Below are 56601 nucleotides of genomic sequence, written 5' to 3' on the forward strand. Positions count from 1 at the left end.
ATGCCACTCTCCCCCACCCCGCCGAAGGGCAGGTCGGAGACAGTGAGATGGGCCAGCGGCAGGCCGTGGCCCAGGCCGCCTGAGGAGGTCTCGGCGGCGATGCGTGCCCGGGTCCGCTCGGACTCGGCGAAGACGTAGAGCGCGAGCGGCTTGTCGCGGTCGTTGATGAAGGCGATCGCCTCGTCGAGGCCGGGCACGGTGACGATCGGCAGGATCGGGCCGAAGATCTCCTCCTGCATCACGGGCGCCTTCGGGTCGACGTCCGCGAGGACGGTCGGCGCGATGTACTTCGCGTCGCGGTCGGTCGCGCCGCCGACCGCGATCCGGCCGGAGCCGAGCAGGCCCGAAAGGCGGTCGAAGTGGCGCTCGTTGATGATGCGGCCGTACTCCGGGGACTGCGCCGGATCGGTGCCGAACAGTGCCTCGACCGTGCGCACCAGCGCGGACTCCAGCGCGGCGGCGGTCTCCGGGTCGGTCAGGACGTAGTCGGGGGCGACACAGGTCTGCCCTGCGTTGAGGAACTTGCCGCGGGCGAGCCGGTCCGCGACCACGTCGAGGTCGGTGCCGCGGTCCACGAACACCGGGGACTTGCCGCCCAGTTCGAGGGTGACCGGGGTGAGGTGCTCGGCGGCGGCGCGCATCACGATCCGGCCCACGGTGCCGTTGCCGGTGTAGAAGATGTGGTCGAGGCGCTCGGCCAGCAGGGCCGTGGTCTCCGGGATGCCGCCCTCGACCACGGCGACCGCGTCGGTGTCCAGATAGGCCGGGATCAGTTCGGCGAGGGCGGCCGAGGTGGCCGGAGCCAGCTCGCTCGGCTTGACGACGACCGCATTGCCGGAGGCCAGGGCACCGGCCATCGGGGCGAGCAGCAGTTGCGCCGGATAGTTCCAGGGGGCGATGACGAGGACGACGCCGAGCGGGTCGTACTGCGTCCAGGCCGTCGCGTCGGCGCCGAGGTGGGCCGGGACCGGCGCGGGCTCCGGGCGCAGCCACTCCTCGAGGTGGTCGAGGGTGTGGTCGATCTCGCGGACGGTGAAGTCGATCTCGGTGCGGTACGCCTCCGTGCTGCTCTTGCCGAGGTCGGCGTGGAGGGCGGCGGCGAGGTCGGCGCCCCGCTCGGTGAGCATCGCGCGCAGCCGGCGCAGCTGGCCGGTGCGCCACTCGACGGGCTTGGTGCGGCCGGTGGCGAAGGTGGCGCGCAGCCGGGCCACGAGGTCGGCGGGCTGCTCGATGGCGGGTTGGTTCACGTGTGCCTCGCTGGTGGTGCACGGGCGGCTTCGGCCCGGACGTCGGTGGATGTATTTGCCAACCTTTCAGGTCCTCAAGTTCATTCCGGCCGTTCAGGGTGACGCGGGTCACGCCGTCGCCGGGGGGTGTGTCTCCCGACGGCGCCGCCCCAGGTAGGCACGCTCGGCCTCGCTCCCGGCCAGCTCGGCGGCCAGGCCGTACTCCGCGGCCGCCTCGGCCGTGCGACCCAGGCGGCGCAGCAGGTCGGCGCGGACGGCGTGCAGCACGTGATACCGGCCGAGGTCCAGGGAGTCGACGAGGGCGAGCGCCTCGGCCGGCCCCTCGGTCTCGGCCACGGCGACGGCACGGTTCAGGGCGACGACCGGGGACGGCGCCACGCCCATGAGCTGGTCGTACAGGCGCAGGATCTGGTCCCAGTCGGTCGCCTCGGCGGTGGGCGCGTCGCTGTGCACGGCGTTGATCGCGGCCTGGAGCTGGTACGGGCCCGGTCGGTTCTGGTGCAGACAGCGGCGGACCAGGTCCTGGCCCTCCGCGATCAGTTCGCGGTCCCACTGCGTGCGGTCCTGCTCGGGCAGCGGGACGAGGACGCCGTCCGCACCCTGCCGGGCCGGCCGCCGGGACTCGGTCAGCAGCATCAGCGCGAGCAGGCTGGCCACCTCGGGCTCGCCCGGCATCAGTGCGGCGAGCAGCCGGCCGAGGCGGAGCGCCTCCGCGCACAGGGCGGGGTCGCCGGTGTAGCCCTCGTTGAAGACCAGGTAGACCACGGCGAGCACGCCGCCGAGCCGATCGGGAAGGTCGGCGTCGCGGGGCACGCGGTACGGGATGCCCGCGTCGCGGATCTTGGCCTTGGCCCGGACGAGCCGCTGGGCGAGGGTCGGCTCCGGCACCAGGAAGGCGCGGGCGATCTGGGCGGTGCTCAGGCCGCCGAGGAGGCGCAGGGTGAGGGCGACCCGGGCCTGGAGGGCGAGCGCGGGGTGGCAGCAGGTGAAGATCAGGCGGAGCCGGTCGTCGCGCACGGGGCCCTCCTCGGACGGCGCGTCGGACGCGTGCGGGTCGGGCGCGTACAGGTGGGGCGCGTACAACCGGACGGCCTCGGCGTGCCGGGCGTCCCGGGAGGACTCGCGGCGGAGCCGGTCGATGGCCCGGTTGCGTGCGGTGGTGATGATCCAGCCGGCCGGGCTCGGCGGCACGCCGGACTCCGGCCAGGTACGCAGGGCGGTGGTGAAGGCGTCCTGTACCGCTTCCTCGGCGAGGTCGATGTCGCCGAGGAAGCGGACGAGGACGGAGACCGCGCGCCCGTACTCGGCGCGGAAGACGGCCTCGACATCGACGGTGTCCGCCATGGGCGCCCGTGCCCTTCTGTCCGATCACGCCGCTCTGTCCGATCACGCCGCTCAGCCCGATCAGGCCGCGACCCCGACGACGCCGGCCGTGGGGTGGAGTGCAGCCCGGTGGCCGGCCGCGGTCCTGCCGTGGCCGGTCGTCGGAAGCGTACGGGTTCGATCACGCCGAGCACCGCAGGCAGGCGCGGACCTCTCGTCCGCCGCGCGTCTGGTGGATCTCGGTCGACTGTGCGAGGGAGTCGACGATCCCGGTGCCGCGGCCGTGCTCGTCCGGGGCGGCGTCGTGGCGGACGCGCTCGACCGCCGTTCCGGAGTCGGTGACCACGATGTGCAGGGTGCCGCCGTCGAGGACGAGAAGCAGCGTCATGCGTTCGCGGCCGTACTGGGCGGCGTTGGCGGCGAGTTCGTCGACGATGAGGACGGCGGAGTCCCGCTCGCTCTCGGGCACGCGCCAGCACTCCAGCAGCTCCGCCGCGAGGTGACGGGCGGCGGGGACATGCGCCTCCTGCGCGGGCAGGGTGAGCATTGCCTGGTGGTGGCAGGACCGTGCGGGGAGGGTGTCGGCACGGGCGGAATCGGTCACAAACATGGTCTTCCGGCTCTTCTGCGTAGGAACCTGTGTGTGAGCACTCATTCAGTTCTACGGACGACGAGCACATATGGTTCGAGCCATTTGCCCCTTTTGCGCATCTTCTTGGAACTTCTTGGCACTTCTTGGAAGTGAGCCGGCCGCTCCGCGGCGAGCCGGTGCGGCCCCGTTCGCGTCACGCCCGGATCGTGACCAGCTTCTGACCGCCGCCCGAGACGATCTCGAAGTGCTCGATGGCCGCCGGGGACATCGGGACCGCGCCGGGGATCGTGGTGCCGGCGGGATACGCTCCCGCCCGCCAGGTGGCGGCGTCCGCCCTGCTCCCACCGGGCCCGACCGCCTGCAACCGGCAGGTGATGCCCGCGGGCGCCCCGTGGGCGGAGACCTGCAGCACACTGCCCCACGCCGAGGGTGAGACCCGTACCGAAGCGGTGACACCGGTGGTGGGGTCGCTTCCGGAGAAGGTACGCACCGGAGCCGGCGAGACCGGTACGGGCCGTGTCGCCTGACCGGCCACGGATCCGCTGACCGCCAGCCATGTCCCGCCGGCCGCCGCCCCGGCGACCAACGTCAACAAGGCGGCCGCACCGGCCAGTTGCCGCCGCCAGGTTCTGCGGCGCCTGGCAGCGGCCTGCTGCAGCATCCGGTCCAGCGGGCCCGCCTCGGGAGCACGAGGCGCCGTGGCCGTGCCGGGCGGCGCCTGGGCCGGGCCCCCGACGCTCTCCGCCGCCCGCCGCACCAGCCGATCAGCCGGATCCTCGTCACCGACCGGTACGGGCCGGCCCTCGGCTTCCGCCGCGGTGACCGTCGCGAGCAGCGCCGGAAGTCCGGCCAGCTCGGCGTGTTCGGCCCTGCACTCGTCGCATTCCGCGAGGTGCGCACGCACCCGTTCCGCCTCCGCCGGGGACAGCACGCCCAGCACATACGCTCCCAGCGCCAGCCGGAGGGCGTCGTGGTCCGCGTTCATGGCCGGCACCTCCTCCATGCCGTGGTCATCGCTCGATGCCCCGTTCCCGCAGAGCCAGCCGGAGGGCGTGCAGGGCGTAGTACGTCCGCGACTTGACGGTGCCCGGCGGAATGCCCAGCACCTCCGCGGCCTCCGCCACGGTCCGGCCCCGGTAGTACGTCTCCAGCAGTACGGCGCGGTGGTCCGGCGAGAGGGCGTTGATGGCGTCGGCGACGGCCCAGCTCTGCAGCGCCTGCTCGATCCGGTCCTCGCCCGGTGTCCGCTCCGCGGCCCGCTCCAGGGCGTCGCCCCCCACCTCCGCCGGCCTCGCCTGCCGGGCCCGGTGCGTGTCGATGACCAGGCGCCGGGCGACCGTGCACAGCCAGGCGCGCGCCGGGCCGCGTTCCGGTTCGAACGCGGCGGGGTGCTGCCACGCCCGCAGCAACGTCTCCTGCACGACATCCTCGGCCCACTGCCGGTCTCCTGACGTCAGTCGCAGTACGTAGTGGAACAGCGGGCCCGCGTGCTCGGCATACAGAGCCCGGAGCAGTTCCTCGTCCGTGGTCGAAATGGTCCCGTTACCCGAGACACGGCGCCCGGAGCGATTCGGATCGGCCGCATCGCCATGTTTTTCGACGCTCCATGACATAAGCCGATCATCACGCATATACATCGGTTTGTCGTGTCATACCCAGTGACCATCGAGAAAACCGACAAAAGATTACGTATCTCCCGAACCAGGCGACACTGCCGCCCGTGAAACCAGGCATGAGCCGTCGCACACGGCATCAACCTGATCACTGGGGATTGAACATCATGTACGTCAACTTCCGCCCCGTGGGCCGCCGAACGCGCTGTGCGGCCGGGCCGGCCGTCGCCACCGCCGCCGTACTGGGGCTCCTGAGCGCGTGCGGCCAGTCGACCCACACCTCGGGCACCACCTCCATCACGCCCGGCCCGGATCAGCATCAGCCGGCCGGCATGCCCGGCACCTCGGCGACGCCCGGCACGACCATGCCCATGAGCTCTCCGAGCATGCCCATGAGCTCTCCGAGCAAGAACACGGCCGTCGCACCGGTGTCCGCGCACGCCGTGGCGATCAAGAACTTCGCGTTCTCTCCGGCCACGCTGAAGATCAAGGCGGGCACGACGGTGACCTGGACCAATGAGGACACCGATGCCCACACCGTCACCAGCGCCGGCACGGGCGGCCCGCTGCGCTCCAGCGCCCTCGCCACGCACGGCAGCTACACCTACACGTTCACCAAGCCCGGCAGCTACGCCTACGTCTGCACCATCCATCCGTTCATGACCGGCACCGTGGAGGTGACCTCATGACCGCCCACGACGACCACCAGAGCCCGGAACCGCCCGGCGGAGCCGGGGAACCCCCTGGCGAGCACGGCATGACCCGGCGCCAACTCATGCGCCACGCCGGATGGTTCGGCGGAGCCGTGGTGCTCACCGTGGCCGGCGGGGAGGTGATCAGCCATGTCGCCGGCTCGCGGGACACCACCGCCCGGGCCGCCGCGACGCCGAGCGCCGCACTGCGGTTCGTGCAGGTCTCCGACAGTCACATCGGCTTCCAGGGCCCGGCCAACACCGACGTGGTCGGCTCGTTCACCGCAGCGATCGACCAGGTCAACGGGCTCGGATTCAGGCCCGACTTCGTCATGCACAGCGGCGACCTGACACACCTGTCCACGGCGGGGCAGTTCGACCAGGTCAGGCAGATGATGGCCGGGCTGCGGACGGATCGTGTCTTCACCGTGCCGGGCGAGCACGACTCCATCGGCGACGCGGGCCGCGCCTACCGGCATATCTTCGGCAAGGGCACGCTCGGCGACGGCTGGTACAGCTTCGACACCCACGGTGCGCACTTCCTCGCCCTGGTCAACACCCTGAGCCTGGAGAAACTCGGTCACCTCGGCACCGAGCAGATCGATTTCGTCCGCAAGGACCTCGCGGGCCTGCCGTCGGACACCCCCGTCGTGGTCTTCAGCCACATCCCGCTCTTCGCCATGTACCCGCAGTGGGGCTGGAGCACGGACGACGCGCTGAAGGTGATAGCGCTCCTGCGCCGCTTCTCCTCGGTCACCTGCCTCAACGGACACGTCCACCAGCTGTTCACCAAGACCGAGGGCAACATCACCTTCCACTCCGCCACCACCACCGCCTACCCACTGCCGAAGCCGGGGCGGGCAGCCACCCCCACTCCCCAGGTCGTGCCCGCCCGCCGGCTGAAGGACGCCCTCGGCATCCGTACCGTGGGCTTCCGGCGGGGAGACCAGCAGCTGGCGGTCAAGGACGAGAGGCTGGCATGAGAGCGGCACGCCACTGCTCCTCGTGATCCGGCAGGCGGCCGTGGCGGTGCGGCGTCGCCGGCCACCCCGGCGCACCTCGCGACCGCCTCGTCCGGGCCGCGAGGTGATCCGGGGGATGAGGCTAGTGCTGGTCCACGAAGGGCCGTACCTCGATGGGCAGCGTCGTGGCCAGGGCGGCCTTGCGACCCCACTCCAGGGCCTCGTCCAGGTCGGCGGCCCTGATCAGGCAGAGCCCGCCCAGGTATTCCTTGCCCTCGGCGTAGGGCCCGTCGGTGGTGAGCACCTCGCCGTCCTTGGGGCGCAGCACGGTGGCGGTCTCCGGGCCGTGCAGGCCGCCCGCGAACACCCAGGCCCCGGCGGCGCGCAGCTCGTCGTTGAAGGCCTCGACGTCGCGCATGATCGCGGCGAGCGCGTCGGGGGCGGGCGGGGTCACGCCGGTCGGCTGGACCACGCTGAGCAGGTAGTGCTTCATGATGTCCTCCTCGGTGACTTCAGGGTCTCTCGGATGCGAGACACCTCCTACACGAACGGCCGTCCCCCGGATCGACACGGCGCCGGAAGAAATCTTCGGAAGAATCACCCGTATGACAGCCACCACCGGACATCCGCTCCTGGACCGCGCCCACCGGCTTGCCACGGACCTGCTGATCCCCGAGGCCGAGCGGGTCGACCAGGAGGGCGTGCCGACGAGCCACATCGAGGCGGTGAAACGGTCGGGGCTGCTCGGGGCGGGCGCTCCGGTCGCGTACGGCGGCTCGGACGCGCCGCCGGACGTGGTCCGCCGGATCGCGGAGATCCTGGCCGGGGCGTGCTGTTCGACGTGGTTCGTGCAGACCCAGCACCACACACCCGTGCAGATCCTGGCGCAGAGCGAACTCCCGGTACGCGAGCGGTTGTTGAGTCCGCTGTCGCGTGGCGAGCTGATGTCCGGGGTGGCGTACGCGCATCTGCGGTCGTATCCGCGCGTGCCGGTTCGCGTCCGCCGGGAGGGTGGCGGCTGGCGGTTCGACGGGACGGTGCCCTGGTTCACCGGGTGGGGCCTGAACGACGTGATGCTGCTCGCCGGGGTGACCGACGGGGGCGAAGCACTGCTCGCGTTCGCCGAGGCGCGCGTCCAGCAGGGGCTGCGGGCCTCGGAACCGATGCGCCTCGCGGCGCTCACCGCCGCGCGCACGGTGTCGCTGGAGCTGACCGGACTGTGGCTGCCGGAGGAGTCGGTTGCCCTGCGGATGCCGTACGAGCGGTTGGCACCCCGCGACCGGGCCAGGACGCTGAACGCGGGCCCCGCGGTCTTCGGCCTCACGGAGGCCGCCCTGTCCCTGCTGGACGCGGAGACGGCCGCCCCGCTCACGGCCCGGCTCGTCGACGTCCGCCGGCGCGCCTACGCCCTGGCCGACCATCCGGCGCCACTGGAGCGGGTCGCGGAGCGGCTGGCGGTGCGCGCGGAGGCGTTCGAGGTGCTGCGGACGGCCACCACGGCGGCGGTGGTGGCCGGGGGCGGCCGGTCCATGGCCGTGACGAGCCGCGCCCAGCGCCTTGCCCGGGAGGCGCTGTTCCTGCTGGTACAGGGGCAGACCGCCGAGACCCGGGCGGCGCAGCTGCGGGCGCTGGGAGGTGCGTGAGGCGCCGCACGGTCGGCGTCGGCGCAGCCGCGGGGCCGACAGGCCTCCGAGCCGCCATCACCGTCGCAACCCGATGCGGCGGTGCCGGGTGGTCGGTCACGGTACTGACACGGACCTACACATAAAGAAAGAATAAGAGCAAACTGGAAACACGGTGATAAACACACACCGCACCAGACACGGTCTGGCCTGCAAGTCAAAGGAGACGAGTTATGGCCAACGTGCACAGGGGTGACATATCGACCCACCCCGATGTCTCCGAAATGCGGGAACGCTACGCCCGCATGCTCGGTGGTCGTGATGTGGCGCTCGTGGACGGGCCGGTCTTCCTGCTCGGGCTCTACTGCGCGGCATCCCCGTGGATCGTGCACTACACGACGAGCCAGCCCGCGCTGACGACCCACAACCTGATCCTGGGCATCGCGATAGGTCTGCTGGCACTGGGATTCACCCGGGCCCCCGAGCGGATGTACGGCCTCAGCTGGGCCATGTGCGCCATGGGCATCTGGATGATCATCGCTCCCTGGATCGTGGGCAGCGGCCCGGACAAGGGCGTGATCATCAACAACGTCGTCATCGGCGCACTGGCGCTCGCGCTCGGACTGGTCTGCGCCGGTACGGCGGCGCGGAGCACCCCCAGGCCGTAACAGGAGACGCGCGGAAAGGAAGAACTGGAAGTACGGGAGCAGTACGGGGAGGCCGGTCCGCCCGCGCGGGCCGGCCTCCCCGTGCCCGCTCAGCGCCCCGGCACCAGCCAGGGCTCCTGCGGGAGCGTCCGGCCGGTCTCCAGCAGTGACTTGAGGTTGGACAGCACGGCCGGCCAGCCGGAGGCGACGTCGGAGCGCTCGCCCTCGTCGTTGAGGTCCTCGTGGACGACGGTCAGCCGGACGATGTCCTCGTACGGGCGGATCTCGAAGGTGACGCGGGAGTGCCGGTCCGCCCGGCTCTCGTCGTCGGGCGCGGCCCAGGTGGTCACCAGCCGGGTCGGCGGCTCGCTCTCCACCACCTTGCCGACCACGTCGGCGATGCCGGAGCCGTCGGTGCGCACGTGCGCCCAGCGGGAGCCGGGCCGCCAGTCGGACTCGTTGCGGTGGCCCCAGTAAGCGGCCGTCAGGTCGGCGTCGGTCAGCGCCTCCCAGACCTTCTCGGGTGTGCTCGCGATGTAGGTGACGTACACGAAACTCGGCTTGTCGGTCATGGCTTCCTCGGCTCGTCGCTTCAGGGCGCCGAGCGCGCTCAGGCGCGGGCGCTCGAACTTGTCGATCCACCGCTCCTGGATCTCGTGGAGCGGTACGGGGTTGAGGTAGTGCAGCTTTTCCCGCCCCCGCCGCACCGTGCTGATCAGGTTGGCGGCCTCCAGGACCGCCAGATGCTGGGTGACCGACTGGCGCGTCATGGCGATGCGCCCGCACAGCTCACCCAGGGTCTGGCCGTTGTTCTCGTGGAGCCGGTCCAGCAGGCGCCTGCGCGTGTCGTCGGCCAGCGCCTTGAAGACCCTGTCCATCCCGGTGTCGTCTTCTGATCGCACACTCAACGTTATGCAGGCAATTCCTTGCCTGTCAAGGATGAGCAGGTCTGGACGCCGGATCGCCTCCGAAATCTCTCCAGATTGCGTGTTTGAACCCTGGATTACTTTCCGATTTGCGAAGAACGCTACGAACATCTGTTACACGATGTACGGACGACCTTGATGAACGGTCCGTAGCGTCGAACACACACGGCCGAACGAAACCGATCGAAGGACAGTTCACCGCTGCGTGCTCTTCGCACCCTGCGCACCAGCCTCGTCGCCGCCGGCGCCACCGCCGTCCTCGCCGCCTCGGCCTCCGGGGCGTTCGCAGCCGCCGCTCCGGAGGCGGCGCCCGTCGCCCACGCTTCGGCCCACTGCAAGGACCAGCGCGTCCCCGTCAAGACGGTGCGGCTCGCGGACAAGGTCTCCGTCGCCAAGGTCTACAAGACCGGCAAGCGCCGGTTCGTGGCAGAGATCTGGGCGAAGGGCACAAAGTACGGCACCCTCGTCGCCAAGGGCCACGCCGCCCACGGCCAGAACAACGGCCTGCACGTCACGCTGCACCCGAATGGCAAGGTGACGGGATCGAGCGGGCCGAACCCAAGCCCCGGCCCGCCGCCGAACGCACTTGGCCGACGTCCTGGGTGGACGACGCTCCCGGCAACGCCACGGCCGAGCCCACGGTCTACGTACAGGTCAACTGACTGGCCCGGCAGGGGAAATGACGGTGCACCGGTTCTCCGGACCGGCCTTCCGGAGAGCCGGCGCATCGGCGTGTGCGCCGTGCCGGGCAACGCCGGTGCGGCACCGCGCCCTTGTGCATGCCGGTGAGAGGCCGGCTGTCACACGGGGGCCACGTCGGGGTCCGCGCCCGCCAGGTACTCCTCGCTGATCTCCTTCTCCCCGAACGGCCACACCTTCTCCAGCCGCGCCCAGACGACGTAGGCCACACAGCCCAGCGCCAGCCAGGCCAGGGACCATTCGATGGGATGGCGGCCCGGGGAGTTCTTGTCGGCATAGCCGTAGATCACGCACCAGCCCGCGAACGCGACGAGGCTCGGCAGCGGGTACAGCCACATCCGGTACGGGCGGCGCAGCTGCGGCTGCCGCCGTCGCAGGACGGTGAGGGCCACTATCTGGGCGAGCGCCTGGACGATCACCATCACCGTGGTCAGGAGCTGGATGAGGGTGGCGAGGTCGGTGTGCCGGCCGATCAGGAAGCCGACGGCGGTGATCACGCCCATGGTGGCGAGGCCCAGCATCGGGAAGCGGTGCCTGGGGTGCAGCTTCTCGTACGGCCGGAAGAAGACGCGGTCGCGGGCGGCGTCGTAGGGCACCCGGGAGCCGCCGAGCAGGCCGGTGAAGACCGAGGCGAAGGCCGTGATCAGGATCAGCGCGGTGACCGTGTCGGCCGCGCCCTTGCCCCAGGTCTTCTCCAGCACCGCCGAGGCGACCGAGGTCGAGGCGATGTCGTGCGGGTCGGCCATCCGGCGCCAGTCGATGACACCGAGGGTGCCGATCTGGAGGAGCAGGTAGATCGCCATGATGCCGAGGATGGAGAAGAGGATCGAGCGCGGGAGGATACGGCCCGGGTCCTTGATCTCGGCGCCCATGTACGCGGTGGTGTTGTAGCCGAGGTAGTCGTAGATGCCGATGGTCAGGCCGGCGGCGAAGCCGAGCCAGAAGTGGTTGCCCGTCAGGTCGAAGGCGCCCGACGGGTAGGTGAAGGCCAGGTGCGGGCTGAAGTCGGAGGCCGCGGCGACGATCACCAGCAGGACCGAGGCGATCATCACCACCCACATCACGGCGGTGATCCGGGCGATGTGCTCGATGCCGCGCCAGAGCAGGAGCACGACCAGCGCGATGACGCCGAGGCCGACCAGGTCGCCCGCCGTCTGCCCGAGATCCGGGGCGAGATAGCCCAGGTACTGGACGAAGCCGACCACGCCCGTGGACATGATCAGCGGGATGAAGAGCATCGCCGTCCACACGAACAGGAACGGCATCAGCCGGCCCGTGCGGTACTGGAAGGCCTGGCGCAGATACACGTAACTGCCGCCGGAGCCGGGCATCGCGGCGCCCAGCTCGGCCCAGACCAGCCCGTCGCACAGCGCGAGGACGGCGCCCGCGACGAAGCCGATGACCGCCTGCGGCCCGCCGAACGCGGTGACCATCAGCGGGATCGTGACGAACGGCCCGATGCCGCACATCTGGCTCATGTTGATGGCCGTGGCCTGGAACAGGCCGACACGGCGGACGAAACCACCCGTGGGCGGCGGACTACCGGACATGGGGACTCCTGACGCGACGGGCACGCGGGCCGTGTGCCGTCGCAGGCGGCACGCCCGGCCGGGCTGACTGGGCGATAAAGTTAAGGAGCCTTACTAGCCGCGTCAAGTGTGCGCGGGGAATGCGTGAGAATGGTGCGATGGCCGCCAGCGACGTCATAGAGCAGCAGGAACAGCCCTGGAACCGCCGGCGGCTGCGCAGCACCAACGAGCGGCTGCTGCTGGACCGGCTGCGCACCCTCGGCGCGGCGTCGCGCGCCCAACTTGCCCGGGAGACCGGACTGTCGAAGCCGACGGTCTCCAGTGCGCTGGCCTCCCTGGAGACGGCCGGTCTGGTGCACGAGGTCGGCACCCACGCCCCGGAGCGCGGGCGTACCGCCGTGCTCTATGCCCCCGACCCGGCCGCCGGGTACGCGCTGGGCGTGGACATCGGCCGCGGCTGGCTGCGCGTTGCGGTGGTCGACCTGGACGGCACGGTGGTCGCCCGGGCCGACGTACGCAACCGGGCCCGTGCCTCCGCCGCACTGGCCGACCTCGTCGTGGGCACCGCCCGGCAGGTGATCGCCAACTCGGGCGTGGACCCGGCCGAGGTGGTGCACGGGGTGGTCGGCACGCCCGGTGTGTACGACGAGAAGCAGCGCCGGGTGCGGTATGCGATGCATCTGCCGGGCTGGGGGCGTGCGGGGCTCGTCGACCGGATGCGCGAGGAGCTGGGCGTACCGCTCGAGGTGCACAACGACGCCAACCTGGCGGCGCTCGGCGAGTACACCTACGGCGTCGGCACCGGCAGCCGGCTCTTCGCGTACATCCTGATCGGCACCGGACTGGGCATGGGCGTGGTCGGCGAGGGACGGCTGTTCACGGGGGCGCACGGGCTGGCCGGCGAGATCGGCTTCCTGCCCTGGCCGGGCCGGCACAAACCGGAGCGGCTGGAGGACGCGGTGTCCGGGGTGGCCGTGGTGGAGGCCGCCCGGGAGTTCGGGATGAGCGGGCAGCTCACGGCGAAGGCTGTCTTCGACGCGGCCCGACAGGGAAATCCGGCCGCACTGCGGGCGGTGGAGCTGGAGGCCGAGCGGATCGCACACACCGTGGCGGCCGCCGCCGCGGTGCTCGACCCGGATCTGGTGGTGCTCGGCGGCGGCGTCGGCCACAGCGTCGACCTGCTGCTGCGCCCGGTCCAGGAGCAGGTGCGCGCGCTCACCCCGCTGCGGCCGCGGATCGCGCCGAGCCGCCTGGGCCAGGACGCGGTGCTGCTCGGCGCGGTGGCCACGGCGCTGGACACGGCGCGGGACCTGGTGTTCGAGCGCCGGACGGCCGGAACCTGACCGCCCGAACGGCGCCACCCCCCACCGTCATTGACACGACCCGCGCGGCGCCCTAGCTTGAGCCGGGTTAGTAAAGTTTCCTAACTTTACAGCCCGGGAGCCCTGTCATGTCCCCTCGCCCCGCCCTCGGACGCCGGTACGCCGTCACCGCGCTCGTCCTCGGACTGCTCGGCTCCCTCACCGGCGGCGCCTGGGCCGGTGCCCGGCAGCCGGCCCCACCGCACGGATCCGTCCGGACCACCCGCGTCCCCGCCGCGGCCGGCACCGGCACACCGCTGGCCGGTTACGCCATCCAGTCCTCGGCGAAGGTGAGCGACTCGCCGGCCGTCATCTCCTCCCCGGGCTATCCGGCGCAGGGCTGGTATGCGGCGGGCCCCCGCTCCACGGTCCTGGGCGCGCTGCTCGCCGACGGCGTGTACGCCGACCCCTTCCACTCCACCAACCAGCAGAAGATCCCGAAGGCCGACTTCCAGGTCCCCTGGTGGTACCGCTCCGACTTCACCGTCCAGGACACCGCGCGCCGCACCTACCTCGACTTCAGCGGGGTGATCCCGGCGGCCGACGTCTATGTCGACGGCCATCAGGTGGCGCAGGCCGCAGACGTCACCGGTGCCTACACGCACCACGAGTTGGACATCACCTCACTGGTCACTTCCGGCACCAACACGGTCGCCTTCCGCATCCGGCCCAACGATCCGGACAAGGACCTCACCATGGGCTGGATCGACTGGCTCCAGCCTCCGCCCGACCGGAACATGGGCATCGTCCGTGACGTCCTGGTGCGCAGGGGCGGCCCGGTGGCGCTGCGCGACGCGCACGTGACCACCAAGCTCGCCGTGCCGTCACTCGCCTCCGCCGACCTGACGGTGAAGGCGCAGGCCCGCAACGACACCGGCAGCGCGGTCACCGCCGAGCTCACCGGACGCATCGGCGCGACCACGTTCACCCGGCAGGTACCGCTCGCCGCCCACGAGACGAAGACCGTCACCTTCTCCCCCGCCGACGCCCCGGGGCTGCATCTCACCTCGCCGGAGGTGTGGTGGCCGGCCGGGATGGGCGGACAGCCGCTGTACGACCTCGACCTCACCGCGTCCGTCGCCGGAACGACGTCCGACGCCGCGCACGAGAGCTTCGGCATCCGCGACGTCCGGGCCCCGCTGAACGCCGACGGCGCACGCCAGTACCTGATCAACGGCCGCACACTGCTGATCAAGGGGGGCGGCTGGTCGCCTGACGAGTTCCTGCGCTGGGACACCACATCTGTCGAGGACCGGCTGAAGTACGCCCTCGACCTCGGCCTCAACACCATCCGTCTGGAAGGGCACCTGGAGCCCGACGAGTTCTTCGGCCTGGCCGACCGTTACGGCATCCTCACCCTGCCGGGCTGGGAGTGCTGCGACAAGTGGGAAGGCCAGGTCAACGGCAGCGAGACCGGCGACAAGTGGACCGAGGCCGACTATCCGGTGGCGCAGGCGTCCATGGCCGCCGAGGCTGCCCGGCTGCGCGACCACCCGAGCGTGATCTCCTTCCTGATCGGCAGCGACTTCGCGCCCGACGCGAGGATCGAGAAGACCTATCTTGACGCCCTGGAGGCCGCCGACTGGCCCGACCCGGTGGTCGCCGCCGCCTCCGACAACTCCTCGCCACAGCTGGGCAGTTCGGGCATGAAGATGACCGGGCCCTACGACTGGGTGCCGCCCGGTTACTGGTACGCCAAGCGCGAGGGCGGGGCCACCGGCTTCAACTCCGAGACGAGCGCGGGCCCCAGCATCCCCACCCTCGACACCCTGCGCCGCATGCTGGCCCCGGCCGAGCTGGACACCCTCTGGAAGGACCCGGACGCCAAGCAGTACCACCGCTCGCCGTCCTCGGTCTTCGGCACGCTCAAGATCTACGACACCGCCCTCACCGGCCGCTACGGCGCCCCGAAGAGCCTCGCCGACTACGTGCGCAAGGCCCAGCTGGCCCAGTACGAGAACGTCCGCGCCCAGTTCGAGGCGTACCAGCGCAACGCCACGGACTCCGCCAAGCCCTCGACCGGAGTGATCCACTGGATGTTCAACAGCGGCTGGACCTCGCTGCACTGGCAGCTGATGGACCGCTACCTGGATCAGGGCGGGGCCTACTTCGGCGCGAAGAAGGCGAACGAGCCGCTGCACATCCAGTACTCGTACGACAACCGCTCGGTCGTCGTCGTCAACCACCGGCACGCCTCCGTGACCGGACTCACCGCCCGGGCCACCGTGTTCGACCCCGACGGCACACAGAAGTACGACAAGACGGTCGGCGGGCTGGCGGTGAACGGCGACGGGGCGCACGGCACCGCACTCACCCTGCCGCCCTCGGCGGGCGGACTGTCCTCGACGTATCTGCTCCGCCTGGTCCTGACCGGCGCGGACGGCAAGGAGGTGAGCCGTAACGTGTACTGGCTCTCCACCCGCCCCGACACCCTCGACTGGTCCGGCACCACCTGGTACTACACCCCGACGACGAGCTACGCCGACCTCAGCGGGCTCGCCTCGATGGCGCAGGCCCCGGTGTCGGCGACGGCGGCCACCGAGTCGTCGGACGGTACGTCGACCACGACGGTCACCCTGCGCAACACCGGGAGCGGGAAGACCCCGGCGCTGCTGACGGACGTCCACCTCGTGGACGCGCAGGGCAGGCCGGTGCTGCCGGTGCGCTGGTCGGACAACGAGGTGAGCCTGTGGCCGGGCGAGTCGGTGACGCTGACCGCCACCTACCGGACGGCAGGTCTGCACGGCTCGGCGCCGGGCGTGCGAATCTCCGGCTGGAACACCGCGGAGCGGACGGTGCCGGCGTCCCGACGGAACGGGGGCGGACCGGTACGGCCCGCCCCCGGCCGGTTCAGCTCACGTTGAGCGCGGTGTCGTCCACGACGAACGACGTCTGGTACTGGGAGCCCTCGGTGCCGGTGAACTTCAGCGTGACGGTCTGCCCGGCGTAGCCGCTGAGGTCGAAGCTGCGCTGGGTGTAGCCAGATGCGGCGTTGAGGTTCGAGTACGTCGCCAGGGTCCCGAGGACCGTGCCCGAGCTGCCCAGGACCTGGACCTTGAGGGTGTCGTAGGCCGTGCTGGTCGAGGTCTCGGCCGTGTCGATGTGCAGGTAGAAGCTGAGCGTGGCCGTCGAGCAGCCGGACGGGATGGTCACCGACTGGGACAGGGTGTCGGTGGTGGCGGTGCCGTAGCCGTCGAGCCAGGCGTAGTACGAGCCCGAATGAGCCGACTCACCGGTCGCGTTGGTGATGACGCCGCTGGACGCGCTCCACGTGGTGTTGCCGGACTCGAAGCCGTTGTTGCCGAGCAGCTGCGCGGCGGTGCAGGTGCCGCCACCGCCGCCTCCCCCGCCGCTGCTGGTGCCCGAACCGGCCAGCCAGGCGGTGGCGTTGAGGGCGAGCGGGGCGTCGGTGGCGCTGGAGTCGTTCCAGCCGTCGTACAGGGTGTTTCCGGACTGGCCGGTGCCGTCGTCGATCGGGGAGCTGTCGCCCCAGAAGGCGACGCGGCCGCTGCCGAAGGTGCTGGTGAGGAAGAAGGCGCCGGTGTTGCCGGAGTAACCGGTGCGGTAGAGCAGTCCCTTGACGTTCGGGTTGTCCGACGGCTTGAGCGTGGCCGTGGTGCCGTTGGCGATCAGGCTCTTGGTGACGGCGCCGAAGGAGCCGTGCAGCACCGGATCGGTGCTGTCGCTGATCGCCGCCGGGTGGTCGGAGCCGATGTTCAGCGAGTCGATCGAGAAGCCGAACGGGTCGGTGGAGTCGACGCTGTTGTTCGTCATCAGGTCGTTGAGGATCTCGACCGCGTCGGCGCCGTCGTTGTTGCGGTCGGCTCCGGTGTGGTCGGAGATCATGAACAGACCGCCGCCGTTCTTCACGAAGTTCATGATCGCCGTCTTCTCGGCGCTCGTGAACAGCGTGTTGGGTTCCGGCAGGACCAGCGTGTCGAAGTTCGACAGGTCGGTCGAGGACGAGCCGCCGTAGCTGAGGCTGGAGCCCGAAGGCAGCGTCTTCAGGCTGTAGTCGCCGGTCTTCTGCAGCGCCACGCCCCAGGAGGACAGGGCGCCGGTCCAGTCGGTCTCGGCGGACGGGGAGGAGTCCTGGCCGAGCGGGTCGGGCTGGCTGGTGGAGATGATCCAGTCGGCGTTGCCGGCCGTCTCGGCGTGGGCGTTGTCGAACAGGACGCGGTGCGTGGTCGCCGCGTGGGCGGCGGTGCCGCTGCCGACCTGGACGGCGGCTCCGGTGAGGAGCAGCCCGAAACCGGCCAGGGCGGTGGTGAGTCTGCGGCGGGATCTCCTGGATCCGAGCATCCGGCGAACCTCCATGAGGGGTGGGGAGAGGCGGTGCGGCGCCAAGTCTGCGCGCGTAGAGCCCGCTTGAGGGTTCTACACGCGTCGATTGGTTGAAAGGTACATGGCATGAAGCTCGGATGAACAGAAAGTCCCGGCAATAACCGGAGCGGAGTGCCTCCGCCCACAGCGGGCAGATGCTTGGCGGGAGGCAAGTCCAAAAGGGGTGGACATGGAGATCTCAGGCATCGTCAGCGCCATCGTCATCGGCCTCGTCATCGGCGTCCTGGGGCGCCTGGTCGTCCCCGGGCGACAGCACATCGGCGTCCTGTGGACCATCGTCGTCGGCATCGTGGCCGCACTGCTGGGCTCGGCGATCGCCGCCGGGTTCGGGGTCGCGGACACCAAGGGTCCCGACTGGATCGAGTGGTTCATCCAGATCGCCCTGGCGGCGGTCGGGATCGCGGCGCTGGACCGGTCCCGCGTGCGTCGCTGACGTGAGGTCAGCCGCCGTACTGATAAGGGGTCGTGGTGCTCAGTGCGTGGAAGCCGAGGCGCTCGAGGATCGGGCGGCTCATGGGTGAGGCGTCGACCTGGAGGTAGCGGTAGCCGTGGTCGGCGGCGACGCGGGCGCGGTGGGCGACCAGGGCGCGGTAGACACCCCGGCCTCGCCAGGCCTCGACCGTGCCGCCGCCCCACAGCCCGGCGAACCGGGTGCCGGGCACCAGTTCCATCCGGGCGGCGCTCACGGGTTCGTCCCCGGCGAGCGCGACCACGGCGACGACCGTGCCGGGCTCGGCGGCCAGGCGGGCGAGCAGCCGGTGCCGCAGCCGGGTGCCGTCGGTGCCGAAGGCCTTCTCGTGGACGTCCACGACGAGGTCGACGCCGGCCGGGTCGGTGGCCCGTACGAGGCGGATGCCCTCGGGAGGCTCGGCGTCCACGGCGAGCCGGCCGGTCTCGCCGACCATCAGTGTCTCCTCGGGCTCGGCCCGGAATCCGGCGGCGAGGAGCCGGGCACCGAGGTCGTCCGGCCGGTCGTGGCCGTAGAGCTTCCACTCGAAGTCGCGGCCGAGGCCGGTGAAGTACACGACCTGCTCGCGGATCGCCCGGTCCGCGCCCGCCGCGTCCAGGCCGGACCAGAGCACCCCGTTCCACCCCTGGGCGTCCGCGATGTGACGCACCACGGCGCCGGTCCGTTCGATCCGGGCACCGGGTCCGTCGGGAGCCGCGTTCTCGCGCATGTCACGGTCGTAGAGGGCGAGCACCGCCGAGTGATCCATGCCCCGACTCGATCATGCCGGACCGGTCCGGGGCAACGGGATTGTCCCGGCGGCCGTCTCAAGGGTCAGGCACTCGGCGGGCGGGGACAGCTCGCCGCCCCCGGGAGGTACGGTCCGGGATCAGCCCAGTTCGAGAGTGGTGACCCCGAACACGCGGTGCCGGGCGTGCTCGCGGACCGGCCCGGTGTACATGCGGGCGGTCTCGAAGGAGGCCTGGAGTCCGGCCTCCTCGGCGAGCGCGACGCCGGCCGCGTTCCGCTCGGGCACGTCGATGGCGACCTCACCTCCCGCGGCCTCGGCCGTGAGGGCGGCGAACAGGGCGCGGGCGTCGTCGGCGGTGTCCGCGAAGAGGGGGCCGACGCGGAGGGTGTCGCGGCCGGGGCGGAGCACGCCGTAGCCGGTGAGGCGGGCGCCGTCGTGGCGGACGAAGGCCCGGTGTCCGGGGCCGGTGAGCCACTGGGCGAGGAAGCGCGGACGGTCGGCCGGGTAGCAGGCGCTGTCGTACGCGGTGATCGCGGCGAGGTCGGCGGGCCCCGCCGGACGGACGCCCGCGGGCCTCTCGCGCTGCGGGACCGTTCCGGTGAACCGGATGGTGCGGTAGGCGAGTTCGAACCCGGACTGGCGGTAGTTGTCCTGCTGGGCGACGACGCCGTCCAGGCCGACGGTGCGGTTGCCGGCGTGGGCGAGGGCGGTCTTCCAGGTGGTGAGGCCGTGGCCGTGGCCGCGCAGGTCGGGGCGGACCAGATAGCAGCCCAGGAAGGCGTACTCCGGGCCGTAGTTCACCACGGAGACGGCCGACACCGGCTCCCCGTCGATCCGGCCGAGGAAGAACCCGTCGGGATCCTGCGCGAAGAACGCGGGCCCGTCGGACAGCCCGGGATTCCAGCCCTCCGCCGCCGCCCATCCGGCGATCACCGGCCAGTCGGCGAGGGTGGCCTGGGTGACGACGAGGTCGTGGGGGGCCGCAGGGGTCATCGATGCGCTCCGTTTTCCGTCGGGACCGGACTGCCGTGCCGCATCTTTCCGGATCAACGAAGGCCGCGCCACGGGGAGATCGGCCGTTGCACCCGACGCGGCCCGGCCACCCCAGGGCACACGCGAGAGCCCGGCGAACCCGGTGCGCCGGCGCCCGCCGGCGTCCTCGTACGCCTCCGTCACCCGGTGGATCCCGTGCGCCGTGGGCCACCGCCGGCTCGCCCGCGAACCAGGCCCCACCGGGCCGACGTCCGGTGGGGCCTCGGGAGGGGGTGGATCAGTCGGTGCCGGCGGAGCGGAAGCGGCGATAGAGGGCCGTGCCCGAGAGGAGGAGCACCGCGCTGCCCGCCACTGTCGGCAGTGCGATGTCCGTGCCGGTGTGGGCCAGCGCGGACGTCGTCGGCTGGGCGACGGGGCGTGGCGTGTACGGGCTGGGGAGGTGCCTGGTGGGTGCCGGGCTGCGGGGGGTACGGGGCCGGCCGACGGCGCCGTTGACCGAGTGGTTGCCCTCGGCCGGGTTGCCCACTCCGACCACGTTGACGCTGTTGCCGCTGACGTTCACCGGCAGATCGACGGGGAGCTGGACGTCGTTGCCGGAGAGCACGCCGGGGGAGTCCTTCGCGGCGCCGCGGGCGGAGGCGCCGCCGGACGCCGACCTGCCTCTTCCGGTGCCGTGGTCCGCGTGGTTCGCGCAGGCGTTGCCGACGGTGGGATTGAGCAACCCCACCACGTTCACGGTGTTGCCGCACACGTTCACCGGCACGTGCACCGGGAGCTGGATGCCGTTGCCGGAGACCAGCCCGGGCGAGCCGGCCGCGGAGCCGTCGGCGGCGGCACCGCCGGCCGCGAAGGCGGCGGACACCGGCAGTGCCACGGCCATCGCGCCGGAGGCGGCGACAGCGGCGATCACACCGTTACGGGTAGCCCGTCTCATAGGTTCCCTGCCTTCCAGACTTCGTCGCGGGCACTCACCCGCACCCCATAAAACGCAGGCGAACCATCCGAGTTATGGCTTATCGGTCTTTCACCCCGTCGAGCGACAGTGTTATCGAACTGCATGTAAAGACTCTCAATGATCGATAACGGGCATCGAGGGTGCGGAGGGTACGGCACCGAGCGCCCTCCCGCTCGTCGGGAGGCGGGCCGTCCGGGGCCCGCTTATGGTGATGCCAGGGCGCCGTCCCCACCGCCCGCGACAGGCGTCCCGGGAGGCGATCGATGCTGGCCAAGCTGTCCACACGGCCCGCCGTGCGGCGCTGTGCGGGTACCGGAGCCCTCGCCCTGACGCTGCTCGGCGCCGGGCTGCCCGCGGCGGGCCGGCCGCAGCCCGACCTGTCCCGGTTCTACCGGCAGAAGGTGACCTGGGCGGCCTGCACGGGCACGGGCATGCCGAAGGACATCCAGTGCGGCAAGGTCACCGTCCCGCTCGACTACGCCCGGCCCCGCGCGGGCACGCTCGACGTGGCCCTCGCCCGCTACCGGGCCACCGGGAAGAAGCAGGGCTCGGTGCTGCTGAACTTCGGCGGGCCCGGTGGTGCGGGCCTTCCCGAACTGGCCGCCGACGGCAAGGAGTTCATGGACCTGACCAACGGCTACGACGTGGTCACCTTCGACCCGCGCGGCGTCGGCCGCTCCTCCCCCGTCAGCTGCGGCGAGGGCAGCGAAGAGGCCTCGTCCGCACTGGACGACGAGGCCGGCCTCGCCCATCCGCAGGCACTGCTCGCCAGGTTGCGCAAGGCCGCCGGCGAGTGCGCCCGGCACTCCGGCCGGGTGCTGCCCCACATAGGCACCGTGAACGCCGCCCGCGACCTGGACGTCGTCCGCCAGGCCCTCGGCGACAAGAAGCTCAACTACCTCGGTTTCTCGTACGGAACGCGGCTCGGCGCGGTGTACGCGACGCTGTTCCCGCACAAGGTCGGCCGGCTCGCCCTCGACGGTGTGGACACCCTGACCGAGCCGCTGTCCGCGCAGGGGCTGGCCGCCGCCGAGGGGCAGCAGACCGCGCTGGACGATTTCCTGGACTGGTGCACGACGGACGTCGCCTGTCCGTTCGGCCAGGACCGGCGTACGGCCGGGGACCAGGTCGTCAGGCTCGTGCACGCGCTCGACGAGAACCCGGTCCCGACGGACATCGGCGGTTCGTTCTCCGGACAGGACCTGGTCGGCGCCATCGGGCAGGCCCTCTACAGCAGGCAGCTGTGGCCCTCCCTGGAGCGCGCCCTGGCCTCGCTGGTCCAGGACGGCGACGCACGGGGCGTGCAGCACTTCGCGGCCGGCGGCGCCGGCCTGCCCCTCGGCGGCCACCGCGACGGCGGTCTGGTCGATCCGCAGGACGTGCCGGCGGACAACCTCGAGGCCGCGCTGATGGCGATCGACTGCGCCGACGACCCCGACCGGCCCGGCGCGGCGCGGATCGCCAAGGACCTGAAGAGCCTGCAGGCCGAGTACGAGCAGGCCTCGCCGGTCTTCGGCCGCTACCGGCTGACCGAGGTGCTCATGTGCTACGGCCGCCCCAAGGGCACCGACTTCATCCGCGACCGGGTGAAGGACGTCGACTCGGCGAGGATGCTGCTCGTGGGCACGCGCGGGGACCCGGCGACGCCGTACCAGTGGACGGTGGAGACGGCCGCACGGCTCGGCCCGTCCGCGGTGGTGCTCGACAACAAGGGCGACGGCCACACCGGCTACACCTCCTCCACGTGTGTGCACCAGAAGGTCGACGACTTCCTGCTCTACGGCTCCCTGCCGCCGAACGGCAGCTCCTGCCCGGCGGACGGCAACGACTGGAACGTCACCCTGAACCCCACCAACTGATGACAGCGGGGACGCACACGGGTAACAGCCGCGAATCCGGCACAACCTCCCGGCGCTTCCGGCCGTCACACCGGGCAGAGCGCGCTCCGGCCGCCGTATCCCGTACTCGACCACGAAGGGGGACACCGTCATGCGCATACGCGCCGCCATCGCCGTACCCGCCGCCTCGGCCGCCGCGGCGGCCCTGCTGCTGACCGCACCGCAGAGCCAGGCCGCGACGGCCCACCACGCCGGGTCCGTCCACTGCGCCGGGACGTCGCTTACCGTGCGGGCGAAGGCCGTGGCCGGCGATCCGACGGTGCTGCGGGCCAGTGTCACCAACCGCAGCACCCGCGCGTGCGTCGTGGACCGGGTGCCCACCGTGACCTTCGGGGACCTCGACGGCGCCGCGCTGCCGACGCCGGAGGGCGGCGCCGGCACCTACCGGCTCGCGGCCGGGCGGACCGCCTACGCCGACGTACGCACCATCGGCGACCCGGCGGACCCCGAGGCCCGCCGGGTGGACACCGTGACCGTGGCCGCCTCGGCCGCCCGGTGGGGCCGCTCCTTCACCGCCGCGCAGCTCGGCACCGGGAAGCACGTCCTGGTGTGGGAGCCGGCGACGACGTGGTGGCAGCCCACGCGGGCGGCCGCGGACCGGGCCATCGGCCTCAGCCGGTGATCACCTCGGGCGCGTAGACCTCCAGCCACCGCGCGAGGTCCAGGGCGCGTTCCAGGCCGCGCCGGGCCGCCTGGGTGCTGACGGGCGCCTCGCGCTCGGCGGCCTGGCGGAGCCGGTCGCGATCCACGAGGTCGAAGACCTGGTGCGAGGGCCGGGAGAGCAGTTCCTTGGCCTGCTCCTGGAGGGCGCTGGCGTACCGCGGGTCCTGCGTGGACGGGTAAGGGCTCTTGACCCGTTCGTACACCGACCGCGGCAGCACGTCCGCGGCCGCCTCCCGCAGCAGGCTCTTCTCCCGGCCGTCGAAGGACTTCAGCGCCCACGGGGCGTTGTAGACGTACTCGACCAGGCGGTGGTCGCAGAACGGCACCCGGACCTCCAGTCCGACGGCCATGCTCATCCGGTCCTTGCGGTCGAGCAGGGCGCGCACGAAGCGGGTCAGGTGCAGATGGCTCATCCGCCGCATCCGGTACTCGAAGTCGCTCTCGGCGTCCAGCCGTTCGATGCCGGCGACGGCCGTGCGGTAGCCGTCGGCGACGTAACTCTCCAGGTCCAGGGACTTGGTGAGGTCGGCGCGCAGTACGTCGGCGTCGTCGCCGAAGTGCCGGTTGAACGTGGCGAGCCAGGGGAAGGTGTCGGCGCGGCGCGCCTCCTCGTCGAAGAACTGCAGGTAGCCGCCGAAGACCTCGTCGGCGGACTCGCCGGACAGGGCGACCGTGGACTTCTCGCGGATGGCGCGGAAGAGCAGCAGCAGCGAGGTGTCCATGTCGCCGAAGCCGGCCGGCAGATCGCGGGCGCGGATCACCTGCTCGCGTACGGCGGGATCGGCGAGGGACTGGGCGTCCAGCACGATGTCCTGGTGGTCCGTGCGCGCGAGTTCGGCCACGTCGTGCACGAACGGCGCGTCGGGGGTGCCGCGCAGTTCGTCGGCGACGAAGTTGTCCGTCTGCCCGACGAAGTCGACGGCGAAGCTGCGCACCTTCTCGCCCTGCCCGGCGAGTTGCCGGGCGGCGATCGCGGTCATCGCGGAGGAGTCGAGGCCGCCGGAGAGCAGGGTGCAGCGCGGGACGTCGGCGACCAGCTGGCGGCGCACGATGTCGTCGAGCAGCGAGCGCACGGTCCTGACGGTGGTGTCGCGGTCGTCGGTGTGCGGACGGGTCCGCAGGCGCCAGTAGACGCGGGTGGACAGGCCGGAGCGGTCGACGGTGACGACGGTGCCGGGTTCCACCTCGCGCATGCCGTCCCAGATCGCGTGTCCGGGCGTCTTGACCAGGACGAACAGTTCCCGCAGCCCGTCCAGCGTCACCCGGCGGCGGACCAGCGGGTTGGCGAGGATCGCCTTGGGCTCGGAGCCGAACAGGACGCCGTCGGAGGTGGGGTGGTAGTAGAACGGCTTGATGCCCATGCGGTCGCGGATCATCACGAGCTTGTCGTGGCGGCCGTCCCAGACGGCGAACGCGTACATGCCGTTGAGCCGTTCGGCGACCGCGTCACCCCATTCCAGGTAGCCGTGCAGGACGACCTCGGTGTCGGAGTCGGTGGTGAACCGGTGGCCGCGGTCCCGGAGTTCCCGGCGCAGTTCGGTGAAGTTGTAGGCCTCCCCGGAGTACACCAAGGCGACGGTGCCCTCCGGGGTGGTCACGGACATCGGCTGACGGCCGCCGGGGAGGTCGATGATCGCGAGCCGGCGATGCCCCAGGGCGACCGGGCCCTCGGCCCAGGTGCCGCGGTCGTCCGGGCCGCGGCAGGCCATCGTCTCGGTCATCGCATGCAATGTGGTGGCCTCGGCGGTCAGGTCGCGGTCGAAAGAGACCCATCCTGTGATGCCGCACATGCGCTGCCTCCTGCCTCCGGCACACGGCCGAGCAAACCAGTTGTATCGAGCACCTATATGACGAGCCTCCGTCAGGTGTTCCACACGGTCAACGCGGCCGTAACACGCACGCCCCCCGCTCCCCCGTGGTTTCGGCCGGGTTTTGCCTTCGCGAAATCCCCGGATCGCCGGGACTCCGGGCCGGCGGCGCAGGGAACCGGCCACGGGCAAAAACTTGGCCAAGCGGCCGGCGCGTCACTTCTTCGCGGCCAGAAACGAGTCGAGCGCCTCGGTCAGCTCGGCCGGCTTCTCCAGCGGCAGCTCGTGACCCGCGTCGAGGATGCGGACGACCGCGTCCGGGTAGGCCTTGGCCATCCGCAGCATCTGCCGTACCGGCAGCTGGACGTCGTGGTAGCCGTGCACCATCAGCGTGGGCGTGCGGATCTCCCCGGCCCGGTCGAGGACGTCGAAGGCACGCATCGCGCCGTACAGCGTCATCACGACCTCGCGCGGGGTCGCGGCGGAGGCGCGGATGTGCGCGCGGATCTCCTCCCGCGGATAGCCGGGGGCGAAGGCGCGCTGGATGTTGGCGGCCACGAACAGCCGGTACGGCACCAGGGTGGAGGCGGCCATGAGCAGGCCCCGGCCGCGACTGTACGTCATCCGGCCGATGGAGCCCACCAGCGCCATCCGCTCCACCCGCTCGGGGTGGGCCAGGGCGATGGTCTGCGCGATCATCCCGCCCATCGAGTGGCCGACCAGCGCGAACCGTTCGACCTCGAGGTGGTCGAGGAGGGCCAGCACGTCCCGCGCCAGCTCCGCGATCGTGCGCACCCCGGCTCCGGTGCTCTCCCCGTGTCCGCGCAGGTCCAGCCTGATCACCCGGCGTCCTGCCGAGAAGTGCGCGATCTGGTGGTCCCAGCGGTGCCGGTCCGCGGTCCAGCCGTGGACGAACACCAGGGGCGCCTCCGGCGTGTCGCGGGGGCCCTCGTCGTCGTACGTCAGAGCCGCTCCGTCGACTTCGAGCTGCGGCATGTCAGGCCTCCCGGGGATGCACTGCGGTTCGGTTACTGACGGGTACGGTAACCGGCCGCGGGGTGCCGCGTCACCGGCTCCGACCGGGGAAATCGCTCAGCCCTCGAGGTCCGGAACACCCCGAATGCCGTACTCGTGAATCCGCCCTATCGTGCTGTCATGGAGCACGCACTGAGTCCCGCGACCCTGGCCGAACTGCGGCGCCCGCGTCCCTACCCGGCGGTGTCCGTGCTGACCCCGACACACCGCCGCGAACCGGAGAACGGGCAGGACCCCGTCCGGCTGCGCAATGTCGTCACCGAGGCACGCAAGCGCCTGGAGGCCGACCCCGCCGTCACCCGCGAGCGGCGCGCCGAGATCGAGAAACAGCTGGAACGCGCGCTGGCGGAAGTGGATCTGGCGCACGCCGAGGACGGCCTGGTGATCTTCGCCGCCCCGGGTGAACACCAGGTCTGGTCACTGGCCCGCACCGTTCCCGAGCGGGTGGTTTTCTCCGACACCTTCCTCACCCGCAACCTTGTCTCCGCGCAGGCCGCCGAACGGCCCTTCTGGGTGCTGTCGGTCTCCGCCGACCGCGCCACCCTGTGGAGCGGTGGCCCCGACCGGGTCGTCGAGGACCGCTCCGGCGGCTTCCCGCTGGTCCACGGCCAGGAGAACTTCGACGCGGAACGGCGGATGCAGATCGGCGACCAGCCGAGCATCTTCAGCGACGAGGCCACGCGGCAGTTCCTGCGCGAGGCGGACACCGCCCTGGGCACGGTCCTGCGCGAGCAGCCCCGCCCGCTCTATGTCACCGGCGAGCAGGCCGCCCTGTCCCTGCTGGACGAGGCCGGCAGTGTCGCCAGGTCCGCCGTCCACGTCCCGCACGGGGGCCTGGCCCACGCCGACCCGAACGCCGTGTGGCAGGCCCTGCGACCGGTCCTTGAGGAGGAGGCCCGCAAGGACACCACCTCCGTCATGGGCGAACTGACCTCGGCACGCGGCCACAAGGCCTTCGCGGCCGGGGTGGACGAGCTGTGGCAGAACGCCCGGGAAGGCCGGGTCCGGCTGCTCGCGGTCGAGGAGAACTACCGCACGACCGTCCGCGACGACGGCGACCACCTCGTGCCGGCCGAGCCCGGCGACCTGGACGCCCGCGACGACATCGTGGACGAGATCGTCGAGCAGTGCCTCGAGACCGGCGCCGATGTCCGCTTCGTGCCCGATGGCACGCTCGGCGACGCGAACGGCATCGCGGGAGTGCTGCGGTACTGACACCTCCAGAGAGCGTTCTCCGGGCGGCGTACGCTACGGCGTGATCGTCGGGTAAGGGAGCGCACACATGGGTGACCTGCTGGGAGTGGCGGTACTGGGTGCCGGACACATGGGGGCCGACCACATACGACGCCTCGACCAAGTGGTCAGCGGAGCCAGGGTCGCGGCGGTGGCCGACCCCGACGCCGAGCGGGCCGCGAAAGCCGCGGCCGGCCTCGACGCGGTGACCGTGCACCCGGACCCTGTGGCCGCGCTGGACGCGCCCGGCGTGGGGGCGGTGCTGATCGCCTCCCCCGGCCCCGCCCACGAGGAGGCCCTGCTCGCCGCCTTCGCCCGCGGGCTGCCCGTGCTGTGCGAGAAGCCCATGGTGCCCGACTCCACGGGTGCGCTGCGGGTGGTGGAGGCCGAGGCACGGCTGGGCCGCCGGCTGGCACAGATCGGCTTCATGCGCCGCTACGACGCCGAGTACCGCCGGCTCAAGGCGCTGTTGGACGGCGGCGATCTGGGCCGTCCCCTGATGCTGCACTGCACTCACCGCAACGTCTCCTCCCCCGGAGACTTCACCAGCGCCATGCTGATCAACAGCTCCGTCTCGCACGAGATCGACGCGGCCCGCTGGCTGCTCGGGCAGGAGCTGACCGCGGTGACCGTGCTGCGTCCCACCCCGTCCGCGAACGCCCCCGAGGGCCTGCTCGATCCGCAGTTCGTGCTGTTCGAGACCGCGGGGGGCGCCCTGGTCGACGTGGAGGTCTTCGTCAACTGCGGCTTCGGCTACCAGGTGCGCTGCGAGGCCGTGTGCGAGAAGGGCAGCGCGCGGATCGGCGACGAGCACACCATGGTGGTCACCGCCGCGGGCGGCGCCCGCGAGGTGGTGGCGCAGGACTACCTCGTCCGGTTCGCCGACGCCTACGACCGCGAGGTGCAGGCCTGGGTCGACGCCACCAGGCGCGGCGAGGTCACCGGTCCGAGCGCCTGGGACGGTTACGCCGCGTCGGTCGTCGCCGAGGCGGGGGTCCGGGCGCTGGAGACCGGCGGCCGGGAGGCCGTGGGACTCGCCCCGCGCCCGGACCTGTACGACCCCTGCGCCGGGGTCAGCCGCTGACGCTGGCCGCGCCCGTCTCCAGGTGCCCGGTGAACCGGCGCGACCAGGTCGCGTCGGAATCGACGGTCACCGTGAAGTCGTACCAGCCGTTCTGGTACGCGACGGCGTTGAAGTAGTCCTCCGTCGAGGCGCCGGCGGCGACGGTGTAGGTCCACGGGCCGTCGCCGCGGTAGTGGTTGGAGGTGATGGTGAACTTCACCGAGGACGAGCCCGAGTTGGTCATCTTGAAGTAGATCGCGAGCTTGCCCGTCCCCGGTTCGACCGCGTACCGGGTGCTCACCTCGGCCGACTTGCCCGCCTTGGTCGCGTCGCCCTGGAAGCGGCGCAGGAAGCGGTTCGGACCGACCATGGTGAAGTCGTACTTGCCGCCGCCGAAGCCCGTGCCGATGTTGAAGTAGTCGGAGGCGGTGCCGCCCGCGTCGAGCGTGTACTGCCAGGGGGTGGTGTCCCGGTAGGCGTTGGGGTGGATGGAGAAGTGGGCGGCGCGGGCGGCCGGGCTGCCCTGGTTGGTCATGGTGAACCAGGCCAGGATCTTTCCGGCCGCGTCGAACTCCAGGTGGTCCAGGTAGCCGCCCGGCTGGTAGGGCAGCGCGCGGGCGGGGCGGGTGCCGGGCTCCTGGGCGGGCAGGGCGTTGTCGGTCGGCACCGGGTTGGGCAGCGGACCGCAGGTGTTGATGCCGATGACGCTGGTCGCGGGCAGGGAGACCGAGCCGTGGACCGGGTTGGCGAAGTCGAAGACGCCGGTGAGGTCGCCGCTGACCTTGCGCCGCCAGTCGCTGATGTTGGCGCACTTGGCCGGCTTGCCGATGGCGGACGTCCAGGTCTCCAGGAAGCGCAGCACCGAGGTGTGCTCGAAGACCTCCGAGGAGACCCAGCCACCGCGTGTCCAGGGCGAGACGACGATCATCGGGACACGGAAGCCGAAGCCGTACGGCACCCCGTTGAGGAACTCCCCGGCCGTTCCGGAGGGCGGTGCCGGCGGGGGCACGTGGTCGAAGAAGCCGTCGTTCTCGTCGTAGTTGAGGAACAGGACGGTGGAGTCGAACACGTCCTGGTCGGCGGCGAGGGCCTGGTAGACGAGGCTGACGAAGTGGGCGCCGTCGCCGGCCGGGGCGTAGGGGTGCTCGGAGAAGGCCTGGTTGGGGACGATCCAGGAGACCTGCGGGAGGGTGCCCGCGAGCACGTCGGCCTTGATGGCGGCGGCGATGTCGTCGGGGGTCGAGCCGGTCACCTTCGGCACCGAGGACATGCCGCGGTCGTACAGCGGGTCGCCCGCCTTGGCGTTCGTGAAGGTCTTGAAGTAGGCGCAGCCGTTGTCACCGTAGTTGTCGGCCGCGTTCTGGTAGACCTTCCAGGTCACCCCGGCGGCCTGCAGCGCCTCGGCGTAGGTCTGCCAGGTCAGGCCGGACTCGTCGCCGCCGTCGTAGCTGGTGGAGTCGACCTTGCCGCTCCACAGATAGGTGCGGTTGGGGCCGGTCGCGCTGAGGACGGAGCAGAAGTAGGCGTCGCAGACGGTGTAGTTGTCGGCGAGCGCGTAGTGGAAGGGGATGTCGGAGCGGTCCAGGTAGCCGAGCGAGCGGACGTTGCCGACGCCTGCCACCCAGTTGTCCATGCGGCCCTTGTTCCAGGCGGAGTGCTGCGAGGACCACGAGTGGGGCAGGTCGCCGTTGCACTGGGCCAGGGTCTCGCCGTCCTTGCCGCCCGCGGACGGGGTCGCGCTCAGCTTCCACGGGTACTGGCGGCCCGTCCCGTTCGGCTGGTTGAAGACCGGGTAGCCGCCGCCGAGGGTGATGCCGCTGCGGTCGTCGAAGCCGCGCACGCCCTTCAGACGGCCGAAGTAGTGGTCGAAGCTGCGGTTCTCCTGCATCAGGATCACCACGTGCTGTACGTCCTTGATCGTGCCGGTCGCGGTGGTGGCTGCCGCTGCGGTACGGGTGGCGGCGCCGCTCAGCGCCACACCCGCCGCCACGGACGCACCGAGCCCCACGAAGCCTCTTCGGCTGATCGGTGTCATTCGCCCCGTCCTTGTCACCTTCGGATGCCCCTGCGGCACACCGCGCGCCAGGGTGCCCGCGGCGGTCGTCGGGGTCCATACCGGAGCGGTGAGGCGAAGGTGAACAGAAGTCAAAGCCGCCCGGGGTCTCGCCTCATACCCCGCCGAACAGGGCGCTCAGGCCCCGCTCCACCACTCCGGCCAGGTCCTCCTGCCCGGGCGCCACCACCCCGTAGGTGCGCAGCAGGAAGCGGCGCAGCGCCGATGAGGGGAACTGCAGCAGGGCGAGCCCGTGGGGCGAGTGGAACTCCAGGACCGTCCGGGTGCGGCCGTGCGGCCAGATCTGCACGTCCCCGTGGCCGGCCGGGACCCGCATCCCCTGGTCGAGTAGGGAGCGCGCAAAGACCCAGGTGACCTCCTCGCCGTCCAGGGCGGCCTCGGGCGGGAAGTCCACGAAGACGGCCAGGGGGTCGTCCGTGGTGTAGCGCAGCGTGGCCGACACGGGGATCTCCTCGTCCTCGGCGGTGACGAGCCGAGCCTGTGCGGGCTGTTCGACAGTGATGGCGTCCATGCCTTAATGGAGTCCTCGAAGGCGCCTCGCATGCCGCGAAATCCGGTCAGACTTCGACAGGTACAAGACGCTTCCCGCATACTGGAACAACGGAGCGGTGAACGCGCGCGCGAGTGCCGAGGAAAAGCGGCCCGGGCGACACAACTTGCGTAGTTCTCCTACGACTTGGCCCGCCCGGCACGTACGTCATTCGTGCGCGGGGATCACTCGGGGAAGACTCTGGCATATGCCGGAAGCACCACCGTATCGTGTGGTGCCAAATCCCTTACGGGGCGTCGCGGGCTGTGCGAGAGTCGTAACGGTCCCCCCGTCCTCCCCGACCGTCTCGTCCCCAACGGAGTGCGTCATGCCGTCACCGGTCTCCGCGGACCGCTCAGCCGCCCAGCCACCCGGACCCGGCTCGGTGGAGGCGTTGATAACGCAGACGCGGCGGCTCAAGGGCGACGTGGACGCCGTAAGGCGGGACACCCCGAGCGACGGCGAGGATCCGGCGGAACGCTGGCAGCGCGCCCTGTACGACCTCGCCCTGCACCAACTGGACGACCTGGACGCCCACTTGGCCCAGCTCCGGGACGGACCGGCCGCCGAGCCCGCCGAACCGGTCGGGGCACCCGCCCGCCGGCCCGCGCCCGCCGCCGCCCCGAGCGGCTCGCTGATCAGCCGGGTCGGCAGCGCGGAGTGGAACCTGCTGACCGACGAGGCGACCTGGTCCGGGGAGCTGTACCAGATCCTCGGCCTGGACCCGGACTCCCCCGCCCTCACCCTGGACGAACTGCCCTCGCTGGTCCTGGAGGAGGACCGGCCGAAACTGACCGCGATGGTGACGGACTGCCTGGTCGACGGCAAACCCATCGACGGCGAGTTCCGCGTCGTACGGCCCGAGGGCTCCGTGCGGGCGGTGCACATGATGGGCGAACCCGTGCTCGGCGCCGACGGCGGCACGTCCTCGATGTGGGCCGTGCTGCGCGACGTCAGCGAACTGCGCCGCTGCCACCGGACGGTGAGCGAGACCCGTGACTCGCTGCAGCGTCATCGCCGGCAGGAGCAGACCGAGCACCGGATCGCGGCAGAGCTGCAGGAAGCCGTGCTACCGCCATGGCGCGGCTCCCTGCGGCTCCCGCACCAGGGGCCGCGCACCCTCGACCTCGCCGCCCGCCGCCTCCCCGCGGCGACGACCACACCGCTCGGCGGCGACTGGTACGACGCGCTGGAACTGTCCGACGGCGACACCCTGCTGAGCGTCGGCGACCTCACCGGGCACGGGGTGGCCGTCGCCTCCGGGATGGCGATGCTGCTCGGTGCCGTACGCGGTATGGCGCTGGCCGGCAGCCCGCCCGGTGAACTGCTCGGCATGCTGAACCAGTTACTCGACGCCACCGTCCAGCCCGCACTCGGCAGTGCCGTCTGCTGCCGCTACCGGCCGCAGAGCCACACCCTGGTCTGGGCGCAGGCGGGACACCCCGCCCCGCTGCTGTACCGCGACGGGACGGGGCGCATGCTGAAGGCACCGGACGGCGTCCTGCTCGGCGCCATCTCGGGCGCCGTCTACGGGCAGGCCGAAGAAACCCTCCGGCCGGGCGACCTCCTGCTGCTGCACACCGCCGGGCTGGTGCCGGGGCACAGCCCGAGCGCGGCCGTGGACCGCCTGCTCGACCTCGCCCCGCGGTTCGGCGCGGCGCGCACCGCGCGGGACTGCCTGCGGGCGGTGGTCGAGGAGTTCGGCGGAGCCGGACGCGAGGACGACGCCTGTGTGCTCGTCGCCAAGGTCACCGCATGAGTTGACGTCAACGACGAGTCGAGGTCACTGACGGAAGCCGGCGCACAGGCCCCGTGCCTGTGCGCTCACGCCTGTGCGCTGCGCGGTCCCTTGGGCCTCGGCTTGGGCAGGGCGAGCCGGATCTCCTCCCGCAGTTCGTGGATCCTGGGATAGCCGGCGTACTCCGCGGTCAGCCGGTACATCTGCCGCAGCCGGTCCCAGGTGCGACCGGAGGAGTTCGAACCCATCGACATCAGGGCCAGCCGGGCGTAGCGGTCGGCCTGTTCGGGGTCGTCGGCGATGAAGCAGGCCGAGGCCATGGACAGATGGTCGAAGATCTTCGACCGCTCCCGCCCGTCGACGCGCAGGCACAGGGCCTTCTCCGCGTAGTGCTGGGCGTGCGCGGCCGCGCACGGGTCGAACTCGGCCAGCGTGCGGTAGGCCAGGGCCTGCATGCCGTACAGGTCCTCGTCCTTGAAGGTCTGCATCCAGTCCAGCGGTTCGCCGTCGCCCCGGTCGGCGACGAACATGTCCTCCGCCTGGCCGAGCGTGCGGCGCATCGCCTGGCCCTTGCCCATGGAGGCCTGCGCCCAGGCCTCGATGGTGTGGAACATCGCCTTCGTGCGCGGCTGGAGCCGGTCGCCGGCGCCGTCCTGGGCGAGCTTCATCAGGTCCAGGGCGTCGTCGGGCCGGCCGAGGTGCACCATCTGCCGGGCCGCCCGGGACAGGGCCTCACCGGCGCGCGGCCGGTCTCCGCCCTCGCGGGCGGCATGGGCGGCGATGACGAAGTACTTCTGCGCCGTGGGCTCCAGGCCGACGTCGTGCGACATCCAGCCCGCGAGGACCGCGAGGTTGGCGGCGACGCCCCACAGGCGCCGCTGGAGATGGGGTGGATGGTGGTAGGCGAGCATGCCGCCCACCTCGTTGAGCTGGCCCACGACCGCCTTGCGCTGAAGCCCGCCGCCACGGGCCGCGTCCCAGGCGCGGAACACCTCGACCGAGCGCTCCAGTTCCTCGATCTCCTGCGACCCGATGGGGGCGGCCTCATAGCGGTCGAACCCAGCGGGGTCGGCGTGCAGGGGGTCGTCGAGGACGGGGGCGTCGGCCTTCAGGGCCGGGTCGGTGTGCAGCCAGTCGTACATGGCGCTGCTGAGTGTGGATCCCGCGGCGAGCGCGGCACCCGCGCCCACCAAGCCGCGTCGGTTGAGCATGAGGTCCATTCCCGTGAATTCGGTGAGGACCGCGGCGGTACGTTCGGGCGCCCACGGCACGCCGTCGGGATGTTCCTCGATCCCGTCGCCCTGCCGATTCCCCGTACGCCCGTGCCGCACCAGACCGAGGTCCTCGATGGTCACGACACGGCCGAGACGCTCGGTGAACAGGGCCGCCAGCACCCGCGGTACGGGATCGCGCGGGATCTCTCCCATGTCGATCCACCGACGGACCCGGGAGGTGTCGGTCGACAGCTGGGGGTGGCCCATGGCCGCCGCCTGCTTGTTGACCAGCCTCGCGAGTTCGCCCTTGGACCAGCCGGCCAGGCCGAACAGGTCCGCAAGACGGGTGTTGGGTTGTCCGCTCACATCAAGCCCCCAGGTTCTCGGCTGAGTTGACAGTAGCCCGGCGGAGGTTGCCGGGCGACTATTCGCCAGGGTTCGCCAGGGCCCGCCAGATGGTGTGCCACTGGGCATCGGGTGTCGAGTAGGAACGCGCCACCCCGACCCGGTCGCCGCTCGCCTCTTGTGGAGCCTCGCGGGTGCATTCCCCAGGGTGCACCCGGGCGGCCGGGCCGGGCAGGCGCATGCTCGCAGTGCATGCGAACGGAGTACGGGCTCCCCCGCGCTCCGGCCCCGCGCATGTGCCCCGAGCACGCACCACAGGCAGGCACCGCAGGCACACGAAGGGATCTGTATCTCCCATGTACGCAGCATCGTCCTCCGTGTCCGCCCCGCCCCGGCCGCTGCGTTCCCGCCCCGCGGGCGGCGGGCCGTACCTGGACCCGGCAGCGCGTCCGGGCGGCCCCGTGCCGGTCGCGGGCCGGCTCCGGCGGGTGCCGGGCCAGGTCGGCACCCAACCGCTCAGCGGGAGACTCGACTTGTCCGGTCCCCAGGGCGCGCAGCTGCGCACCGCGATCGCATCGGTGCACCGGATCTGTCCGGAGTTCACCCCGGTGCAGGTGCTGCGGCGCAGCGGACGGTCCGTCCTCCTCGTCGGGACGACCGGGCGCGGCGCGGCCGTGGCCAAATGTCTGCTGGACCACTCGCCCGCCTGGGCCGAGCGGTTCCGCCACGAGATAGCCGCATACCGCTCGTTCGTCCGGCACCGGCCACCGGTCCGCGTGCCCCGGCTGATCGCGGCGGACCCGGACAACTGCACCCTGGTCATCGAGCGGGCGCCGGGCCGGGTGGCGGCGCTGCAGCGTCATCCGGCGGAGGCGCCGCCCCGCCCGGACATCCGGGCCGCGCTGGGCGCGATCTGCCGGGTGAACGCCTGGCGGCCCCCGGCGGGCATCTTCGACATGCCCCTGGACTACGGGGCCCGGATCTCCCGGTACCACGAGCTCGGGCTGCTCACCGACCGGGACCTCGGCGATCTGCAGAAGCTGCTGCACGGCATCGCCCACGAGGTGGGCCGCCACGGCATGCTCCAGTTCAACCACGGCGACGCCCTGCTGTCGAACATCCTGCTGTCACCGGCCGGTCCAGTGCTGGTGGACTGGGAGCACGCGGGCTGGTACCTGCCGGGGTACGACCTGGCGACGCTGTGGCTGGTCCTCGGGGACGCGCCGGTGGCCCGGCGGCAGATCAGCCAGATCGCCCAGTCGGCGGGCCCGGCCTCCAGGGACGCCTTCCTGGTGAACCTGATGCTGGTGCTGACCCGGGAGATCCGTACCTACGAGACCGCCGTGCAGCGTTCGATGCACGAGGTGGCCCCGGCGGCACCGGGCCTGGCCCACCCCGGTGCTGCGCCGTCCGGCGAGGAACAGCGGCTGCTGCTCAGGCGGCTGCACGACGACTGCCAGATGGCCCGCAAGGCCGTCCGAGCGGCGGTCGGCACTCGCTGACGGGGACGACGGTTCCGCGGTGCGCCAGAGCGGCGGCGCACCGCGGACCTTCGTGTGTCCGGGCCCGGTGGCCACTGGTGTACGCCAGTGACGCCCCGCAGGCCCGCGCACCGCCGTCGGGAAACTCGCCGAAAGCCCATCGCGACATGGGAAATCGCCCTCCTGAAGGCATCATTGACGGATCGTCGGCCAGCCGGTACCACTGACCCAGCTCGGCGCCGCACGCCCCGCCACGCCCGCCCGTCACAGGAGGCCGCATTGCGAGGTTCCGCCACTGTTTCCACGTCCGCACCCGGCCACAGACAGCTGCGGCGGGCCGCCGGTCCGCTCGCCTCGGCGGCCCTGCTGGTGCCGCTGCTCGGCGCGGCCCCCGCGCAGAGCGCCACGGACTCCTCCGCGGGCCGGCTGCAGCAGGCGTTCGCCAACGCCGCGGCCGAGTACCACGTGCCGCAGAGCGTCCTGCTGGCCGTCTCCTACCTCCAGTCCCGCTGGGACTGGCACGCCGGCGCGCCCAGCGTGTCCGGCGGTTACGGTCCGATGCACCTCACGGACGCCCGGACCGCGATCGCCACCACGGAGCACAACGCCGAGGGCTCGGAGGACGCCCGCGGAGACGGCGAGCGCGCCGCCGTGCACCCGGCCGTCAAGGTGCCGGCCGAGTCCGCGCTTCCCGCCCGTCTGAAGACGTTGCCGAAGGCGGCGCAGCTGACCGGCCTGACGGCCGAGGAACTGCGCAGCGACCCGGCGGCCAACGTGGCCGGCGGCGCGGCCCTGCTCGCCGCCGCGCAGAAGGAACTGGGCGAGCCGCTGAGCGCCGACCCGGCCGACTGGTACGGCGCGGTGGCCCGCTTCTCCGGCGCCGACGACGGGGCGACCGCGGCGACGTATGCCGACGACGTGTACGACGTCCTGCGCACCGGCGAGGAGCGCACCACGGACGACGGCCAGCTGGTCGCGCTCGCCGCCCAGCCGCGGCTGACCGCCGACACCGCCCAACTGCGGCGGGCCGGGCTGGACACGCTGCCGACGGACGGCGTCGAATGTCCGAGCTCGGTGTCCTGCGAGGCGGTCTGGGCGCCGTACGCGCAGTTCGGGAACGACGACTACGGCAACCACGACCTCGGCGACCGGCCGGTGTCGCAGAGCATCAAGTACATCGTCATCCATGACACGGAGGGCGCCTGGGACGGGGTGCTGAACCTGATCCAGGACCCGACCTATGTGTCGTGGAACTACACCATCCGCTCCACGGACGGTCTGATCGCCCAGCACGTGAAGGCGAAGGACGTGGCCTGGCACGCGGGCAACTGGGACGTAAACGCCCGGTCCGTCGGCATCGAGCATGAAGGTTTCCTCGCCAACCCGGACGCCTGGTACACCGAGGCGATGTACCGCTCCTCGGCCCGGCTGGTGAAGTACCTGGCCAGGAAGTACGACATCCCGCTGGACCGGCAGCACATCCTGGGCCACGACAACGTGCCCGGCCCGACCACGTCCACCATCCCCGGCATGCACACGGACCCGGGTCCGTACTGGGACTGGCGGCACTACTTCCAGCTGCTGGGCCACCCCTTCAAGCGCACGGCCGGCAAGCAGGGCGGGCTGGTGACGATCCTGCCGGACTACGCCGAGAACCAGCCGGTGTACACGGGCTGCACCACCGGCGGCGAGGCGTGCACGGCGCACGGCTCCAGCGAGGTGCGGCTGTACTCGGACCACGACGTCAACGCGCCGCTGGTCAAGGACATCGGGCTGAAGAAGGACCCGACCGAGGACGTGAACGACCTGTCCTCCCGGGTCTCCACCGGCCAGCAGTACGCGGTCGCGGACCACTGGGGCGACTGGACGGCGATCTGGTACCTGGGCCAGAAGGCCTGGTTCCAGAACCCGCGCACGGCTCCGGCCGCGGTGCCCGCCAAGGGCCTGGTGATCACCCCGAAGGACGGCCTGGCGAGCGTCCCGGTGTACGGCAGGGCCTACCCGGAGAAGGAGGCCTACCCGGCGGGAGTCCCCGCGCAGTCGGTCGTCCCGCTGCCGTACACGATCCCGGCCGGACAGACGTACGTGGTCGGTGACGAGGTGCCGGGCGAGTACTACTACTCGGTCACCTTCACCACCGACTCGCACCGGGTCGTGATGGGCAAGGACCTGTACTACGAGATCCAGTACGGCCACCGGGTGGCCTTCGTCCGCGCCGCGGACGTGACCCTCGAGGGCTCGGCCGGCTGACCGGCGCGGGCGGACTCAGCCCTGCTGGAAAAGCTCCGCCGGGAGCGGCTTCAGCAGGGCGTACAGGTCGTCGGTGATGGGGCGGTCCCAGGCGGCGATGGTGACGAGGACGCCGTCGCTGCGGTCGAACTGCACGCAGGAGATCCGGGACTCGGACAGCTTCAGCCGCCGCACGATGAGGAGGTTGTCGCCCTGGAGGACCGGGGTGTCCTCGACACCGACGACGGTGATCTCCTCGTCGTTCTCCAGCGCGAGCAGCAGCTGGCCCACCTCGAAGGGGATCTCGTCCTCGGCGACCTCGCGGGCCGGGGAGCCCTCGGGGAGGTTGCCGATGATCATGGCGGGGCCGCGGCCGCCGAAGAGGTCGTAGCGCAGGAAGACACCCTGGCAGGTGCCGTCGGGCGCGGGCAGCAGACCCGCGCCGAGGTTGCCCGGCCAGTCGCCCGGGTCCATGGCCAGCACGTCGAAGTCGGGTCCGGCTGGGGTGGCGCTGCGGCGGCGGAGGAACGACATGCGGCCATGGTACGTGGGCTCCGCCGGAAGTGCGGAGCGGCTCCGCCGGAACGGCCGTGACAGGGCCGTCGATCGGCTGCGGGTCCGTTGTGGCTGGTCGCGCCCCTCGGCGGGACCGGATACCGGACACGGCCCCGCGCCCCTCGGGCGCGGGGCTGCCGCTCAGTTCAGGGGGCAGTTGCCGAGCAGCGTTGCCGGGCCGGCGTCGGGCGGGCGCGGGACCGTGTGGTCGGCGGGCGGGAGGGCGGTGCCGGAGATCCAGCGCTCCAGTGCCTCGAAGGCCGAGTGGTGGCAGGGGACCATCGGGCGGAGTCGGTCGGGGAAGGCGTCGACGAGTGAGTCGGTGTGGGTGCCGTCCTCGATGCGGTAGTAGCGCAGCAGGGCGCCGCGCCCGGCCGCGTGGACCATGCGGGCGTAGACGTCGGAGTCCTGGCTGATCGGCAGCAGCACGTCGAGGGTGCCCTGGATGGTGATCAGCGGTTTGCCGAGGCGTCCGGTGAGGGCGATCCGCTCGACGGCGCGGTGGACGGCGGCGGGCCTGGCCGCGTAGTCGTAGTCGGCGTCGCAGCCCGGTGTGCCGGAGGCGCAGAACGGGGTGCCGGCCTCGGTGGCGCCGTCGTAGCCGGGGTCGAGCTCCTCCCGGTAGATGCGCTGGGTCAGGTCCCAGTAGACCTGGTAGTGGTACGGCCACAGGAACTCCGAGCCGGCCGGGAAGCCGGCCCGGTGCAGGGCGGCCTCGGCCTCGGCGGCTCCGGGGCCGCCGGCCGCGTACGTGGGGTAGTTGCGCAGGGCCTGCGGCAGGAAGGTGAGCAGGTCGGGGCCGTCGGCGCGCCAGAGGGTGCCCTCCCAGTCGACTCCGCCGTCGTACAGCTCGGGGTGGTTCTCCAACTGCCAGCGGACCAGGTAGCCGCCGTTGGACAGGCCGGTGGCGATGGTGCGGGCCGGGGGACGGTGGTAGCGCTGGGTGACCACGGCGCGGGCGGCACGGGTGAGCTGGGTGAGGCGGGTGTTCCATTCGGCGATGGCGTCGCCGGGCCGCTCGCCGTCGCGGTAGAAGGCGGTGCCGGTGTTGCCCTTGTCGGTCGCGGCGTAGGCGTAGCCGCGGGCCAGCACCCAGTCCGAGACGGCCTTGTCGTTCGCGTACTGCTCGCGGTTGCCGGGCGTCCCGGCGACGACCAGGCCGCCGTTGAAGTGGTCGGGCAGCCGGATGACGAACTGGGAGTCGTGGTTCCAGCCGTGGTTGGTGTTGGTGGTGGAGGTGTCGGGGAAGTAGCCGTCGATCTGGATGCCGGGCACGCCGCTCGGCGTGGGCAGGTTCTTGGGGGTGAGTCCGGCGTAGTCGGCCGGGTCGGTGTGGCCGGAGGCCACGGTGCCGGCGGTGGTCAGCTCGTCGAGGCAGTCGGCCTGCTGGTGGGCGGCACCAGGCACCCGGAGGGGGGCGCGGCCGGCACAGTGGCCGTCGGATGTGCCGGTGGGTGCCGCCGTGGCCGGGGTGGTCAGCAGCAGGCAGGCCGCGGTGAGCGAGAGTGCGGGGAGAACGGCTCGGCGGGTGGGCCGCCTGTGCGGTGTGGTCGGCATACGGGTTCCTCCGGCTGTGGGTGGATGCGCCGGAGGCTAGGGGCGGAGTGGGCGCGCCGGACATGTGTGCGGCCGCCATGAAGACGGCCCCGGCAGCATCGTCGGCCACCATGACCGACCGTGTCGCAGAAGGCCGTCGCGATCGGCGAGTTGGGGCAGGCCGCAGTCGTCGGGCGTGGACCTGCGCGATTCTGGGTGCAGCCGTGCAGGGCCGGGACGACCGGTGGGTGCCGGCGGGGACGCGGGCCGGTACAAGTGAATCGGGCCGGTACAAGCACATGCGGGGGGCGCCCGGGTTGGATCCGAAGTCGCTCACCTGAACGGGCGTCACGGAGGCGAGGGCGGCGGGCACGGGGCCGACGAGCGCGGTGCCGTGGACTGCGGCGGCGACGGCGAGCAGGCGCGGAAGGAAGCGGGGGAAGAACGCGGGGAGCGGGGAGCGGGGAGCGGGGAGGGGAACACGAGGACCGGATAGGGGAACACGGCAGGGCGCGGGCGCGGGGTGGCGCACACAGCGCCGGGGATGGCGGGACCTTATGCAGGCGTGTGGGCCGCCACCATGGCGCGGGGCACCACAGCCGAGACCGACCCAGCCTCGGCGCTGCCCGGCCTCGGCTCCCGGCGTTCACTCCCCCGGCGCCAACGGGGGCACCACCGCGATAGGGCTCGCCGCGTGCAGCAGGACGGCCTGGGTGACGGAGCCCATCATGCGGGCCGGTGCGAGCAGGCGCCGCCGGTGCCGGCCGACTACGACCAGTTCGGCGTCCCTGGACGCGGCGACGAGATGGCCGGCCGCGTCGCCGGGCAGCGCCTCGGCGTCGGCGCGGACCTCGGGGTGGCGCTCGCGGTGCGGGGCGAGGAAGCCCTCGGCGAGGGCACGGATCTCGTTCTCGACGGCGCCCTGGTCGATCTGGGGCGGCACCGGCTGGCCAGGGGCGGACCAGGCCTGCACCGGCCACGGATAGGCGGCGATCACCTGGACGCGCGCGCCGCGCAGGGCGGCCTCGGTGAAGGCGAGGGTGAGGGTGGCCTCGTCGGGGCTGTCCGCGTGCAGGCCGACCACCACCCGGGGTCCGGGCTCGGCCGGACCGTCGCCGTGCACCTGCCGACCGGGCCGGGGTACGACGACCACGGGGCACTCGGCGTCCCGGGCGGCGGCGAGCCCGTTGGAGCCGAGGAGCAGGCTGGCGAAGCCGCCGCGGCCCCGGGAGCCGAGCACCAACAGCTGGGCGTCGGTGCCGAGTTCCGGCAGCACGGCGCCCGGTACGCCCTCCAGGGCGACGTACTCGACGGCAGGTTCCGCGCCGCGGTTCGCGAGCCGGGTGCGAACGTCGTCCAGCACGGGATCGCCCTCCGCCTCGGGCGGTGCGGCGACCAGCACATCGGCCTGGCCCCAGGCGGCGTACTGCCGTACGTGCACCACCCGCAGCGTCGCGGCGCGGCGGCGGGCGGCGTCGAAGGCCCAGTCCAGCGCGCGCAGGCTGTCGTCGGAACCGTCGACCGCGGCGATGACCGGCGCAGTGCTCATCGTCCCTCACCTTTCGGAACACGACCTTCCCCTTGCTCGGGCCAGCCTGACGCAGGCCTCGGTCCCAGCGGGGTCCTGCTGGTCGCGTGTCCGGAAATCCGCGCGGAACACCCCCGGTTCGGCTGCCGGTGCACGCGCGGTGCCGGTCCGGTTCGGGTGGTGGTGCCGGTCTCGCCGCCGGGCCGGATCAGGTGAGGTCGAACTCCCCTTCCCGTGCTCCGGAGACGAAGGCACCCCACTCCGCCGGCGTGAAGATCAGGGATGGGCTCTCCGGACGGCCGCTGTTGCGCATCGCGATGAAGCCCTCGACGAAGGCGATCTGGACATCGCCCAGCCCTCGGCTGCTGGACTGCCACTCGGCCTTGCTGAGGTCCAGCTGCGGCTTGTCCCAGCCCGTGAGCGGCTTCTGCTGGGTGGTGGTCTCGGCCACGTCCGTGCTCCTCCCGGTTCGTCGTCCGCGGGCCAGCCTAGCGACCGCTCACGATGCCCAACAGGCCACGTGGGGACGACTTTCAGGTCTCCGGTGGCAGCGCTCCCACGAGCCACATGGAGAAGAACTGCGAGCCGCCTCCGTAGGCGTGCCCGAGCACCCTGCGGGCGCCGTCGACCTGGTGTTCTCCGGCCTGGCCGCGCACCTGGAGGGCGGCCTCGGCGAAGCGGATCATGCCGGAGGCGCCGATGGGGTTGGTGGAGAGCACTCCGCCCGACATGTTGACGGGCAGGTCGCCGTCGAGTTCGGTCACCCCGGACTCCGTGAGCTTCCAGCCCTCGCCCTCCTCCGCGAAGCCCAGGTTCTCCAGCCACATGGGCTCGTACCAGGAGAAGGGCACGTACATCTCGACGGCGTCGATGTCCCGGCGCGGGTCGGCGATGCCGGCCTGCCGGTAGACGTCGGCGGCGCAGTCCCTGCCGGCCTGCGGGGAGACGAAGTCCTTGCCCGCGAACAGGGTCGGCTCGCTGCGCATGGCGCCGCCGAGCATCCAGGCGGGCGGGCGGGGCGCGCGGGCGGCTCCGGCGCAGTCGGTGAGGACCATGGCGCAGGCGCCGTCGGAGGACGGGCAGGTCTCGGAGTAGCGGATGGGGTCCCACAGCATGGGTGAGGCCTGGACCTTCTCCAGGGTGATGTCGTGCTCGTGGAGGTGGGCGTAGGGGTTCTTCAGGGCGTTGCGCCGGTCCTTGTAGGCGACGAGGGAGCCGACGGTGTCGGGGGCGCCGCTGCGCCGCATGTAGGCGCGCACATGGGGGGCGAAGAACCCGCCGGCGCCGGCGAGCAGGGGCTGCTGGAAGGGGATCGGCAGGGACAGGCCCCACATGGCGTTCGACTCGGACTGCTTCTCGAAGGCGAGGGTGAGCACGGTGCCGTGGACGCGGGCGGCGACCAGGTTCGCGGCCACCAGCGTGGTGGACCCGCCGACGGAGCCGGCGGTGTGCACCCGCAGCATGGGCTTGCCGACGGCGCCGAGGGCGTCGGCGAGGTACAACTCGGGCATCATCACGCCCTCGAAGAAGTCGGGCGCCTTGCCGATGACGACGGCGTCGATGTCGGCCCAGGTCAACTCGGCGTCCTGAAGCGCCCTTCGGGCCGCCTCGCGGACGAGTCCGGCGATCGAGACGTCCCGGCGGGCGGCGACGTGCTTGGTCTGGCCGATGCCGACGACGGCCACGGGCTCCTTGCTCATCGTGGATCCCCTTCGAGTACGGCGACCAGGTTCTGCTGCAGGCAGGGGCCGGAGGTGGCGTGGGCGAGGGCACGGTCGGACGCGCCGCGGTGGATGCGGGCGGCGGCCTCGCCGATGCGGACGAGTCCGGCGGCCATGACGGGGTTGGCGGCCAGCGCTCCGCCGGAGGGGTTGACGCGGACGTCGTCGCCGAGGCGGAGGGCCCGGCGCAGGATCACCTCCTGCGAGCTGAACGGCGCGTGCAACTCGGCGGTGTCGACGGGCCGTTCGAAGGCGCCGGCCCGCTCGGCGGCGAGCCGGGTGGACGGTGAGTCGGTGAGGTCGCGGACGCCGAGGCCGTGGGCCTCGATGCGGTGGTCGATGCCGCGGATCCAGGCGGGCCGCTCGCACAGCTCACGGGCGCGCTCCCCCGCCGCGAGGATCACGGCGGCCGCGCCGTCGCCGACGGGCGGGCAGTCACCTGTGCGCAGGGGCCGTACGACGTAGTCGCCCTGCGGCACCGGCCCCTTGAGCTGGGCGTGCGGATTGGCTTCCGCATCCGTGCGGCTGCGGGCGCCGACGGCGGCGAGCGCGGATTCGTCGGTGTGGCCGGCGTCCATGAGGGCCTGTGCCTGGAGGGCGGCGAGGGCGATGGAGTCGGGCCACAGGGGGGCGACGTAGTAGGGGTCGAGCTGGCGGGTGAGCACGTCCCGCACCGAGCCGGGCGAGCACTTGCCGTAGGAGTAGACGAGCGCGGTGTCGGCGTCGCCGGTGAGCAGCTTGGTCCAGGCCTCGTACAGCGCCCAGGCGCCGTCCATCTCGACGTGCGACTCGGAGATCGGCGGCCAGGCGCCGACGCCGTCGAGGGCGAGGGTGAAGGAGAAGGCGCGGCCGGCGAGGTAGTCGCTGGAGCCGGAGCAGGTGAAGCCGATGTCGGCGGTCCTGAGGCCGGTCTGCTCCAGGACCGCGTGGAGCACCGGCATGAGCATCTCGACCTCGGAGGACTCCTCGGTGGAGCGCCGGTGGTCGGTCTGGGCGAAGGCGACGACCGCGATCTCCCGGGTCACAGCAGCTCCTTGTAGGTGTCGTAGTCGGCGTCGGGTTCACCGGTGGGCCGGTAGTGGTCGGGGTAGCGGGTGCCCTCGGTCCACACGGGCTCCACGCGCAGGCCCATGCGCACCTGGTCGTAGGGGATGCCGCCGATCCGGGCGTGCAGGGCGAGGTCGGCGCCGTCGAGGGCGATGTGCGCGTAGACGTAGGGCACCTCGATGTCGAGGTTCTTCGCCTTGATGTTGACGATGCAGAAGGTGGTGACTGTGCCGCGGGGACCTACTTCGACCTGTTCCGTTGTGGCCACACCACATGTGGGGCACGCACCCCTGGGCGGGACGTACACCTTGCGGCAGGAGGGGCAGCGTTCGCCGACGGTCCGCTGTTCGGAGAGGGCGTCGATGTAGGCGGACTGGGCGCGGCCGGGCGAGTAGGTGTAGTCCAGGCGGGCCGGGGCGACGATCCCGGTGAGCGGGTCCGCGAACTCGCCGGTGTGGCCACCCGGTCGGTGGGGCTCTGCGGCGTACGGCTCGAAGCAGGCGATGTCGGTGATGGCGCCGGTACGTTCCCCGGCCCAGCGGATGCGGACCCGCATTCCGGTGTGCACGGAGTCGGGGCCGGGGGCGTCGAGGGCGTGCAGCAGGGCGGTGTCGGCACCGTCGAGCCGGACCAGGACCCAGGCGAAGGGGGCGCCGAGGGGCTGACCGCGGCGCGGCTCGTGGTTCCACGCCCAGGTGGTGACCGTGCCCGTGTTGGCGACCTCCACCAGGTCGCCGAGCTCCTCGGCGGTGACGGGGTCGTACTCGACCGGCGGGACGAGAGTGCGTCCGTCTGCGGTCTTCACGCCGAGGACGACGCGTTCGCGCAGGCCGGTGAGGAAGGCGCTCTGGACGGGGCCGAGGGAACGGGTGAACGGGAACTCGACGACGAGGGGGGCTTTGAGGACTTCGGGCATCGGGAACCTGCCTCCTTCGAGCAAGGTCGGTGCGGTCGCGGCCCAAAGGGGCGCGGGGCATTGCCATATGCGGCTCCGCCGAGGTGGGGGTCCCCGGGTGGAGCGTTACGCACGCTTGTAGACGGGGCGCCGCTTCTCCGCGAAGGCGCGGGCGCCTTCCTTGGCGTCGGCGGTGTCGAAGACGGGCCAGCCGCGCGCGAGTTCGGCCGCGAGGGCGTCGGTCTCCGTCATCTCGGCGGTCTCGTACACCGACGCCTTGACGGCCTCGACGGCGAGCGGCCCGCAGGCGTTGATCTGCTCGGCGATCTCCAGGGCCTTGCCGAGGGCGGTGCTGTCGGGGACGACATGGCCGATCAGCCCGATGTCCGCGGCCTCCCGGGCGCTGTACGGCCGTCCGGTGAGCAGCATCTCCAGGGCGTGGGTGCGCGGGATCTGGCGTTGCAGTCGCACGGTGGAGCCGCCGATCGGGAACAGACCGCGCCGGACCTCGAACAGGCCGAAGGTCGCGGACTCGCCCGCGACCCGGATGTCGGTGCCCTGCAGGATCTCCGTGCCGCCCGCGACGCAGTACCCCTCGACGGCGGCGACGACCGGTTTGCGCGGGCGATGGTGGCGCAGCATCGCCTTCCAGTGCAGGTCGGGGTCGGCCTTGAGCCGGTGGCGGTACTGCTCCCCTTGCATGCCGTTCCCGGCCAGCGCCTTCAGGTCCATTCCGGCGCAGAAGGAGCCGCCGGAGCCGGTGAGCACGATCGAGCGGATCCCGTCGTCCGCGTCGGCCTCGAGCCAGCCGTCGTACAGGCCGACGAGCATCGGAAGCGAGAGCGCGTTCCTGGCGTCGGGCCTGTTGAGCGTGAGCACCAGTGTGGCGCCCTCGCGCCGCACGGTGAGGTGTTCCGTCCCGCCCATGGACTTGTCTCCCCTCGGTGAGAACGAGAACAGGTTGCAGTAGGCGGCGAGGCACTTCAAGGGAGCTTCCGAGGTTTTCTGACAGGCAGTCAGATTTGTTGGGCGCGAGCCCTTCACAGTTGCCGCGGGCTTTGCTCTGATGACCGGCGTACGACCGATGCGCCTTTGTTCGCCAGGACTGCCGGGGTCAGGAGGAGCGGTGGAGTACAACCTTGCCGACCTGTTCGAGTCGGTCGTCGACGTGGTCCCGGACCGCGAGGCGCTCGTGTACGTCGACCATCCAGGCACCGGCGCGGAGCGCCGCCTGACCTACGCGGAGCTGGACGCGGCCGCCAACCGCATCGCCCACCACTTGACCGGCAGCGGAATACAGCCCGGCGAACACCTCGGCCTCCACCTGTACAACGGCGTCGAGTACCTGCAGACGGTGCTGGCCTGCCTGAAGGCGCGGATCGTCCCGGTCAACGTCAACTACCGCTATGTCGAAGAAGAGTTGGTGCATCTCTACCGGGACGCCGATCTGGTCGCGCTGGTCTTCGACGCGGAGTTCGCGGACCGGGTGGCGGCGGCGCTGCCGCGGGCACCGAAGCTGCGGCATCTGCTGCGGGTGGGCCCGGAGACGGCCGGGGTGCCCGGGGCGGTGCCGTTCGGCGACGCGGAGGCCTCCGGTTCACCGGCCCGGGGTTTCCCTGCACGCTCGGCCGACGACCAGTTCATCATCTACACCGGCGGCACGACCGGTATGCCCAAGGGCGTGATGTGGCGGCAGGAGGACCTGTTCTTCGCGGGGCTCGGCGGCGGGGCGCCGACCGGGGAGCCGGTGAAGACGCCGGAGGAACTGGCCGAGCGGGTCGCCGCCGGGGGCTCCGGGATCACCTTCTTCCCCACTCCGCCGCTGATGCACGGCACCTCGACCCTTACGGCGTTCATCGGCTTCAACTTCGGCCAACGCGTCGTGGTGCACCGCAGGTTCGTGCCGCAGGAGGTGCTGCGGACCGTCGAGAAGGAGAGGGTCACCAGCATGTCGCTGGTCGGCGACGCCATGCTCCGGCCACTGATCGACGCGCTGGGCGGGCCCCTCAAGGGCACGGACTGTTCGGCCCTGTTCAGCGTGTCCTCGTCCGGCGCGATCATGTCGGAGACAGTGCGCCGGCAGTTCCGGGAGCTGGTCCCGAACGCCATGCTGCTCAACAACTTCGGCTCCTCCGAGTCCGGCTTCAACGGTACGGCGACGGAGGACTCGGGCCCCGAACGCGGCTTCCGCCTGCGTGTCAACTCCCGTACCCGCGTGGTGGATCCGGTGACGCACGAGCCGGTCGCCCCGGGCGAGATCGGCCGGGTCGCCCAGTGCGGGCACGTTCCGCTCGGCTACTACAACGACCCGCGGAAGACCGCCGAGACGTTCTTCGAGAGGGACGGGCAGCACTGGGTCCTGCTCGGCGACATGGCGACGGTCGACGAGGACGGCGTGGTCACCGTGCTCGGCCGGGGCTCGCAGTGCATCAACACCGGAGGCGAGAAAGTCTATCCGGAGGAGGTCGAGCAGGCGCTCAAGGCGCATCCGGACGTGTACGACGCACTGGTCGCCGGGGTCCCGGACGCCACCTGGGGCAACCATGTGGCGGCCGTGGTGCAGCTGCGCGAGGGGGCCTCCCGGCCCTCGCTGGCCGACATCCAGAGCCATTGCCGTACCCGGCTGGCCGGCTACAAGATCCCCCGTCAGCTGGTGATCGCCGATTCCATCCAGCGGTCCCCGAGCGGCAAGGCCGACTACCGGTGGGCCCGCGAGGTCGCGGCGGCGGCCGACCGGCGGTGACGCCCGGGGTGTCCCCCGCCCCACCCACCCGGTAGCACTACTCTGCGCGCACGATCGACGCCGCTCAACTACGTTGGGTGACTGTCGGTCGAAGGGTGCCGGTCGAGGCCTTCCGCACCGGCACCGGGCCACGCACGGAAGGATCTCCGGGTGTCTCACCACACGCCTAGCCACCTACCGAGGGGCGCAGACGAGACGGGCAGCGGCCCGGAGGAGGCCGGCGCTCCCCCGACCGCCGGGGAGGCGGGGCCGGCCGCGGCACCCGGCCGGGGCGGCACGCGCGCGCGTGCCGCCCGGGGCCTGCCGGCCAGGGCCCGCCGGCTCTGGCGGCGCGTCCGCATCACGTGGGGCTCGGCCGCCGGGACCGGCCGACCCGACAGGCCGTCCTCTCTCGCGCAGGACACGGCAACGACGGCCGGCCGGCTCGCGGGGCCGGGACACATCGTGCGGGGCCTCGCCGCGCTCGCCGGCCCGCCCGGCCGGCGGACCCGTATCGTGCGGTCTGCGGCCGTGGGCGCCACCGTCCTCGCCGTCGCCGTACTGCTCGCGGCGCTGCTGCTGCCGGACCAGCCCGACCGGCTGACCCCGGCCGCGTTCGTACGGCTGCCCGCCGAGGGCATCCTGCTCGCGGCCGTACTGCTCGTGCTGCCGTCCCGGGCGAGGCGGGCCGGGGCGGCGGCGATCGGCGTGCTGATCGGGCTGGTCACGCTCCTCAAGTGCCTGGACATCGGCTTCTATTCGGTGCTGTACCGCCCCTTCGACCTGGTGCTGGACTGGGGCCTGCTGGGCAACGCGGCGGACTATGTGCGGGACACCTCCGGCCGCACCGGCGAGCTGGTCGCCGCCGCCGGTGCCCTGCTCCTCGCGGTCGCCGTCCTCCTGCTGACCGCGGGCGCCACGGTCCGCCTCACCACCGTGCTGGCCCGGCACCGCGCCCGGTCCGTCCACGTCGTCCTGGTGCTGAGCACCGCCTGGACAACCTGTGTCGTGCTCGGCCTGCAGACGGGCGCCGGGCCCGTCGCCTCCACGCTCGACGCCGGCCTCCTGAACGACCGCGCCGAACAGGTCCGCGTCTCCCTGGCCGATGCCCGGCTCTTCGAGCGCCAGGCCGCCCGCGACGCCTTCGCCCACATGCCCCCGGACCAGCTGCTGACCGGCCTGCGCGGCAAGGACGTGCTGTTCACGTTCGTCGAGAGCTACGGCCGTTCGGCGATCGAGGACCCGGTGATGGGGCCGCCGATCGGCAACGTCCTCAAGGAGAGCGACGCCGCCCTCAAGGCCGCCGGATTCCGGTCCCGCAGCGGCTGGCTGCGCTCACCGGTGACCGGTGGCGGCAGCTGGCTGGCCCACTCGACCTTCCTGTCCGGTCTGTGGATCAGCAACCAGCAGCGGTTCCGCAGCCTCACCTCCAGCGACCGGACCACCCTCACCGGCGCGTTCCGCAGCACCGGTGCCTGGCGCACGGTCGGCGTCGTGCCGGGGGTGCTGGTGGCCTGGCCGGAGGGCCGGTTCTTCGGCCTGGACCACGTCTACGACGGCCATCACCTCGACTACCACGGCCCGGACTTCGGATGGTCGCAGGTGCCGGACCAGTTCACGCTCCAGACGTTCCAGCGGCGGGAGTTCGGCAGGCGTGGCCGGGGCCCGCTGATGGCCGAGATCATCCTCACCTCCAGCCACTATCCGTGGGCGCCCCTGCCCCGCATGGTCGACTGGGCGAAGCTGGGCGACGGCTCGCTCTTCCAGCAGATCAGGAACGAGGGCAAGTCCCAGGACGAGGTCTGGAAGAACCCGGAGAGCGTGCGTGGCGAATACCGCACCTCCGTCGAGTACTCGCTGAACAGCCTCGTCGGATTCCTGCGGCGCTACGGCAACGACAACACGGTGCTCGTCTTCCTGGGCGACCACCAGCCCGTGCCGACCGTCACCGGCAACAGCCCCCGCAAGGACGTGCCGGTCACCATCGTCGCCCGGGACCCCAAGGTGCTGGACCGGATCTCCGGCTGGGGCTGGACGGAGGGCCTGAAACCCGCGGCGAACGCCCCCATCTGGCCGATGGACGGCTTCCGCGACCGGTTCCTGAGGGCGTTCGGGCCACAACCGCGCTGAAGCGGCCGACGACGGTCCTCAACGGCCGGGCCGGTCGAGGAACTCCCGCACCACGGCGAGGAACTCCTCGGGACGGCACTCGTGCACCAGGTGCCCCGCGTCCACGCTCACCAGCGAGGCTCCGGGGATCAGACCGGCGAGCCGAGCGACCTGGTCCTGCGGGATGAGGCTGGTGGGACCACCCCCGATGACCAGCGTCGGCATGGTGATCCGGTCCATGTGGTGCCACCACACAGGATCGGGCGCATTGCGTTGCTCATCGGTGGCCCGCACCATCGCCCAGTCGAACGGCAGCTCCCCCGGGGGCCGTTGGGCGGGCGGGCGGCCGGGGCGGGTCGAGCGGCACGGGTGCGCAGACGTCCTCCGGCACCAGCCGTCGTACGGCACCGGGATGACGCCGGGCCAGCAGGTAGGCGACGGTGCCGCCCGGCGAATGACCCACGACATCGGCGCCGTCGAGGCCGAGGGCCGCCAGCAGGGCGAGGACGTCCTCGCTCATCGTTTCGGCCCGGTAGCTCCCCGGCCAGTCGCCGCGTCCGTGGCCGCGCAGGTCGGGAGCGTGCACCCGGCGCGGGCGCGGGGGTGCCGCGAGCCGCTCGGCGATGTGCGTCCAGTCCGCGCCGTCCGCGCCACGGCAGTGCAGCAGCACGACGGGCGGGGCGTCCGCCGGGCCCCAGGACCGGCAGGCCGGGGTGATGCCGTTCGCCTCGACGGGGTACGGCGCCGCGGTGTCCGTGCCGGGCACGCCAGCCGGTCGGTCCGGTGGGAGGCCGCCTACTCCGCCGAGGGCAGAGCGGCGCCCGCCGGCCCGTCGAGGAAGGCGAGGGTGCGTTCCAGGAACCACTGCGGGTCGTCCAGCCAGGGATAGTGACCGGCGCCGGGCTGGACGGCGACCTCGGCGTCCGGGAAGGCCCCGGCGGCACGACGGGCGAGGTCCGGGCGGGGGCCGCCGTCGAGTTCCCCGGCGAGCAGGAGGACCGGCGCGGTCAGTACGGCGAGGGCCGTCCGGGTCGCGTCCGGAGTGAAGGCACCGTCGGCGAAGTAGCGGTCCGCCGCCTCCTCGTTGGTCTGCTCCGGCTCGGCGTCCGTGTGCACCCGGGCCGCGTCGTCCCAGCGGCCGTGGAAGAACGGCAGGAACACGTCGTCGAAGTCCGCCTCCCCCGCCAGCCAGGCCCGGAAGGCGGGGAACGCATCCGCGAACCACGGCTCGTGCGCGCGCAGCCGGGCCGCGGCCAGCCGGTCCTCGGGCGTCGCCCGCAGGCCCAGGGCGGACGGGTTGGGCGTGATCAGCAGCAGTCGCCGTACCCGCTGCGGGTGGCGGGCCGCGTAGAGCATGGCGAGGGCCGCGCCCGCCGAGTGGGCGAGCAGATCCATGTGCTCCAGACCCATGTGTGCGCGCCACACCTCGACGTCCTCGACCATCCGGTCGCAGCGGTACGTCGCCGGGTCCGCCGGCGGCGCGGAGTCCCCGGTGCCGCGCAGGTCCAGCAGGGCCAGTCGCCGGTGCGCGGCCAGCCCGCCGAGGTTTCCGAGATAGGCGGAGGCACGCATCGGGCCGCCGGGCAGGACAGCGAGGGGCTCGCCGGCACCCCGCAGGTGGTAGGCGAGCCGGGTGCCGTCGGTCGCGGTGAAGATCGGCATGGTCGTGATCATGTCGGTCGGCCCCGGAGCGGCGCAACGTTTTATCGTCCGACGCTTTGCCGTCCGAGGCGCTTCGCCGTCCGAGGCGCTTTCCCACGCGGGGCGCTTTGCCACCCGGGGCACTTTCAACCGGGGGCGGGAGGCCGACCGCTCTACAGGGCGATGGGCCGGTGGGCCAGGAGTTCGTCCACGATGCGCTCGGGCGGGGCGTCCTGCTCGATCACGCCGAAGGGCCGGGGATGGGCGACGTTCACCTCCACGACCAGCAGGTAGTGGTCCGCGTCGGGATCACCGGTCGCGTATCCGGCCCGCACCCTGCGGACGAGCTCGATCAGCTCGTCCCGGGTGATGTCCGGCACCCGTGGCCACGCGGGCCGGGCGGCCTCCAGGGCGAACCGCTCCAGATCGCGTGACGCCCACCATTCCAGAAAGGCGAACGGTCCGTACGAGTGCCTGGTCGCCGCGTTGAAGGCGTCCACCGCACGGCGCCCGGCCTCCTCGTCCTCGCGCAACAACGCCTCGGTCCGTTCGATCTCCGCGCCCAGTTCGGCCAGCCGTTCGGCCGACACGGGCGGGGGCAGCAGTTCCCGTCGCAGCTCCACGTGCCCATTCTCCGGCTCGACCGGCGCAGAAAATCTTCGCAGGCCTCTTGCCTGGAGCCGCATGGCCTGGATTACTGGCCCCGAACGAATCGACCGAATGATCGGTCGTCCGGTATGTGAGTGCGGCGAGGGAGACGACTCGATGGCGGATCCGACGGACCTGCTCGACGCGGGCGAACGGCTCGGGCCGGAGGAACTGCGGGAGCTCCAGCTGGAGCGGCTGCGCGCCTCACTGCGGCACGCCTACGCCAACGTGCCGTTCTACCGGGAGTCCTTCGACAAGGCCGGTGTCCGCCCCGAGGACTGCCGGTCCCTCGCCGATCTGGCTCGTTTCCCGTTCACGACCAAGGCCGACCTCAGGGAGAACTACCCGTACGGCATGTTCGCCGTGCCGCGCGAGCGCATCCGCCGGCTGCACGCCTCCAGCGGCACCACCGGGCGCCCCACGGTGGTCGGCTACACGGACAACGACCTTTCCATGTGGGCGGACATGGTGGCGCGGTCGATCCGGGCGGCCGGCGGGCGGTGCGGTGACGTCGTGCATGTGGCCTACGGCTATGGGCTGTTCACCGGTGGTCTGGGCGCCCACTATGGTGCCGAGCGCCTGGGCTGTACGGTCGTCCCGGCCTCCGGCGGCATGACGGCCCGGCAGGTGCAGCTGATCCAGGATCTTCAGCCGGCCGTCATCATGGTGACCCCGTCCTACATGCTCACGCTGCTGGACGAGTTCGAGCGTCAGGGCGTGGACCCGCGCGGCACCTCGCTGCGCGTGGGGATCTTCGGAGCCGAGCCCTGGACCGAGCAGATGCGGCACGAGATCGAGGAGCGGTTCGCGATCGACGCCGTGGACCTCTACGGGCTGTCCGAGGTGATCGGCCCGGGCGTGGCACAGGAGTGCGTGGAGACCAAGGACGGGCTGACGGTATGGGAGGACCACTTCTACCCGGAGGTGGTCGACCCGATCACGGGTGAGGTACTGCCGGAGGGCGAGCGTGGCGAGCTGGTGTTCACCTCGCTTACCAAGGAGGCCATGCCCGTCATCCGGTACCGCACCCGGGACCTGACCCGGCTGCTGCCCGGCACGGCCCGGGTGTTCCGCCGGATGGAGAAGATCACCGGGCGCAGTGACGACATGGTGATCCTGCGCGGGGTCAACCTCTTCCCGACCCAGATCGAGGAGATCGTGCTCCGCACGCCCGGCGTGGCACCGCACTTCCAGCTCCGGCTGACGCGGGAGGGCCGGCTGGACCGGCTCACCGTCCGTGCCGAGGCCCGCGCGGGCGCCGGCCCGGAGGCGCGGGACGCGGCGGCCCTGTCCATCTGCGCGGCCGTCAAGGACGGGATCGGGGTGTCCGTCGACGTGGAGATCGTCGAGCCGGAGTCCCTGGAACGCTCGGTCGGCAAGATCCGCCGGATCGTGGACCTGCGGACCCAGAGGTAGAGCGGCAAGCCGGGACCGGCGACCCGGGACCGGAAACCGGAGACGGGCGGCCCGAGACCGGCGACCCCGGGAGGACCGGCAACCCGAAGCCCGTGGCCCGAAGCGCGGACACGCCTCGGGCCGCGGTCGTCACGGCGCCCTGCTCGGCGTCACCGCGGTGGCCTCGGCCGGCCGCGCCGCCGTGCGTGCCCTGGCCACGTGTGCCGGATGCCGGGTCAGGGCGAGTACGTCGGTCAGGGCGACCAGCCCCGCCACCCCCGGCCGGCCGAGTCGGTCGTACGCCCGTACCCCGAGCCAGGAGCCGCCGCCGAGCTGGTGCTCGATGGACACCTGCGGCAATCGCGCCAAGAAGGAGGCGCTGCGCCGCAGGGCCGGCGGCTGACCGGGCCGCTTCGCCAACCATGGCCGTAGCAACCGACCAAGGTCGTATCGACGTACCCGGAAACGTCGTCGCGGCCCAATACCCCGAAGCCAGGGCGGATCGGCGCTGCCGCAGTGGCGGTTGCCGGCCGACGCCCTGCTGCCGTCGAAGACCGCCGACGGCCTCGGCTAGCCGCTGAAGCGGTCCCGCAGTTCGCGCTTGAGGATCTTCCCGCTGGCGTTGCGCGGCAACTCGTCCACGAACAGCACCCGTTTGGGCGCCTTGAAGGGCGCGAGTTTCTCCTTCACGTGCGCGATGAGCCGATCCTCCGTCACCTCGCCGCGCAGGACGACGATCGCCGTGACGGCCTCGATCCACCGCTCGTCGGGCAGGCCGATCACGGCGGCCTCGGCGACCGCCTCGTGGCTGTACAGGGCGTCCTCGACCTGGCGCGAAGCGACCAGGACACCACCGGAGTTGATGACGTCCTTCACCCGGTCCACGATCGTGAAGTAGCCGTCGGCGTCGCGCACCGCGAGGTCCCCGGAGTGGAACCAGCCGTCCCGGAAGGCCTCGGCGGTCTCCTCGGGCTTGTCCCAGTAGCCCTCGCACAACTGCGGTGAGCGGTAGACGATCTCGCCGGGCGTGCCGTCGGGTACGTCCTCGCCCCGGTCGTCCACGACCCGTGCGTCCACGAACAGCACGGTCCGTCCGCAGGAGTCCAGCCGGCCCTCGTGCTCGTCGGGGCCGAGGACCGTGGCCAGCGGGCCGATCTCGCTCTGCCCGAAGCAGTTGTAGAAGGCGAGCCGCGGCAGGCGCTCGCGCAGCCGCCGAAGCACCGGGACGGGCATGATCGACGCGCCGTAGTAGGCCTTGCGCAGGCCGTCGAGGTCACGGGTGGCGAAGTCGGGCCGGCCCGCGAGCCCGATCCACACCGTGGGCGGCGCGAACAGGCTGTCCACGCGGCCCGCCTCGATCAGGTCGAGAAGCCGGTCCTCGTCGGGCGCGTCCAGGATGATGTTGGTCGCACCGACGGCGAGGTACGGCAGCAGGAACACGTGCATCTGTGCCGAGTGGTACAGCGGCAGCGCGTGCGCCGGAAGGTCACCGGCGCTCAGGTCCAGGGCGGTGATCGCGCTCAGGTACTCGTGCACGAGGGCCCGGTGGGTCATCATCGCGCCCTTGGGCAGGGCAGTCGTACCGGAGGTGTACAGCAGCTGGACCAGGCCCTCGGTGCGGGGTTCGGGCCCGTCGTACGGCGGTGCGTCCGCCAGCCGGGCGAGCAGCGAGTCCTCGGTGTCCCTGAGCGGCAACACCCGTATGCCGTCCGGGAGCCGGCCGGCGAGGCCGGGGTCGGCGAGGACCAGGGTGCTGCCGGACTGGCCGACGAGGTACGCCAGATCGTCCCCGGTCAGGTTGTGGTTGACCGGCACATGGACCAGGCCCGCGCGGGCGCAGGCCAGGAAGCCGATCAGGTAGGCGTCGGAGTTGTGGCCGTAGGCGCCGACCCGGTCGCCCGGTGTGAGGCCCTCCGCGAGCAGCACCGAGGCCGCGCGCGAGACGGCGTCGTCGAGTTCCTCGTACGTCCAGCGGCGCTCGCCGTACTCCACCGCGCGGCGGGCCGGAGTGCGCCGGGCGCTGCGCCGCAGCACCCCGTCTACCGTGCTGCCGTGTCCCTGGGTCATGGCTCATGATCCTGGGTCCGTCGCGGAGACAGGTCAAGCATCCTGGAGGCGCATACACCGGTCCCACCGGACGTTCGCCGAATGCGGTTTTCGCTTCCGCGTGCTTCTGTGCGCCCCTTGGGAGAAAGGATTCGGGAAACCGGCCACCACTGAACCTGGGCAGGACATGTCTCGGACGCCGAGTCCACAGCAGTTCGCACATTTCACGTCTCACGTCCGGTGGGAGGAATCCATGAGCCGTGCTGTGCCCGAACAGAAACGAACCTGGAGGACAGGTACTGCTCCCGGCATATTCCCGATCCTCGGTCACGGTATCGCCTTATACCGTCGGCCGCTGGCGTTTCTGAATTCTTTGCCCGCGCACGGGGATCTGGTCGAGATACGGCTGGGCCCCCAGCGCGCCTGGATGGTGTGCCACCCCGAGCTGACCCACGAGGTGCTCATGGACCCGCACACCTTCGACAAGGGGGGCCCGCTGTACGACAGGCTCGGCAAGCTGATGGGGGACGGTCTCGTCACCTGCCGTCAGCCGGCGCACCGGAACAAGCGCAGGCTGCTGCAACCCGGCTTCCATCCCTCCCATGTCGCCCACTACACGGATCTCGTCTCGGAGGAGGCCGAGGCGGTGTGCCGGGCGTGGCCGGCGGGTCGGACGGTGCCCGTCACCGAGGCGATGATGACCCTCACGACACGCGTGATCAGCCGGGTCCTGCTCTCCGACGC

At 71.8% G+C, this 56601-nt stretch carries 50 protein-coding genes (2 of these 50 only partly in view); 19 read left to right on the forward strand and 31 right to left on the reverse strand.

All coding sequences use genetic code 11. The annotated features are described in order from the left end of the window. From ACWGJ5_RS13070 to ACWGJ5_RS13090, 5 genes are all read right to left on the reverse strand, one after another. Positions 1-1247, reverse strand: the 5' portion of a protein-coding gene (locus ACWGJ5_RS13070) for an aldehyde dehydrogenase family protein (protein ID WP_453309796.1). It extends 76 nt beyond the left edge of the window; the window shows 1247 of its 1323 coding nt (coding positions 1-1247); it begins with the start codon at positions 1245-1247; its stop codon lies off the left edge, out of view. Positions 1248-1355: 108 nt separating this feature from the next. Next, the gene (locus ACWGJ5_RS13075) at positions 1356-2591 is read right to left on the reverse strand and encodes an RNA polymerase sigma factor (protein ID WP_453309797.1); all 1236 of its coding nucleotides are present in this window, start codon (positions 2589-2591) and stop codon (positions 1356-1358) included. Between the two features lie 160 nt (positions 2592-2751). Next, positions 2752-3174, reverse strand: a complete 423-nt coding sequence (locus tag ACWGJ5_RS13080; RefSeq protein ID WP_453309798.1) for an ATP-binding protein — start codon at positions 3172-3174, stop codon at positions 2752-2754. Between the two features lie 181 nt (positions 3175-3355). Next, entirely contained in the window at positions 3356-4147 is a 792-nt protein-coding gene (locus ACWGJ5_RS13085) for a zf-HC2 domain-containing protein (RefSeq protein ID WP_453309799.1), read from the reverse strand. A 25-nt stretch (positions 4148-4172) separates the two neighbouring features. Then, positions 4173-4775, reverse strand: a complete 603-nt coding sequence (locus tag ACWGJ5_RS13090) for a sigma-70 family RNA polymerase sigma factor (RefSeq protein WP_453309800.1) — start codon at positions 4773-4775, stop codon at positions 4173-4175. Between the two features lie 167 nt (positions 4776-4942). Between ACWGJ5_RS13090 and ACWGJ5_RS13095 the strand changes: the two genes are divergently transcribed. Together ACWGJ5_RS13095 and ACWGJ5_RS13100 are read left to right on the forward strand one after the other, a co-directional pair. Next, complete coding sequence (locus ACWGJ5_RS13095; protein ID WP_453309801.1) at positions 4943-5464, forward strand: cupredoxin domain-containing protein; 522 nt, start codon at positions 4943-4945, stop codon at positions 5462-5464. Then, positions 5461-6450 (forward strand): metallophosphoesterase family protein, encoded by a 990-nt coding sequence (locus tag ACWGJ5_RS13100; protein ID WP_453309802.1) that lies wholly within the window; start codon positions 5461-5463, stop codon positions 6448-6450. Before ACWGJ5_RS13095 ends, ACWGJ5_RS13100 begins: the two co-directional genes overlap by 4 nt. A gap of 121 nt (positions 6451-6571) precedes the next feature. Here ACWGJ5_RS13100 and ACWGJ5_RS13105 read toward each other — a convergent pair whose 3' ends face one another. Further along, entirely contained in the window at positions 6572-6922 is a 351-nt protein-coding gene (locus ACWGJ5_RS13105) for a YciI family protein (RefSeq protein ID WP_453309803.1), read from the reverse strand. Positions 6923-7034: 112 nt separating this feature from the next. Here ACWGJ5_RS13105 and ACWGJ5_RS13110 point away from each other — a divergent pair, with 112 nt between their 5' ends. Further along, positions 7035-8072 (forward strand): acyl-CoA dehydrogenase family protein, encoded by a 1038-nt coding sequence (locus tag ACWGJ5_RS13110; protein WP_453309804.1) that lies wholly within the window; start codon positions 7035-7037, stop codon positions 8070-8072. Positions 8073-8284: 212 nt separating this feature from the next. Further along, entirely contained in the window at positions 8285-8719 is a 435-nt protein-coding gene (locus ACWGJ5_RS13115; RefSeq protein WP_453309805.1) for an SPW repeat protein, read from the forward strand. A gap of 89 nt (positions 8720-8808) precedes the next feature. Here the strand turns inward: ACWGJ5_RS13115 and ACWGJ5_RS13120 are convergent, their stop codons facing one another. Both ACWGJ5_RS13120 and ACWGJ5_RS13125 read right to left on the reverse strand, forming a co-directional pair. Continuing rightward, entirely contained in the window at positions 8809-9576 is a 768-nt protein-coding gene (locus ACWGJ5_RS13120; protein WP_453309866.1) for an ArsR/SmtB family transcription factor, read from the reverse strand. Between the two features lie 848 nt (positions 9577-10424). Beyond that, complete coding sequence (locus tag ACWGJ5_RS13125; RefSeq protein ID WP_453309806.1) at positions 10425-11873, reverse strand: APC family permease; 1449 nt, start codon at positions 11871-11873, stop codon at positions 10425-10427. 137 nt (positions 11874-12010) lie between these two features. On the opposite strand from ACWGJ5_RS13125, the gene ACWGJ5_RS13130 reads away from it, so the two are divergent. Beyond that, the gene (locus ACWGJ5_RS13130) at positions 12011-13195 is read left to right on the forward strand and encodes an ROK family protein (protein WP_453309807.1); all 1185 of its coding nucleotides are present in this window, start codon (positions 12011-12013) and stop codon (positions 13193-13195) included. Between the two features lie 107 nt (positions 13196-13302). After that, positions 13303-16077, forward strand: a complete 2775-nt coding sequence (locus ACWGJ5_RS13135; RefSeq protein ID WP_453309808.1) for a glycosyl hydrolase 2 galactose-binding domain-containing protein — start codon at positions 13303-13305, stop codon at positions 16075-16077. On the opposite strand, the gene ACWGJ5_RS13140 is transcribed toward ACWGJ5_RS13135, so the two are convergent. Then, positions 16064-17515 (reverse strand): hydrolase, encoded by a 1452-nt coding sequence (locus ACWGJ5_RS13140; protein WP_453309809.1) that lies wholly within the window; start codon positions 17513-17515, stop codon positions 16064-16066. The genes ACWGJ5_RS13135 and ACWGJ5_RS13140 overlap by 14 nt on opposite strands. 211 nt (positions 17516-17726) lie before the next feature. Between ACWGJ5_RS13140 and ACWGJ5_RS13145 the strand changes: the two genes are divergently transcribed. Further along, positions 17727-17990, forward strand: a complete 264-nt coding sequence (locus tag ACWGJ5_RS13145; protein ID WP_453309810.1) for a GlsB/YeaQ/YmgE family stress response membrane protein — start codon at positions 17727-17729, stop codon at positions 17988-17990. Between the two features lie 7 nt (positions 17991-17997). On the opposite strand, the gene ACWGJ5_RS13150 is transcribed toward ACWGJ5_RS13145, so the two are convergent. The 3 genes from ACWGJ5_RS13150 to ACWGJ5_RS13160 all read right to left on the reverse strand — a co-directional run bounded on the left by ACWGJ5_RS13150 (position 17998) and on the right by ACWGJ5_RS13160 (position 20683). Further along, positions 17998-18774, reverse strand: coding sequence for a GNAT family N-acetyltransferase (locus tag ACWGJ5_RS13150; protein WP_453309811.1), 777 nt, complete (start codon positions 18772-18774; stop codon positions 17998-18000). 120 nt (positions 18775-18894) lie between these two features. Next, positions 18895-19749: a GNAT family N-acetyltransferase gene (locus tag ACWGJ5_RS13155; protein ID WP_453309812.1), complete on the reverse strand. Its 855-nt coding sequence runs from the start codon at positions 19747-19749 to the stop codon at positions 18895-18897. Between the two features lie 277 nt (positions 19750-20026). Further along, the gene (locus ACWGJ5_RS13160) at positions 20027-20683 is read right to left on the reverse strand and encodes a chaplin (RefSeq protein ID WP_453309813.1); all 657 of its coding nucleotides are present in this window, start codon (positions 20681-20683) and stop codon (positions 20027-20029) included. Positions 20684-20967: 284 nt separating this feature from the next. On the opposite strand from ACWGJ5_RS13160, the gene ACWGJ5_RS13165 reads away from it, so the two are divergent. Together ACWGJ5_RS13165 and ACWGJ5_RS13170 are read left to right on the forward strand one after the other, a co-directional pair. Continuing rightward, positions 20968-22563, forward strand: coding sequence for an alpha/beta hydrolase (locus ACWGJ5_RS13165; RefSeq protein WP_453309814.1), 1596 nt, complete (start codon positions 20968-20970; stop codon positions 22561-22563). A gap of 130 nt (positions 22564-22693) precedes the next feature. Beyond that, the gene (locus ACWGJ5_RS13170) at positions 22694-23224 is read left to right on the forward strand and encodes a DUF4232 domain-containing protein (protein WP_453309815.1); all 531 of its coding nucleotides are present in this window, start codon (positions 22694-22696) and stop codon (positions 23222-23224) included. Here ACWGJ5_RS13170 and asnB read toward each other — a convergent pair. Further along, entirely contained in the window at positions 23214-25055 is a 1842-nt protein-coding gene (asnB, locus tag ACWGJ5_RS13175) for an asparagine synthase (glutamine-hydrolyzing) (protein ID WP_453309816.1), read from the reverse strand. The genes ACWGJ5_RS13170 and asnB overlap by 11 nt on opposite strands. Positions 25056-25289: 234 nt before the next feature. Then, positions 25290-26069, reverse strand: coding sequence for an alpha/beta fold hydrolase (locus ACWGJ5_RS13180; RefSeq protein WP_453309817.1), 780 nt, complete (start codon positions 26067-26069; stop codon positions 25290-25292). Between the two features lie 159 nt (positions 26070-26228). Here ACWGJ5_RS13180 and ACWGJ5_RS13185 point away from each other — a divergent pair, with 159 nt between their 5' ends. Together ACWGJ5_RS13185 and ACWGJ5_RS13190 are read left to right on the forward strand one after the other, a co-directional pair. Then, complete coding sequence (locus tag ACWGJ5_RS13185) at positions 26229-27323, forward strand: baeRF3 domain-containing protein (protein WP_453309818.1); 1095 nt, start codon at positions 26229-26231, stop codon at positions 27321-27323. Between the two features lie 67 nt (positions 27324-27390). Beyond that, positions 27391-28425, forward strand: a complete 1035-nt coding sequence (locus tag ACWGJ5_RS13190) for a Gfo/Idh/MocA family protein (RefSeq protein WP_453309819.1) — start codon at positions 27391-27393, stop codon at positions 28423-28425. On the opposite strand, the gene ACWGJ5_RS13195 is transcribed toward ACWGJ5_RS13190, so the two are convergent. Together ACWGJ5_RS13195 and ACWGJ5_RS13200 are read right to left on the reverse strand one after the other, a co-directional pair. Next, positions 28415-30439: a phosphocholine-specific phospholipase C gene (locus ACWGJ5_RS13195; RefSeq protein WP_453309820.1), complete on the reverse strand. Its 2025-nt coding sequence runs from the start codon at positions 30437-30439 to the stop codon at positions 28415-28417. The genes ACWGJ5_RS13190 and ACWGJ5_RS13195 overlap by 11 nt on opposite strands. A gap of 133 nt (positions 30440-30572) precedes the next feature. After that, positions 30573-30989 (reverse strand): SsgA family sporulation/cell division regulator, encoded by a 417-nt coding sequence (locus ACWGJ5_RS13200; RefSeq protein ID WP_453309821.1) that lies wholly within the window; start codon positions 30987-30989, stop codon positions 30573-30575. Between the two features lie 346 nt (positions 30990-31335). Here ACWGJ5_RS13200 and ACWGJ5_RS13205 point away from each other — a divergent pair, with 346 nt between their 5' ends. Then, complete coding sequence (locus ACWGJ5_RS13205) at positions 31336-32766, forward strand: PP2C family protein-serine/threonine phosphatase (protein WP_453309822.1); 1431 nt, start codon at positions 31336-31338, stop codon at positions 32764-32766. Positions 32767-32831: 65 nt separating this feature from the next. Here the strand turns inward: ACWGJ5_RS13205 and ACWGJ5_RS13210 are convergent, their stop codons facing one another. Next, on the reverse strand, positions 32832-34325 hold the full coding sequence (locus ACWGJ5_RS13210; protein WP_453309823.1) for a DNA-binding protein NsdB: 1494 nt from the start codon (positions 34323-34325) through the stop codon (positions 32832-32834). Positions 34326-34660: 335 nt separating this feature from the next. Between ACWGJ5_RS13210 and ACWGJ5_RS13215 the strand changes: the two genes are divergently transcribed. After that, positions 34661-35806: an aminoglycoside phosphotransferase family protein gene (locus ACWGJ5_RS13215; RefSeq protein ID WP_228622450.1), complete on the forward strand. Its 1146-nt coding sequence runs from the start codon at positions 34661-34663 to the stop codon at positions 35804-35806. Positions 35807-36064: 258 nt separating this feature from the next. Next, on the forward strand, positions 36065-38035 hold the full coding sequence (locus tag ACWGJ5_RS13220; protein ID WP_453309824.1) for an N-acetylmuramoyl-L-alanine amidase: 1971 nt from the start codon (positions 36065-36067) through the stop codon (positions 38033-38035). Between the two features lie 15 nt (positions 38036-38050). Here ACWGJ5_RS13220 and ACWGJ5_RS13225 read toward each other — a convergent pair whose 3' ends face one another. The 8 genes from ACWGJ5_RS13225 to ACWGJ5_RS13260 form a co-directional block, all read right to left on the reverse strand. Next, positions 38051-38548 (reverse strand): glycosyltransferase family protein, encoded by a 498-nt coding sequence (locus tag ACWGJ5_RS13225; RefSeq protein ID WP_228622448.1) that lies wholly within the window; start codon positions 38546-38548, stop codon positions 38051-38053. A 162-nt stretch (positions 38549-38710) separates the two neighbouring features. Next, positions 38711-40126: a 3-hydroxybutyrate oligomer hydrolase family protein gene (locus ACWGJ5_RS13230; RefSeq protein WP_453309825.1), complete on the reverse strand. Its 1416-nt coding sequence runs from the start codon at positions 40124-40126 to the stop codon at positions 38711-38713. A gap of 625 nt (positions 40127-40751) precedes the next feature. Next, a complete protein-coding gene (locus ACWGJ5_RS13235) occupies positions 40752-41654 on the reverse strand; it encodes a universal stress protein (RefSeq protein ID WP_453309826.1) in 903 nt (300 codons plus the stop codon). Between the two features lie 187 nt (positions 41655-41841). Next, positions 41842-42084, reverse strand: coding sequence for a DUF397 domain-containing protein (locus ACWGJ5_RS13240; protein WP_453309827.1), 243 nt, complete (start codon positions 42082-42084; stop codon positions 41842-41844). An 82-nt stretch (positions 42085-42166) separates the two neighbouring features. After that, the gene (locus tag ACWGJ5_RS13245; RefSeq protein WP_453309828.1) at positions 42167-43333 is read right to left on the reverse strand and encodes a thiolase domain-containing protein; all 1167 of its coding nucleotides are present in this window, start codon (positions 43331-43333) and stop codon (positions 42167-42169) included. Continuing rightward, positions 43330-44379: a thiolase domain-containing protein gene (locus tag ACWGJ5_RS13250; RefSeq protein WP_453309829.1), complete on the reverse strand. Its 1050-nt coding sequence runs from the start codon at positions 44377-44379 to the stop codon at positions 43330-43332. The genes ACWGJ5_RS13245 and ACWGJ5_RS13250 overlap by 4 nt, the downstream gene beginning before the upstream one ends. Beyond that, positions 44376-45317 carry a Zn-ribbon domain-containing OB-fold protein gene (locus ACWGJ5_RS13255; RefSeq protein WP_453309830.1) on the reverse strand — a complete coding sequence of 314 codons (942 nt, stop codon included), beginning with the start codon at positions 45315-45317 and terminating at the stop codon, positions 44376-44378. The genes ACWGJ5_RS13250 and ACWGJ5_RS13255 overlap by 4 nt, the downstream gene beginning before the upstream one ends. A gap of 105 nt (positions 45318-45422) precedes the next feature. After that, the gene (locus ACWGJ5_RS13260; RefSeq protein ID WP_453309831.1) at positions 45423-46223 is read right to left on the reverse strand and encodes a crotonase/enoyl-CoA hydratase family protein; all 801 of its coding nucleotides are present in this window, start codon (positions 46221-46223) and stop codon (positions 45423-45425) included. A 199-nt stretch (positions 46224-46422) separates the two neighbouring features. On the opposite strand from ACWGJ5_RS13260, the gene ACWGJ5_RS13265 reads away from it, so the two are divergent. Together ACWGJ5_RS13265 and ACWGJ5_RS13270 are read left to right on the forward strand one after the other, a co-directional pair. Continuing rightward, positions 46423-48039 (forward strand): acyl-CoA synthetase, encoded by a 1617-nt coding sequence (locus ACWGJ5_RS13265; RefSeq protein ID WP_453309832.1) that lies wholly within the window; start codon positions 46423-46425, stop codon positions 48037-48039. 150 nt (positions 48040-48189) lie between these two features. After that, positions 48190-50148: a sulfatase gene (locus ACWGJ5_RS13270; RefSeq protein WP_453309833.1), complete on the forward strand. Its 1959-nt coding sequence runs from the start codon at positions 48190-48192 to the stop codon at positions 50146-50148. An 18-nt stretch (positions 50149-50166) separates the two neighbouring features. On the opposite strand, the gene ACWGJ5_RS13275 is transcribed toward ACWGJ5_RS13270, so the two are convergent. The 4 genes from ACWGJ5_RS13275 to ACWGJ5_RS13290 all read right to left on the reverse strand — a co-directional run bounded on the left by ACWGJ5_RS13275 (position 50167) and on the right by ACWGJ5_RS13290 (position 52391). Continuing rightward, entirely contained in the window at positions 50167-50367 is a 201-nt protein-coding gene (locus tag ACWGJ5_RS13275) for an alpha/beta fold hydrolase (protein ID WP_453309834.1), read from the reverse strand. Between the two features lie 37 nt (positions 50368-50404). Further along, positions 50405-50893: an alpha/beta fold hydrolase gene (locus ACWGJ5_RS13280; protein WP_453309835.1), complete on the reverse strand. Its 489-nt coding sequence runs from the start codon at positions 50891-50893 to the stop codon at positions 50405-50407. A 29-nt stretch (positions 50894-50922) separates the two neighbouring features. Next, positions 50923-51789, reverse strand: coding sequence for an alpha/beta fold hydrolase (locus tag ACWGJ5_RS13285; protein ID WP_453309836.1), 867 nt, complete (start codon positions 51787-51789; stop codon positions 50923-50925). 152 nt (positions 51790-51941) lie between these two features. After that, on the reverse strand, positions 51942-52391 hold the full coding sequence (locus ACWGJ5_RS13290) for a hypothetical protein (RefSeq protein ID WP_453309837.1): 450 nt from the start codon (positions 52389-52391) through the stop codon (positions 51942-51944). 142 nt (positions 52392-52533) lie between these two features. Between ACWGJ5_RS13290 and paaK the strand changes: the two genes are divergently transcribed. Further along, complete coding sequence (paaK, locus tag ACWGJ5_RS13295) at positions 52534-53832, forward strand: phenylacetate--CoA ligase PaaK (RefSeq protein WP_453309838.1); 1299 nt, start codon at positions 52534-52536, stop codon at positions 53830-53832. 129 nt (positions 53833-53961) lie between these two features. Here paaK and ACWGJ5_RS13300 read toward each other — a convergent pair whose 3' ends face one another. Continuing rightward, a complete protein-coding gene (locus ACWGJ5_RS13300) occupies positions 53962-54162 on the reverse strand; it encodes a hypothetical protein (protein WP_453309868.1) in 201 nt (66 codons plus the stop codon). Between ACWGJ5_RS13300 and ACWGJ5_RS13305 the strand changes: the two genes are divergently transcribed. After that, on the forward strand, positions 54155-54214 hold the full coding sequence (locus tag ACWGJ5_RS13305; RefSeq protein ID WP_453309867.1) for a hypothetical protein: 60 nt from the start codon (positions 54155-54157) through the stop codon (positions 54212-54214). The genes ACWGJ5_RS13300 and ACWGJ5_RS13305 overlap by 8 nt on opposite strands. A 167-nt stretch (positions 54215-54381) precedes the next feature. Here ACWGJ5_RS13305 and ACWGJ5_RS13310 read toward each other — a convergent pair whose 3' ends face one another. After that, entirely contained in the window at positions 54382-55878 is a 1497-nt protein-coding gene (locus ACWGJ5_RS13310) for an acyl-CoA synthetase (RefSeq protein ID WP_453309839.1), read from the reverse strand. A gap of 232 nt (positions 55879-56110) precedes the next feature. Between ACWGJ5_RS13310 and ACWGJ5_RS13315 the strand changes: the two genes are divergently transcribed. Next, on the forward strand, positions 56111-56601 hold the 5' portion of the coding sequence (locus ACWGJ5_RS13315; protein WP_453309840.1) for a cytochrome P450. It continues 937 nt past the right edge of the window; only the first 491 of its 1428 coding nucleotides appear in the window; the start codon lies at positions 56111-56113; its stop codon lies off the right edge, out of view.

It is taken from the genome of Streptomyces sp. NPDC054783, from assembly GCF_053611725.1.

Bases quoted from the DNA above. Each gene is read 5' to 3' on its own strand.
- paaK (WP_453309838.1), top strand. From the start codon at position 52,534: ATGGCGGATCCGACGGACCTGCTCGACGCGGGCGAACGGCTCGGGCCG.
- ACWGJ5_RS13075 (WP_453309797.1), bottom strand. From the start codon at position 2,591: ATGGCGGACACCGTCGATGTCGAGGCCGTCTTCCGCGCCGAGTACGGG.
- ACWGJ5_RS13150 (WP_453309811.1), bottom strand. From the start codon at position 18,774: ATGGATCACTCGGCGGTGCTCGCCCTCTACGACCGTGACATGCGCGAG.
- ACWGJ5_RS13145 (WP_453309810.1), top strand. From the start codon at position 17,727: ATGGAGATCTCAGGCATCGTCAGCGCCATCGTCATCGGCCTCGTCATC.
- asnB (WP_453309816.1), bottom strand. From the start codon at position 25,055: ATGTGCGGCATCACAGGATGGGTCTCTTTCGACCGCGACCTGACCGCC.
- ACWGJ5_RS13190 (WP_453309819.1), top strand. From the start codon at position 27,391: ATGGGTGACCTGCTGGGAGTGGCGGTACTGGGTGCCGGACACATGGGG.
- ACWGJ5_RS13135 (WP_453309808.1), top strand. From the start codon at position 13,303: ATGTCCCCTCGCCCCGCCCTCGGACGCCGGTACGCCGTCACCGCGCTC.
- ACWGJ5_RS13245 (WP_453309828.1), bottom strand. From the start codon at position 43,333: ATGAGCAAGGAGCCCGTGGCCGTCGTCGGCATCGGCCAGACCAAGCAC.
- ACWGJ5_RS13275 (WP_453309834.1), bottom strand. From the start codon at position 50,367: ATGGACCGGATCACCATGCCGACGCTGGTCATCGGGGGTGGTCCCACC.
- ACWGJ5_RS13155 (WP_453309812.1), bottom strand. From the start codon at position 19,749: ATGACCCCTGCGGCCCCCCACGACCTCGTCGTCACCCAGGCCACCCTC.
- ACWGJ5_RS13100 (WP_453309802.1), top strand. From the start codon at position 5,461: ATGACCGCCCACGACGACCACCAGAGCCCGGAACCGCCCGGCGGAGCC.
- ACWGJ5_RS13095 (WP_453309801.1), top strand. From the start codon at position 4,943: ATGTACGTCAACTTCCGCCCCGTGGGCCGCCGAACGCGCTGTGCGGCC.
- ACWGJ5_RS13230 (WP_453309825.1), bottom strand. From the start codon at position 40,126: ATGCCGACCACACCGCACAGGCGGCCCACCCGCCGAGCCGTTCTCCCC.
- ACWGJ5_RS13160 (WP_453309813.1), bottom strand. From the start codon at position 20,683: ATGAGACGGGCTACCCGTAACGGTGTGATCGCCGCTGTCGCCGCCTCC.
- ACWGJ5_RS13310 (WP_453309839.1), bottom strand. From the start codon at position 55,878: ATGACCCAGGGACACGGCAGCACGGTAGACGGGGTGCTGCGGCGCAGC.
- ACWGJ5_RS13285 (WP_453309836.1), bottom strand. From the start codon at position 51,789: ATGCCGATCTTCACCGCGACCGACGGCACCCGGCTCGCCTACCACCTG.
- ACWGJ5_RS13125 (WP_453309806.1), bottom strand. From the start codon at position 11,873: ATGTCCGGTAGTCCGCCGCCCACGGGTGGTTTCGTCCGCCGTGTCGGC.
- ACWGJ5_RS13235 (WP_453309826.1), bottom strand. From the start codon at position 41,654: ATGAGCACTGCGCCGGTCATCGCCGCGGTCGACGGTTCCGACGACAGC.
- ACWGJ5_RS13200 (WP_453309821.1), bottom strand. From the start codon at position 30,989: ATGGACGCCATCACTGTCGAACAGCCCGCACAGGCTCGGCTCGTCACC.
- ACWGJ5_RS13105 (WP_453309803.1), bottom strand. From the start codon at position 6,922: ATGAAGCACTACCTGCTCAGCGTGGTCCAGCCGACCGGCGTGACCCCG.
- ACWGJ5_RS13225 (WP_228622448.1), bottom strand. From the start codon at position 38,548: ATGTCGTTCCTCCGCCGCCGCAGCGCCACCCCAGCCGGACCCGACTTC.
- ACWGJ5_RS13085 (WP_453309799.1), bottom strand. From the start codon at position 4,147: ATGAACGCGGACCACGACGCCCTCCGGCTGGCGCTGGGAGCGTATGTG.
- ACWGJ5_RS13120 (WP_453309866.1), bottom strand. From the start codon at position 9,576: ATGGACAGGGTCTTCAAGGCGCTGGCCGACGACACGCGCAGGCGCCTG.
- ACWGJ5_RS13260 (WP_453309831.1), bottom strand. From the start codon at position 46,223: ATGGGCGGGACGGAACACCTCACCGTGCGGCGCGAGGGCGCCACACTG.
- ACWGJ5_RS13115 (WP_453309805.1), top strand. From the start codon at position 8,285: ATGGCCAACGTGCACAGGGGTGACATATCGACCCACCCCGATGTCTCC.
- ACWGJ5_RS13255 (WP_453309830.1), bottom strand. From the start codon at position 45,317: ATGCCCGAAGTCCTCAAAGCCCCCCTCGTCGTCGAGTTCCCGTTCACC.
- ACWGJ5_RS13090 (WP_453309800.1), bottom strand. From the start codon at position 4,775: ATGTCATGGAGCGTCGAAAAACATGGCGATGCGGCCGATCCGAATCGC.
- ACWGJ5_RS13195 (WP_453309820.1), bottom strand. From the start codon at position 30,439: ATGACACCGATCAGCCGAAGAGGCTTCGTGGGGCTCGGTGCGTCCGTG.
- ACWGJ5_RS13130 (WP_453309807.1), top strand. From the start codon at position 12,011: ATGGCCGCCAGCGACGTCATAGAGCAGCAGGAACAGCCCTGGAACCGC.
- ACWGJ5_RS13165 (WP_453309814.1), top strand. From the start codon at position 20,968: ATGCTGGCCAAGCTGTCCACACGGCCCGCCGTGCGGCGCTGTGCGGGT.
- ACWGJ5_RS13110 (WP_453309804.1), top strand. From the start codon at position 7,035: ATGACAGCCACCACCGGACATCCGCTCCTGGACCGCGCCCACCGGCTT.
- ACWGJ5_RS13185 (WP_453309818.1), top strand. From the start codon at position 26,229: ATGGAGCACGCACTGAGTCCCGCGACCCTGGCCGAACTGCGGCGCCCG.
- ACWGJ5_RS13140 (WP_453309809.1), bottom strand. From the start codon at position 17,515: ATGCTCGGATCCAGGAGATCCCGCCGCAGACTCACCACCGCCCTGGCC.
- ACWGJ5_RS13170 (WP_453309815.1), top strand. From the start codon at position 22,694: ATGCGCATACGCGCCGCCATCGCCGTACCCGCCGCCTCGGCCGCCGCG.
- ACWGJ5_RS13205 (WP_453309822.1), top strand. From the start codon at position 31,336: ATGCCGTCACCGGTCTCCGCGGACCGCTCAGCCGCCCAGCCACCCGGA.
- ACWGJ5_RS13180 (WP_453309817.1), bottom strand. From the start codon at position 26,069: ATGCCGCAGCTCGAAGTCGACGGAGCGGCTCTGACGTACGACGACGAG.
- ACWGJ5_RS13215 (WP_228622450.1), top strand. From the start codon at position 34,661: ATGTACGCAGCATCGTCCTCCGTGTCCGCCCCGCCCCGGCCGCTGCGT.